Raw genomic sequence first — 55566 nt, 5'->3', positions numbered from 1 at the left:
TCAAGCTGATCATCGTGATCGTGGTGGCCCTGCTGCTGGCGGTCGGTGTGTCCGTGGGGGCGACCTGGTACTTCATGCACAGCGCTCAGAGCAAGCCTGCCGCGGTCGAGGCGCAAACCGCTCCTGTCGGCAAGCAGCCAGCGATTTTCGAGGCGATGGCACCGGCTTTCGTGGCCAATTTCAACCAGAACGGCCGCCAGCGCTACATGCAAGTGAGCATCACCATGCTCGCGCGCAACCAGGCGGATCTGGAGGCGCTCAAGGTCCACATGCCAGTGATCCGCAATAACCTGGTGATGCTGTTCTCCGGGCAGGACTTCGCGACCCTCGCCTCGCCGGTCGGCCAGGAAATGCTGCGGCAGAAAGCTACCGCCAGCGTCCAGGAAGTGGCGCAGAAAGAGCTCGGCAAAGTGGTGATCGAACAGTTGCTTTTCACTAATTTCGTACTGCAGTAGGAACACGACATGGCCGTGCAGGACCTGCTGTCCCAGGATGAGATCGACGCGCTGTTGCATGGCGTGGACGATGGACTGGTACAGACCGATAACGCTGCCGAACCCGGCACCGTCAAAAGCTACGACCTGACCAGCCAGGATCGCATCGTCCGTGGACGCATGCCGACCCTGGAAATGATCAACGAGCGTTTCGCCCGCTATACCCGCATCAGCATGTTCAACATGCTGCGGCGCTCGGCGGACGTGGCGGTCGGCGGCGTGCAGGTGATGAAGTTCGGCGAATACGTGCACTCGCTGTACGTGCCGACCAGTCTCAACCTGGTCAAGATCAAACCCCTGCGCGGCACCGCGCTGTTCATCCTCGACGCCAAACTGGTGTTCAAGCTGGTGGACAACTTCTTCGGCGGCGACGGCCGCCACGCCAAGATCGAAGGGCGTGAATTCACGCCGACCGAACTGCGTGTGGTGCGCATGGTGCTGGAGCAGGCGTTCGTCGATCTGAAGGAAGCCTGGCAGGCGATCATGGAAGTCAACTTCGAGTACATCAACTCGGAAGTGAACCCGGCCATGGCCAACATCGTCGGTCCGAGCGAAGCCATTGTGGTGTCGACCTTCCACATCGAACTCGATGGCGGTGGTGGCGACCTGCACGTGACCATGCCGTACTCGATGATCGAGCCGGTGCGCGAAATGCTCGACGCCGGCTTCCAGTCGGACCTCGACGACCAGGACGAACGCTGGGTCAACGCCCTGCGCCAGGACGTGCTGGACGTCGACGTGCCGATCGGGGCGACGGTGGCTCGTCGTCAGTTGCGCCTGCGCGACATCCTGCACATGCAGCCGGGGGATGTGATCCCGGTCGACATGCCGGAAGAAATGATCATGCGCGCCAACGGCGTGCCGGCCTTCAAGGTCAAGATGGGCTCGCACAAGGGCAACCTGGCGTTGCAAGTGATCGAGCCGATCGAGCGCCGTTGACTGGCGCTCGTACCCATTCGCGATTAACCGAATTCTGAATTTTTGCTCGCCGAGGACACCGACAATATGAACACCCAAGACGACCAGGCTCTGGCCGATGAGTGGGCAGCAGCCCTGGAAGAAACCGGTGATGCCGGGCAGGCGGATATCGACGCCTTGCTGGCCGCCGACTCCGCCAGTTCCGCGTCCAACCGCCTGCCAATGGAAGAGTTCGGCAGCGTGCCGAAAAACAACGATCCGGTCAGCCTCGAAGGCCCGAACCTGGACGTGATCCTCGATATCCCGGTGTCGATTTCCATGGAAGTGGGCAGCACCGACATCAACATTCGCAACCTGCTGCAACTGAACCAGGGGTCGGTGATCGAACTCGATCGCCTGGCCGGCGAGCCGCTGGACGTGCTGGTCAATGGCACACTCATCGCCCACGGCGAAGTGGTGGTGGTCAACGAGAAGTTCGGCATCCGCCTGACGGACGTGATCAGCCCAAGTGAACGCATCAAGAAGCTGCGCTGAGTGAAAAAGGTTCTCGGGTTTGTATTGGCGATGCCGTTCACCGTGCTGGCGGCCGAACCGGTTGCAACGGCGGCTACGGCTGCTGCACCGGCGGTGAGCAGCGGTGTGGCTGGCCAGTTGACGCAGTTGGTGTTCGGCCTGCTGCTGGTGCTGGGGTTGATCTTCTTCCTCGCCTGGTTGCTGCGTCGCGTCCAGCAGGCCGGTCCGGCCGGCAAGGGGCAGGTGATCGAGATTGTCGGCTCCCGCGCGCTGGGGCCTCGCGACCGCCTGATGCTGGTGCAGGTCGGCAACGAGCAGATTCTGTTGGGCCTGAGCCCCGGCAACATCTCTGCACTGCACGTCCTCAAGGAGCCGGTGCAAGTGCCGAGTACCGAGAAGCCAACGCCGGAATTTGCCCAGCGCCTGTTGGAGATGCTGGGTAAAGATCAGAAGGATAAGAAGTAATGGGTGCGCTACGCATCGTCTTGACGCTGACCCTGATGCTGGTCGCGCCGCTGGCATTCGCCGCCGATCCGCTGTCGATCCCGGCCATCACCCTGGGCACCAATGCGCAGGGTGCGCAGGAATATTCGGTCAGCCTGCAAATCCTGCTGATCATGACCGCGCTGAGCTTTATCCCGGCGTTTGTCATGCTGATGACCAGTTTCACTCGGATCATCATTGTCTTCTCGATCCTGCGCCAGGCCCTGGGCCTGCAGCAGACACCGTCGAACCAGATCCTCACCGGCATGGCGCTGTTCCTGACCCTGTTCATCATGGCGCCGGTGTTCGACCGGGTGAACCAGGACGCCTTGCAGCCGTACCTGGCGGAAAAACTGACGGCTCAGGACGCGGTTGCCAAGGCCCAGGTGCCGATCAAGAACTTCATGCTCGCCCAGACCCGCACCAGCGATCTGGAGTTGTTCGTGCGCCTGTCCAAGCGCACTGACATCGCGACGCCGGATCAGGCGCCGTTGACCATCCTGGTGCCGGCCTTCGTGACCTCCGAGCTGAAAACGGCGTTCCAGATCGGCTTCATGATCTTCATTCCGTTCCTGATCATCGACCTGGTCGTGGCCAGTGTGTTGATGGCCATGGGTATGATGATGCTCTCGCCGCTGATCATTTCCCTGCCGTTCAAGATCATGTTGTTCGTGCTGGTCGATGGCTGGGCGCTGATCATCGGCACGCTGGCCAGCAGCTTCGGCGGTGTCTCGCCATGACCCCGGAAGTTGCGGTCGATATCTTCCGCGAAGCGCTGTGGCTGACCACCATGATGGTGGCGGTGCTGGTGATTCCGAGTCTGCTGGTCGGCCTGCTGGTGGCGATGTTCCAGGCCGCCACCCAGATCAACGAACAGACCCTGAGCTTCCTGCCGCGCCTGCTGGTGATGCTGGTGACCCTGATCGTGGCCGGCCCGTGGCTGGTGCAGACCTTCATGGAATACATCCTGCAGTTGTACGGCAGCATTCCTCAGGTCATCGGCTAAACCATGTCGCTGCTAGCGCTGACCGATACCCAGATCAGCACCTGGGTGGCGACGTTCATGTTGCCGCTGTTTCGCGTCGGCGCCTTGCTGATGGTCATGCCGGTGTTCGGCACGACCCTGCTGCCCAGGCGCATCCGCCTGTATTTCGCGTTGGCCATTACCGTGGTCATCGCGCCGGGCCTGCCGCCCATGCCGCCGGTCAATGCCCTGGATTTGAGCGGGCTGTTGCTGATTGCCGAGCAGATTCTCATCGGTGCGGTGATGGGGTTTTCCTTGCAGCTGTTCTTCCAGGCCTTTGTGGTCGCCGGGCAAATCGTCGCCATCCAGATGGGCATGGGCTTCGCCTCCATGGTCGACCCGACCAACGGTGTATCGACGGCGGTGATCGGGCAGTTTTTCACCATGCTGGTGACGCTGCTGTTCCTGTCCATGAACGGTCATCTGGTGGTGTTCGAGGTCCTCACCGAGAGTTTCACCACGTTGCCGGTGGGTGGGGGGCTGATGGTCAATCACTACTGGGAGCTGGCCGGCAAGCTCGGCTGGGTGCTCGGTTCGGCGCTGTTGCTGGTGCTGCCGGCGATCACCGCGTTGCTGGTGGTCAACATCGCGTTTGGCGTCATGACCCGGGCGGCACCGCAACTCAATATTTTCTCTATCGGCTTCCCGCTGACCCTGGTGCTTGGGCTGTTCATTATCTGGGTCGGGCTGGCGGACATTCTCAACCAGTATCAACCGCTGGCCACCGAGGCCTTGCAGTTGTTACGCGAACTGGCACGGGCGAGCTGAGTCATGGCCGAGAGCGAAAGCGGTCAGGACAAAACAGAAGACCCCACGGAGAAGCGCAAGCGGGACTCCCGTGAAAAGGGTGAGATCGCACGTTCCAAGGAACTCAACACCCTGGCGATCATGCTGGTAGGTGCCTCGGCGCTGCTGATTTTTGGCGGCGCCATGGCGCAGGACATGATGGAACTGATGCGCATCAACTTCTCGCTGCCGCGGGAAGTGATCCTGGATCAACGCTCCATGGCCACCTACCTGATGCGCTCGGGGCAAATTGCCCTGTGGTCGATCCAGCCAGTGATGATTGCGCTGGTGCTGGCCGCCATCATCGGTCCGATTTCCCTGGGTGGCTGGCTGTTTGCGGCGGGCTCCATGGCGCCCAAATTCAGCCGCTTGAACCCCGGTCCCGGCCTCAAGCGCATGTTCTCGACCAAGTCGCTGGTCGAATTGCTCAAGGCCCTGGCCAAGTTCATCATCATCCTGTTCGTGGCGCTGGCGGTACTGTCGTCGGACATCGATGACCTGCTGCGCATCGCCCATGAACCCGTGGACATGGCGATCATTCACAGCCTGCAAGTCGTGGGCTGGAGCACCTTGTGGATGGCGTGCGGGCTGATCCTGATCGCGATGGTGGACGTGCCGGTGCAGCTCTGGGAAAGCCACAAGAAACTGCTGATGACCAAGCAGGAGGTGCGCGACGAGCACAAGGACCAGGAGGGGCGGCCGGAGGTCAAGCAGCGGATTCGACAGCTGCAACGCGAAATGTCCCAGCGACGGATGATGGCCGCCATTCCCGAGGCCGACGTGGTCATCACCAACCCGACCCACTACGCCGTGGCCCTCAAGTACGACCCGGAAAAGGGTAATGCGCCGGTATTGCTGGCCAAGGGTAGCGACTTCCTGGCCCTGAAGATCCGCGAGATCGCGGCGGCCAACGAGATCCTTCTGCTCGAGTCTCCGGCGTTGGCGCGATCGATTTACTACTCCACCGAGCTTGAGCAGGAGATTCCGGGGGGGCTGTATCTGGCGGTTGCGCAGGTGTTGGCTTACGTTTATCAGATTCGACAGTACCGGGCGGGCAAGGGCAAACGGCCTGATCCGCTCAAGGATGATTTGCCGATTCCGCCGGATTTGCGGCGGGATTTATAGCGGTCTTATTGAGATTCAGTGGCAACGTTGTTTACTACAATATGAAATAAGTTGTCCTGATCTGTTTTGCCTTGGCTCTTAGCTCAACCCTATTTGGATGTTTGGCAGATAAAAGTCTTTTAGTATACATAAGGGCTGTTTGGCTCTTGGGGCGCAAGATGGATGGTATTTTTGGATTGATTGTGTTTGATGCTACGTCCTCCAGGCTTTGCGCGGAAAAGGAGTGGCTTGCATTTTCAAGAGGTGAGTATTGACCGTTTTTTATATATTCAAGTAAATTGCTTTGGTCAAATAGATTGGAAATGGCATCGGGTGTTGTATAGAGGTTTTCGCTGGGAAGTCTGGTTCTTTCTGTGTGCAAGTCGTTAAGGTAGATCTGGTCTAAATAATTTTCACGCTTTAACATTTCATTTATCTGATTGAGATCTGCTCGGGCTTTTACAGCTTGTTCTGGTGTTGTTCCAGGCCTCAAGAGAACTCTATTGGGTGCAATGGGGTTGTCGGGAGTCAGTGTTATCATTCCTGTTTTTTTTGCCACTGTTGCTGATGCGCGTCTTGCGCGAGTTATAAGATTTGTCACCCATTGAATAACAGCGTGTCCTTTAGCAGCGTGTCCATTAGCATCGTGTCGATTAATCGGATCTCCCAAGCAATATGTATACGAGTTGATTCCTCCTTCCCCGAATGGGCTCCAATTGTCAGGGCAGTTAAATCGCATCAATGCCGGATTAAACGCCCGATACCCATTCCCCAATAAATAATGTCCAGTCACCGTATCCGGCCGTTCGCCGTTAAAGCCCATAAGACTCGTCAATCCGCTTTCGGCCTGGCGATGGCCGTAAGGCGAGTAGGCGATGGGGTGTTGCTGTTGATCGGCTGTGAGGGTTTGCAGCACCGAGCGTTGCAGGTCAGTCGCCAGCAACGTGCTTTCAACGGCACCGCCCTGGCTCTTTTGTTGCGCCAGCAGGAGGTCGTTATTTTGAAAGACACTGAATCCGATCGCCCCCTGTATTTCGGTGGCCAAGCGGCTTTTGCAGTAAAAACGCTGGTGAGCGGGTGCATCCGGTTGAAGCTGGCTGATCAGGCGATCCAGAGGGTCGTACCTGTAGCGGCAACGCAGGATGGGTTGTGTGGATTCCATGAAGGTCGCTCCAGATTCTCAAAGGGAGGGCGATTGAGTGTCGGTCGATCAGTCTCAGGTGGGTACTAGCAGAACTGATAGGTTCGGTAATCCGTGCGACTTATGGCTAGCCATAAACACTGCAAAACCTGTGGGATCCGTGTCAGTCGCAGATGCCTGCGCCATACGCTCAATTCCTTTCTCGGCAAAAGTTGGAAAGCTTCTTGCAGTAGCCGCCCTGCGCCTGCTTCAGGCGTCAAAAGTTTGCTTTAAAGGAACGGGGAAAACCGGTGGATCGCTCTCAGTTAATCAACAGTGCCCGCACAAACGTTGCCGATCTCAGTCGAGGCAATCTGGGCGTGCCGCTGTTGCTGCTGGTCATGCTGGCGATGATGATGTTGCCGGTGCCGCCGTTCCTGCTTGACGTGTTCTTCACCTTCAACATCGCGCTGTCCATCGTCGTGCTGCTGGTGTGCGTCTACGCCTTGCGGCCACTGGATTTTGCGGTGTTCCCGACCATTCTGCTGGTGGCGACGCTGTTGCGCTTGGCGTTGAACGTGGCCTCCACCCGGGTGGTGATGCTCCACGGTCAGGACGGTCATGCCGCCGCCGGCAAGGTGATCCAGGCCTTTGGCGAAGTGGTGATCGGCGGTAACTACGTGGTCGGTATCGTGGTCTTCGCGATCTTGATGATCATCAACTTCGTCGTGGTGACCAAGGGTGCGGGGCGGATTTCCGAGGTGAGTGCGCGTTTTACCCTCGATGCGATGCCCGGCAAGCAAATGGCGATCGACGCCGATCTCAACGCCGGCCTCATCGATCAGAACCAGGCCAAGCTGCGCCGGATGGAAGTGGCCCAGGAAGCCGAGTTCTACGGCTCCATGGACGGTGCCAGCAAATTCGTTCGCGGTGACGCCATCGCAGGCCTGCTGATCCTGTTCATCAACCTGATCGGCGGCATGGCGGTCGGTATCTTCCAGCACGGCATGACCTTCGGCGACGCCGGCAAGGTGTATGCGCTGCTGACCATCGGTGACGGTTTGGTGGCGCAATTGCCATCACTGTTGTTATCGACAGCAGCGGCGATCATGGTGACCCGTGCCTCCGGTTCGGAAGACATGGGCAAGCAAATCAATCGCCAGATGTTCGCCTCGCCCAAGGCGCTGGCGGTAGCAGCCGGTTTGATGGCGGTCATGGGCCTGGTGCCCGGCATGCCGCACTTCTCGTTCCTGAGCATGGCGGCCCTGGCGGCCGGTGGCGCTTACCTGTTCTGGAAAAAGCAGAACGTCGCCAAGGTGCAGGCCCTGCAAGAGGTCAAGCGCCAGCAGGAACTGCTGCCATCGCCGGCCCGTGCCCAGGAAACCAAGGAGCTTGGCTGGGATGACGTGACGCCGATCGACATGATCGGCCTGGAAGTGGGTTATCGCCTGATTCCGCTGGTGGACCGCAACCAGGGCGGTCAGTTGCTGGCGCGGATCAAGGGCGTGCGCAAGAAACTGTCCCAGGATCTGGGCTTCCTGATGCCGACCGTGCATATCCGCGACAACCTCGACCTGGCGCCGAGCGCCTATCGCCTGACCCTCATGGGGGTGATCCTGGCCGAAGCGGAGATCTATCCGGATCGCGAGCTGGCGATCAACCCGGGGCAGGTTTACGGCACGCTCAATGGCATTACCGCCAAAGATCCGGCTTTCGGCCTGGAGGCGGTCTGGATCGAAATCAGCCAGCGCTCCCAGGCGCAATCCCTCGGTTATACGGTGGTCGATGCCAGTACAGTAGTGGCTACCCACTTGAACCAGATACTCTACAAACATTCCTGCGAGCTGATCGGTCACGAAGAAGTGCAGCAACTCATGCAATTGCTGGCCAAAAGCTCGCCAAAACTGGCCGAGGAGCTGGTGCCGGGCGTGGTTTCGCTGTCGCAACTGCTCAAGGTGCTGCAAGCGCTATTGGCCGAACAAGTGCCTGTGCGCGACATCCGCAGCATTGCCGAGGCGATCGCCAACAATGCCGCCAAGAGTCAAGATACCGCCGCGCTGGTGGCTGCCGTGCGGGTTGGCGTATCCCGTGCAATCGTCCAAAGCATTGTAGGCACTGAGTCGGAGCTGCCAGTTATCACGCTGGAGCCAAGGTTGGAACAGATATTGCTCAATAGTCTGCAAAAGGCAGGACAAGGCTCGGAAGAGGGCGTTCTGCTGGAGCCAAGCATGGCTGAGAAGCTGCAACGTTCGTTGATCGACGCGGCGCAGCGTCAAGAGATGCAAGGTCAGCCGGTGATTCTGCTGGTGGCCGGTCCGGTTCGCGCGATGCTCTCGCGATTTGGCCGGCTCGCAGTCCCGGGTTTGCATGTGTTGGCTTACCAGGAAATCCCTGACAACAAGCAAGTGACCATCGTTGCGACAGTAGGGCCCAACGGCTGAGGTAGTGGTTTATGCAAGTTAAGCGTTTTTTCGCCGCCGATATGCGTCAGGCCATGAAGCTGGTTCGCGATGAGCTGGGCGCTGATGCGGCCATTATTGGCAACCGCCGGATCGCCGGGGGGGTCGAACTGACGGCGGCGCTGGATTACAAATTGTCGGCGCTGGCGCCGCGGGTTCCGAACATGGAGCTCGAAGACGAACTGCGCAAGACTCAGTCGCGGATCGTCACCGCCCAGGCCGAATTGAGCCTGCGTGGCGATGGCGAGAGCGACAATGCAACCAATCGCCAGTTGTTCGCCGGCTTGCCGTTGACCGCCGCCGAACCGCTGATCGAGCCGACCTACGCCGAACCCCGTCGCCCCGCGCCAGCCGCTGCGCCAGCGTCCGGTGGTGTGGACCCGCGGGCGTTCGACTCGATGCGTTTCGAACTCAACAGCCTGCGCGAACTCATGGAAGTCCAGTTAGGCTCCCTGGCCTGGAATCAGCTGCAAGGCAGCCGTCCGGACCAGGCCAACCTCTGGCGTCGCCTGCAACGCATCGGCCTGTCCGGCCCGCTGTCGCGCGACCTGCTGGGGATGATCACTGAAATCGAAGAGCCTCGTCAGGCCTGGCGCATGTTGCTGGCGCACCTGGCGCGCATGATCGTTACCCCGGAAGTCGAGCCGCTGGAAGAGGGCGGTGTGATCGCCATGGTCGGCCCTGCCGGCATGGGCAAGACCACCACCCTGGCCAAGCTGGCTGCCCGTTACGTGCTCAAGTACGGCGCGCAGAACATTGCGCTGGTGAGCATGGACAGCTTCCGCATCGGTGCCCAGGAGCAGCTCAAGACCCTGGGGCGCATTCTTAATGTGTCGGTGACCCACGTCGATCCGGGCCAGTCCCTGGTGCAGGCGCTGGAACCCTTGCTGCGCAAACGCGTGGTGCTGATCGATACCGCCGGCCTGCAGGCCAGCGATCCGGCCCTGCGCATGCAGCTCGAAAGCCTGGCCGGTCGTGGCATCCGCTCGAAAAATTATCTGGTCCTGGCAACCACCAGCCAGAAACAGGTTCTAACGGCCGCTTATCACAGTTACAAGCGTTGCGGGCTCGCAGGCTGCATCCTGACTAAACTGGATGAAACGGCCAGTCTGGGCGAGGTGTTGAGCCTTGCCATCAGTCATGAACTGCCGGTGGCTTACCTGACCGATGGCCCGCGGATCCCGGATGATTTGCATCTGCCGCGCCGTCATCAATTGGTCAGTCGCGCCGTGAGCGTGCAAATGCAGGAAGAACCCAGCGAAGAAGCCATGGCTGACATGTTCGCTGACATCTACCACAGCCCGACCAAGCAGGTTGGCTGAGGTAATAATGAACAGTTTTTGTACCTACATCGATGGTCTGCCATGCATTGTTCCGTTTGTGAACGCGCAGCCAGTAATGTGGCCTCCGTCTATGCAAGACAAGGTAAAGAAATAACATGGGCAGCATGCATCCCGTACAGGTGATCGCGGTGACCGGCGGCAAAGGTGGCGTCGGGAAAACTAATGTGTCAGTGAACTTGTCCCTGGCTTTGGCCGAGCTTGGCCGGCGCGTCATGCTGTTGGACGCCGACCTGGGACTGGCGAACGTCGACGTTCTGCTGGGCCTGACACCCAAACGTACCCTGGCCGACGTGATCGAAGGCCGCTGCGAACTGCGCGATGTACTGCTGCAGGGACCCGGCGGCATCCGTATCGTTCCGGCCGCATCCGGCACTCAGAGCATGGTGCATCTGAGCCCCGCCCAACACGCCGGTCTGATCCAGGCCTTCAGTGATATCGGCGACAACCTCGACGTATTGGTGATCGACACCGCTGCGGGCATTGGTGAATCGGTAGTCAGTTTCGTTCGCGCAGCCCAGGAAGTGCTGCTGGTGGTGTGCGACGAGCCGACCTCGATTACCGATGCCTATGCCTTGATCAAGTTGCTGAACCGCGACTACGGCATGAACCGCTTCCGCGTCCTGGCCAACATGGCCCAGAGCCCGCAGGAAGGACGCAACCTGTTCGCCAAGTTGACCAAGGTCACGGATCGCTTCCTCGACGTCGCCCTACAATACGTCGGCGCGGTGCCCTACGACGAAAGCGTGCGCAAGGCCGTGCAGAAGCAGCGCGCCGTCTACGAGGCCTTCCCGCGTTCCAAGTGCTCGCTGGCGTTCAAGGCCATCGCGCAGAAGGTCGATACCTGGCCGCTGCCTGCCAACCCGCGCGGGCACCTGGAGTTTTTCGTCGAGCGGCTCGTGCAGCAGACAGCAGGACCTGTTCTATGACAGCCAGCGGCTACAACCTCTACAAGAAGTCGGCACGTGATGCGCAGTACGAGCTGATCGAGCGTTACGCGCCGCTGGTTAAACGCATTGCCTACCACTTGCTGGCGCGTTTGCCGGCCAGTGTCCAGGTCGAAGACCTGATCCAGGCCGGGATGATCGGCCTGCTTGAAGTGTCGACCAAATATGACGCCAGCAAAGGCGCCAGTTTCGAGACGTACGCGGGCATTCGAATCCGCGGCGCCATGCTCGATGAAGTGCGCAAGGGGGATTGGGCGCCACGTTCGGTTCACCGCAATACGCGCATGGTCAGCGATGCCATTCGCTCGATTGAAGCTAAAACCGGCCGTGACGCTAAAGATCACGAAGTTGCGGCCGAACTCCAATTGAGTCTCGATGATTACTACGGGATTTTGAACGACACCCTGGGCAGCCGGCTGTTCAGTTTCGACGACCTGTTGCAGGACGGCGAACACGAAGGGCTGCACGAGGATGGCGCGAGTGCTCATCTCGAGCCGTCACGCGATCTGGAAGATGAACGCTTCCAGGCTGCGCTGGCGGATGCGATTGCCAATTTGCCGGAGCGTGAGCGACTGGTGTTGGCGCTGTACTACGACGAAGAGTTGAACCTCAAGGAAATCGGTGAGGTCCTGGGGGTCAGCGAATCGCGGGTCAGCCAGTTACACAGCCAGTGCGCGGCCCGTTTGCGGGGGCGTTTGGGGGAGTGGCGAGCGCGCTGAAGGCAGTGTGGGGACACTGCGAACGAGGCTGGTGTGGTGTTGAACTGCGCCGGTCGCGATCTGTTGTGCTCCAGACAGTCATTGAGTGCTTTGCCGGATTGATTGAAATGGCGCGTTCAGGTGCTGGGCGCGTTTAAGACTGCTTGGAGGTCGAATTGGACAAGAACATGAAAATCCTCATCGTTGATGACTTCTCAACGATGCGGCGGATCATCAAGAACCTGCTGCGTGACCTTGGGTTCACCAACACCGTCGAGGCCGACGATGGCACTACCGCCATCCCGGTGCTCAACAGCGGAAGCATCGACTTTCTGGTAACGGACTGGAACATGCCTGGCATGACCGGTATCGATCTGCTGCGCCACGTGCGTGCCGATGAAAAGCTCAAGCACCTGCCGGTGCTGATGGTGACCGCTGAAGCCAAGCGCGAGCAGATCATCGAAGCGGCCCAGGCCGGCGTTAACGGCTATGTGGTCAAGCCCTTCACGGCCCAGGCGTTGAAAGAAAAAATCGAGAAGATTTTCGAACGCATCGGTTGATGAGTGCGCCACGGGGGAGCTATGGGCAATAACGAAACTTCATTGGGCGATTTTGAATCGACCCTGAAAAAACACGCCGTCGAATTGGTCGCGAGCCTTGAAAAAGGCAAGTTCGGCGACGCGGTGCAATTGATCCATGAGCTCAACCAGACCCGTGACCGCGGCCTGTATCAGGAAGTGGGCAAGCTCACTCGCGAACTGCATAGCGCGATCGTCAATTTCCAGATTGACCCGCACATGCCGCAAGCCGAAGAAGTGTCGCAGATCACCGACGCCACCGAGCGCCTGGGGTATGTGGTCAAGCTGACCGAGGCTGCGGCCAACCGCACCATGGATCTGGTGGAAAGTGCCACGCCGCTGGTCAATGGCCTGGCGGATGAAGCCAAGGTGTTGAGCGCGGACTGGGGGCGCTTCATGCGTCGCGAAGTCGGCGCCGAAGAGTTTCGTGAACTGGCCCGGCGGGTAGACGGGTTCCTGACGCGCAGCGGCACGGACAATCGCGCGGTGTCGGGCAACCTCAACGACATCCTGCTCGCCCAGGATTACCAGGACCTCACGGGCCAGGTGATCAAGCGTGTGACCCAGTTGGTCACTGAAGTTGAAAGCAACCTGCTCAAGCTCGTGCTGATGGCCAGTCAGGTGGACCGCTTTGCGGGCATCGAACATGACCGTGAAGCGATGCTTGCTGAAAAAGATCCACAAAAACATCTCTCTCAGGGTGAAGGTCCGCAGATTCATGCCGATAAGAGAGAAGACGTTGTGTCCGGTCAGGACGATGTGGACGATTTGTTATCCAGCCTGGGATTTTAGAGTTTTAGAATTTTAGGTTTTTTGGGTTTTTAGACCTGTAGGAGCACCCCCCTTAATGAGCTTCGGCGCCGATGAAGAGATCCTTCAGGATTTCCTGGTTGAGGCCGGCGAAATTCTAGAGCAACTGTCCGAGCAACTGGTCGAGCTGGAAAGCCGTCCGGATGATGCGGATCTGCTCAATGCAATTTTTCGCGGTTTTCACACTGTAAAAGGGGGCGCCGGCTTCCTCCAGCTCAACGAGCTGGTGGAGTGCTGCCACATCGCCGAGAACGTGTTCGACATCCTGCGCAAGGGTGAACGTCGCGTCGACTCAGAACTGATGGACGTGGTTCTCGAAGCGCTGGACGCGGTGAACAGCATGTTCAGCGAAGTCCGCGAACGCAGCCCGATCACGGCCGCGACACCGGAACTGCTCGCGGCGCTGGCCCGTCTGGCCGAGCCGCAATCGGCTGACGAGGTGGCTGCCGCACCTGTCGCCGCCTTGGTCGAAGCGCCTGTGGCTGAAGCCGAATCGGGCGATATCACCGACAATGAATTCGAACAACTGCTGGACTCGCTGAACGCCGTCAAGGCCCAGGCCGAGGCCCCGGCGGCTGCTCCAGCGCCTGCCAGCAATGCCGCTGGCAGCGATGAAATCACCGATGCCGAGTTCGAGTCGTTGCTCGATCAACTGCACGGTAAAGGCCAGTTCGCCGTCGATGCGGTGGTCCCGGCACCGGCTGCGCCAGAAGCCCCGAAAGCGGCGGGCGACAGTTCCGATATTACTGACGACGAATTCGAAGCACTGCTCGACCAACTGCACGGCAAGGGTAACTTTGCTGTCGAGGCGCTGGAGTCGGCCATTGCTTCGGTGCCTGCAGCCGCAGCACCAAGCGCGGTGGCGGCGGGCAGCGATCTGATTTCCGATTACGAGTTCGAAGCGCTGCTCGACGAATTGCACGGCAAAGGCAAGTTCACAGAAGTGGGCGCAACGGCTGGAACGGCAACCGGCGCCAACGCCTCGGTTGCGGCACCGGCAGTCAAGGCTGTGGCGCCGAAACCCGTGGCCAAGGCTCCTGAGCCAAAAGCCGAAACACCGGCCCCTGTGGTCGCTGCTGCACCGGCTGCTGCCCGCGCCCCGGCCGCGCCTCCTGCGGAAAAACCGGCGAGCGAAGCCGAGACCACCGTGCGCGTCGATACCGCGCGTCTCGACGAGATCATGAACATGGTCGGCGAGTTGGTGCTGGTGCGTAACCGCCTGGTCCGCCTGGGCCTCAACAGCGGCGACGAAGCCATGTCCAAGGCTGTGTCGAACCTCGACGTGGTCACCGCCGACCTGCAGACCGCGGTCATGAAGACCCGGATGCAACCGATCAAGAAAGTCTTCGGGCGCTTCCCGCGCCTGGTTCGCGACCTGGCTCGCCAGCTCAAGAAAGAGATCAACCTGGAACTGGTTGGCGAAGAAACCGACCTCGACAAGAACCTCGTCGAGGCCCTGGCCGACCCGCTGGTCCACTTGGTGCGCAACGCGGTCGACCACGGCATCGAATCACCGGAAGAACGCGAAGCCTCGGGCAAGGCCCGGGGCGGCAAGGTCATCTTGGCGGCCGAGCAGGAGGGCGATCACATCCTGCTGTCGATCTCCGATGACGGCAAAGGCATGGACCCGAATGTCCTGCGTTCCATCGCGGTCAAGCGCGGTGTGATGGACAAGGATGCCGCCGATCGTCTGAGCGACACTGAATGCTACAACCTGATCTTCGCCCCGGGTTTCTCGACCAAGACCGAGATCTCCGACGTATCGGGTCGCGGCGTGGGCATGGACGTGGTGAAAACCAAGATCTCCCAGCTCAACGGCTCGATCAACATCTACTCGGCCAAGGGCCAGGGTTCGAAGATCGTCATCAAGGTGCCGCTGACCCTGGCGATCATGCCGACACTGATGGTCATGCTCGGCAACCAGGCGTTCGCGTTCCCGCTGGTGAACGTCAACGAGATCTTCCACCTCGACCTGTCGACCACCAACGTCGTGGACGGCCAGGAAGTGGTGATCGTGCGGGACAAGGCGTTGCCATTGTTCTATCTCAAACGCTGGCTGGTCAGCTCCGCCGCTCACGAAGAGCAGCGCGAGGGCCATGTGGTGATCCTTTCGGTGGGCACTCAGCGGATCGGCTTTGTCGTCGATCAACTGGTGGGCCAGGAAGAAGTGGTCATCAAGCCATTGGGCAAAATGCTCCAGGGAACTCCGGGCATGTCCGGCGCCACCATCACCGGTGACGGCCGCATCGCGCTGATTCTCGATGTTCCGAGCATGCTCAAGCGTTACGCCACACGGCGTATTTGATTCTGGTGGAGCGGGGCGCCTGGCCTCGCTCCATCTAATGGAGTGTTTATGGCAGTCAAAGTCCTGGTGGTGGACGATTCGGGGTTTTTCCGCCGCCGCGTCTCGGAAATTCTTTCAGCGGATTCCAATATCCAGGTTGTCGGTACGGCGACTAACGGCAAAGAGGCGATCGATCAGGCACTGGCCCTCAAGCCCGACGTGATCACCATGGACTACGAGATGCCGATGATGGACGGCATCACCGCCGTGCGGCACATCATGCAACGCTGCCCGACCCCGGTCCTGATGTTCTCCTCGCTGACCCACGAAGGCGCCCGGGTCACCCTCGATGCGCTGGATGCCGGCGCGGTGGACTTCCTGCCGAAGAATTTCGAAGACATCTCGCGCAACCCCGAGAAGGTCAAGCAACTGCTGTGCGAAAAGATCCTGAGCATCTCGCGCAGCAATCGGCGCGTCAGCACTTACAGCGCTCCGGCCCCTGTGGCCGCACCTGCTCCAACACCTGCGCCTTCGAGCATCGGCAGTTACGGCAGCAGCGCGCCCGTGCGTCCGGCTCCGGCACCGATCCCTGCACGTACGCATGGGGCCACCGCGTCGTCGCCCGCGCCGAAACGCAAAGCCTACAAGCTGGTGGCCATCGGTACGTCCACCGGCGGCCCGGTCGCCCTGCAGCGAGTGTTGACCCAGTTGCCGGCCAACTTCCCGGCCCCGATCGTGCTGGTCCAACACATGCCGGCCGCCTTCACCAAGGCTTTCGCCGAGCGCCTGGACAAGCTCTGCCGCATCAGCGTCAAGGAGGCCGAGGATGGCGACATCCTGCGTCCGGGCCTGGCGCTGCTGGCGCCGGGTGGCAAGCAGATGATGATCGACGGCCGCGGCGCGGTGAAAATCCTCCCGGGTGACGAGCGTCTCAACTACAAGCCGTGCGTGGACATCACCTTTGGTTCGGCAGCCAAGACCTACGGTGACAAAGTTCTGGCGGTGGTCCTGACCGGCATGGGCGCCGACGGTCGCGAAGGCGCGCGCATGCTCAAGCAAGGCGGCAGTTCGATCTGGGCGCAGGACGAAGCCAGTTGCGTGATCTACGGCATGCCGATGGCCATCGTCAAAGCTGAACTCGCCGACGCGGTGTACAGCCTGGACGACATTGGCAAGCACCTGGTCGAGGCCTGTATCTGATGGATGTTCTAAGCCTGATTGGCATCATCATGGCCTTTGTCGCGATCATCGGCGGCAACTACCTTGAAGGCGGTCATCTCGGCGCCCTGGCCAACGGCCCGGCAGCGCTGATCGTGCTCGGCGGCACCATTGGCGCCGCGTTGCTGCAATCACCGATGAGTGCCTTCAAGCGCGCCATGCAGATCCTCGCCTGGATCCTGTTTCCGCCCCGTGTCGACCTGGCCGGTGGCATCGACCGCGTGGTGAACTGGAGCCTGACCGCCCGCAAGGAAGGCCTGCTGGGCCTTGAAGGCATCGCCGACGCCGAGCCCGACAACTACGCGCGTAAAGGCCTGCAACTGCTGGTTGACGGCGCCGAGCCGGAAGCGATCCGCAGCATTCTCGAAGTGGATTTCTACACCCAGGAAAGCCGCGATGTCGAAGCCGCGAAGGTCTTCGAAAGCATGGGCGGTTACGCGCCGACCATCGGCATCATCGGTGCGGTGATGGGCCTGATTCACGTCATGGGCAACCTGGGCGATCCGTCGCAACTGGGTAGCGGTATCGCCGTGGCCTTCGTCGCCACCATCTACGGCGTGGCCAGTGCCAACCTGGTGCTGTTGCCGATCGCCGCCAAACTCAAATCCATCGCGTTGCGCCAGTCGCGTTATCGCGAAATGTTGCTGGAAGGGCTCCTGTCGATCGCCGAAGGTGAAAACCCACGCTCCATTGAGTTGAAGCTCCAGGGCTTCATGGATTAAGGGAGTACAGGGCCTGCTCACAGTAAATGATGGAGCGCGCAGCGCCCTGCGAGCCGCAAGACTAGGCACGAGGAGAGAGGTTTGGTTGTTTCAAATGAACGACGAGTAACGACGTATTGCGGCGCGCAGGGCGCTGCCCTTCGGGTTGGCGCTGTGATTGCGCCAGGCTGCGTTGCGCGACTTGAGAAGGGAGAAGCCATTCTCGGCGTCACGCGCCTTACCTGGCACAATCACAGCGCCAACGCGCTGCATCATTTACTGTGAGCAGGCCCTGATCATGGCTCGTCGTCGACAACATGATGAACATGTAAACCATGAACGTTGGCTGGTTTCCTACGCCGACTTCATCACCTTGCTGTTCGCCTTTTTCGTAGTGATGTACTCCATCTCTTCGATCAACGAAGGCAAGTACAAGGTCATTTCCGAAGCGCTGATCGGGGTCTTCACTGATTCCGATCGTTCGCTCAAGCCGATCCCCATCGGTGACGAGCGGCCGAAGACCGTGACCCCGGCCAAGCCGCTGGTCAAGGACAGTGACCAGGTCGATGCCGGTGTTGCCGGTGCCAGCGATCCACTGAAAAGCATCGCCGACGACATCAGTGCGGCGTTCGGTGACCTGATCAGCTCCAACCAGATGACCGTGCGCGGCAATGAGTTGTGGGTCGAGATCGAGCTCAATTCCAGCCTGTTGTTTGGCAGCGGCGACGCCATGCCCAGCGACATCGCGTTCAACATCATCGACAAGGTCGCGGCGATCCTGAAGCCGTTCGACAACCCGATCCATGTCGAAGGTTTCACCGACGATCAACCGATCCGCACTGCGCAGTACCCGACCAACTGGGAGCTGTCCTCGGCCCGCTCGGCCAGCATCGTGCGCATGCTGGCGATGCAGGGGGTGAACCCCGGTCGCCTGGCTTCGGTGGGCTACGGCGAGTTTCAGCCGGTGGCCAACAACGCCACCGCTGAAGGCCGCGCCCGCAACCGTCGCGTGGTGCTGGTGGTGTCGCGCAACCTCGATGTTCGCCGCAGCCTGACCGGCACCGGAACCGCCCATGCGCAACCGGATGCCGCATTGAAGCGTGCTGGCACACAAACTGCACCGACACCGGTCAAGTCGCCGGTACGAGAGAGCGCCGTCAATTCTCCGTCACCCGCATTAACACGTTGAGCTATTTCTCGGTCGATCCATTCGGCCGGGAGGAACAATCCGAATGAGAGTCTGGGCAGTCGCCAATCAAAAGGGTGGTGTCGGTAAAACCACTTCCTCCATCGCTTTAGCCGGTTTACTGGCGGAGGCGGGCAAGCGGGTGGTCGTAGTCGATCTCGACCCCCACGGCTCGATGACCAGTTACTTCGGCTACGATCCCGACGCCCTGGAGCACAGCAGCTACGACCTGTTCCTGCACAAGGGCAGCGTGCCGCAAGGCCTGCCGGGTCAACTGCTGCTGTCGACCAGTGACGAACGCATCTCCCTGTTGCCCTCCAGTACCGCACTGGCCACCCTTGAGCGCCAGTCGCCGGGGCAGAGTGGCTTGGGCCTGGTGATTGCCAAGAGCCTGGCGCAACTGTGGCAAGACTTCGATTACGCCGTGATCGACAGCCCGCCCTTGCTCGGCGTGCTGATGGTCAATGCCTTGGCGGCGAGCCAGCAACTGGTGATCCCGGTGCAGACCGAACATCTGGCGGTCAAGGGCCTGGAGCGTATGGTCAACACCCTGGCGATGATCAACCGCTCGCGCAAACAGGCATTGCCCTTCACCATCGTGCCGACCCTGTTTGACCGCCGCACCCAGGCGTCCCTCGGAACGTTGCGCGTGCTGCGCGACAAATTCCCCGAGGAAATCTGGCAAGGCTACATCCCGGTGGACACGCGCCTGCGCGATGCCAGCCGCGCCGGTCTGACGCCTTCGCAATTCGATGGCAAGAGCCGAGGCGTTCTCGCTTACCGCGCGTTGCTCAAGCATCTGCTGGCGGCGCAACTTGTTGCGCAGGTGGCGTGACATGAGCCCAATGCCCGTAGCGCCCGCGCAGGTGTGCCAATGAATCGGCCAGTGAAGACGACATCGCGCCCGCAACTGGCGTTGCAGTCGTATCTGGACAGCCTGCTGCAAGACGCAACCGAGGACTTCGCGCCTGAGATCGAGGCGCTTGTTGAGGTTGTCGAAGCGGTGAAAGTCATCGAAGAGCAAGCGGTGTTGGACGAGTTCCAGGCCGCGGTGCTCGAAGAGCAGGCCCGGGACGCACAGAAAACCGCAGTGGCCGCCGCGCCGGTGGTCGCGCCTTTGGCAAAGACTCCCGTAGCCGTGGTCGAAGCCCCGGAACCCGTACTGGTGCCGGTTTCGACCCTCGCGCCGCTGTTGCAAACCCTGGTGGCTCCAGTCATTGAAGAGCCGGTAGCGCTGGTGGCTCCGGTGATCGAGGAGCCTCAGGCGCTGGTGCCTCCCGTCGTCGAAGTGCACCTGCCGCTGAGCAATACGCCGCCACCGGTGGAAACCGATGGTCGTCCATCCTGGGCTGCCGAACCCTTCGAGTGCCTGCTGTTCGATGTCGCCGGCTTGACCCTGGCGGTGCCGCTGGTGTGCCTGGGGTCGATTTACTCCCTGGCCGGTCACGAGTTGACACCGTTGTTCGGCCAACCGGAGTGGTTCCTGGGCATCCTGCCGAGCCAGGCCGGCAACCTCAAGGTGCTCGATACCGCGCGCTGGGTCATGCCCGACCGTTACCGCGACGATTTCAAGCAGGGCCTGCAATACGTGATTTCGGTGCAAGGCTACGAGTGGGGGCTGGCGGTGCATCAGGTCAGCCGTTCGTTGCGCCTGAACCCGAATGAAATCAAATGGAGAAGTCATCGAGGTCAGCGGCCATGGCTCGCCGGCACGGTGATTGAACACATGTGCGCCTTGCTCGATGTCGCCTCATTGGCCGAGTTGATCGCAAGTGGCGGCGCCAAGCACATGTCTGGCAGCAAGCCGGGCCACAAACCGACATCAGTCAAATAAACAAAACAGGCGACGTCACTCTGATGATGTTGCACAGAACACACACCGCCAGGGCGGTTTCTTGAGGGGTCAGGGTATGAATGACAAGGCAACGGCGGCAAAAGGTTCCGAAGATCCGATCCTGCAATGGGTCACCTTCAAGCTGGACAACGAGACCTACGGCATCAACGTGATGCGCGTCCAGGAAGTCCTGCGCTACACCGAAATCGCCCCGGTCCCGGGCGCCCCGAGCTACGTGCTGGGCATCATCAACCTGCGCGGTAACGTCGTCACCGTGATCGACACCCGCCAGCGCTTCGGCCTGATGAATGCCGAGATCAGCGACAACACCCGTATCGTCATCATCGAAGCCGACAAGCAGGTTGTCGGGATCATGGTCGACAGCGTGGCCGAAGTGGTTTACCTGCGTCAGTCGGAAATCGAAACCGCGCCGAACGTGGGTAACGAAGAGTCCGCCAAGTTCATTCAAGGCGTGTGCAACAAGAACAACGAATTGCTCATCCTGGTCGAGCTCGACAAGATGATGAGCGAAGAAGAATGGTCGGAACTGGAGAGTATCTGATTGATTCTCGAGGTTGCGGTCATTGTCCTGTTCCTGTTTTGGGCAGGCACGCTGGCAATGTTCCTGGCGTACATTCGCGGTCAAAAGCAGATCGCCGCGCAACAGGCCAAGGGTGATGCGCAGCGTGATCAGCGCATCAAGGACCTGGCCAAGCGCGTCGACGACTACCAGAACGGCAATGTGCGCATGGGCGAAGACCTGTATGAACTGCGGGCGATCGTTGCGCCATTGCCGGACAAACTCGTTCAGCTGGAACAGCGCGATCCCACCAGCCTGTCGTTCGCCCAGGCGGCGCGACTGGTCGGGATGGGTGCCAGCGTCAACGAACTGACCCAGTCCTGCGGCTTGACCCAGGCGGAGGCGGAGTTGATGAGCAAGTTGCATAGAAACTAAAACGCAGATCAAAGATCGTCCGAACGCTGTTCGAGCTTTCGGGCGATTTTTATAGCGATTTGTCCTCTTCGGCCATTCGCGAGTCGAACGAATGACATTTGGTGGCTTGTAGACACCCAACTGTTTCCAGCTATCAATAGTTTCCCGTCGGGCAACAATGCATAGGTTTTCGCGGCATCCTCAATGCCAAACACTGAGATCGTTCTCCATCCAATGCCATTGGCGAAGCGAAGATCCAGACGCCCATTTGCCAGGTAGCGGCCTACGAGGAACTCACTTTTGTGTCCACTACCGCTCCGTCCATGAGCATTACCGATAGTCGTCGTGGTGTCATCGATTGATGACGCTCCCCCCAACCAGTAGCAGTCTTTCGGTCTGGGTTGTGTAATAACTGGTTTGCCTTCATTGAACGCGGTGTCGGGTCTACCGTCTGTTGTAAAACCCATCACCATACAGTCGTTGGTTCCCAAGCCGTCTTCAGCATAAGTGTAAGCAATGCCTATAGCGACTAGTCGCCCATCCGGTTTTATGGAGACTTGATTGCAGTGGATTAAGTGTTTTGGGTAGCTGATAGTTGTAAATCCGCCAGCGCCAAATGAGGTATCAAGTTGCCCGTCAATGTCAAGTCGGGCCAGAAGTCCATGTTCGAATTCCTTCTGGACTCCGCCAAAGACGAGGATCTTTCCATCCGCTTGGAGTGCATGTCCAGATAGGGTTACGGGATAACCGTCAAACTTGAGTTTTACGGACCCGCTATTGTTGAAGCTTGTATCGAGCACGCCATTCGCCAGGAACCGCATGACAATCCCGTATCCGTCTTGACCTTTAACTGCAGCGTGCACAGTCAACAATATCGTTCCATCGGATTGGACTGTCGCACTGTCCGCTATGCTGAAAGCCGTGGGTGCATGTTCGTTGTGCTGGGTTCTTGAAAGTGGTTCGGTTAATGGAAGATCAATGATGATCTGCCCGTTTTTACCAAACTCCGTGTCAGGTGTTCCATCGTCATTAAAGCGTGCCAAAACATGCTGGTACCCCTGTTCACCGTAATTGAAGCCCGACAACAGGATTTTTTCATCCGGCAGAACTGAAACCCCACCGCCCAGTGCCCTGACTCCAGGCAAGAAGTTACCTCTGATATATCCACTTGAACCACTTCCGCCAAACTGTGTATCGACATTGCCGTCTTCATTTAACCGCATCAGGCCAAACTGTTGATCATCGTTGCCATAGGTCGTTGCGCTTACGATGATTTTTCCGTTTGCATTCATCGCCATACCAGCGACATGGGAGGTAGTGGTACCAGGAAACATGTGTATTATTTTCCCGTTTTGTCCAAATGACGGATCAAGAAAGGGTGTGTTATCAGCAGGTGTTTGAACATTGATTTTCATGACGATGACCAGTCCTGGAGGGATGGGCTCACGGGTACAGGGCGTGTAGCCCGTGAAGTAGCACTGGCGCTACAAGCATCATTCAATATTCAAACAGGCATGCTCGCTACTGTCAGATCTGACAGTAGCGATGGACGGGCAACGACTGAACGTATCAGTAGTCGTCGCCGCGCTCAGTAATGTCCTTCTCGACCATCAGCGCATTCGGATCCTGCCCCGCCTGAAACTTCCCCTTCAAACTCCACGCAAACGCAATGATCTCGGCAATCGTCAGATAGAGCTCCTGCGGAATGCTGTCCCCCAGCTCCATCCTCGCCAGCAGCCTCACCAACTCGGCGTTTTCGTAGATCGGCACTTCGCAGTCGCGGGCAATGCGCAGGATTTCTTCCGCCAGCGCTTCGTCGCCCTTGGCCGTGAGGGTGGGGGCGTGGGTGCCGTCGTATTTGAGGGCGATGGCCTGGCGTGGGGCGTTGGGGTTTTTCATGCGGTTTCGTCGACCCAGCGTTGTTCGAGGCGGGTTTGCGGGCCTTGGGGCGGTGTGCCGAGGTGGCAGTCCAGATCGCCGACGTTCAGGCCGGCGGACAGCAAGCGGTCACGCAGCCCGCTCAGGTTACTTTCGATCAGGTTCGCGGTGTAAGGCCGCTCGGCCCAGAGCTGGCTGGAGAGGCTGCCCTTGATCAGTTGCGCCTGGATTTGCAGCGGCCCCAAAGGTTCCATGGCAAAGGCCAGCTCCACACGCCACAGCTGTTGCTTGGGTTCGCGTTCTTCGCGACGTTCCTTCGGCTGTTCTTTTTCGGGGGAGTCTTCACGCTGGAATTTGACCTGCAAGGGCACGATGTCCTGCATGTTGCGCATCGGGATTTCCAGCTGCCAAGTGCTCATCAGCCGTCCGTCGGCGGTGACGCCGGTTTGTTCCAGGCTCGACAGTTGATGGCTTTGCAGGCGTGAAACCGCGGCGGCGGCCAGGCGAAGCAGGTGTTCGAGGTCGTTTTCACCATCGGCGCCTTGCAACTGGCGTTCGGGCAGCGGGAAACCGGTCGGCGACGGCTTGGCACTGACTTGGCCGAGCATGCCCAGGGCATTGCGGACAAAGTTCGGCATGGCCTGGGCCAGAGTGTTGGCGGCGATGATCGCGCCGAGGCTGGTGTTGGCCGGCAAGCCCTGACTCAACTGCGCAACCAGTTTGAGCAGGTCGCCCTTCATGTCCGGCGCGAGTGTCGGGTTTTGCCCGGTCAGCAGTTTGCTTTCGAGAAACACACCGCTGCTGGCAAGGGCCTGGGCCAGGCCCTTGTGGGTGCTCAACTGTTGAACATCCGGCAGGCCGGCGAGCAACCGGGCAGCGACGTTGCGTAATTCAACGGATGTCTGGTCCGAGGGCGCAAGATTCTGCAGGAGCTTGAGCAAACCGTCCAGCGACCCCTGGCGGCTTTGCTGGTCGACCAGTTGCCGGGTCACCGCCAGTTGTTCCTGTCGGCTGCTCAGGGGCATGAACTTCACGGTCTGGGCGTCCTGAACCTGTGCGCTCAACAAGGTGCCGATGCGCAAGGGCTGCGGGCTGTCGATGCTCAGGGTGCTGCCGCTCAGTGCGGTGTTGAGCAGGCCCACCATCGAGCGAAACACCATGGGCTGGCCGGGCACCTGGGGCAGCACTTGCGAGGTCAGCACTTTGCCCTGCAGCAGAGTGCCAAAGGGCAGTTGCGCGGTGTCGAGGCGGGTGAGGGTGGCGACATTGGAGGCAATGGCCTGTTGCACCGTCACGGCCAGGTTGCCGGCCGAGGGTTGGCTGACGAGCAGCGTGGTGCCCTGGGCCAGCGGTTGATTGCTGGTGGTCTGGACCGTGGTCTGGCGGCCGCTGTCGAGGGTGACCTTGAGCAGCATCTGGAAAGTCTGGTCCGCCTGCTTGAGCGACAACACTTCGGCTTGGGCGGTTTGACCGACGCTGATCAACCCCTCCACCGGCGTCAGCAATTTTAGCAGCTCGCCGCTGACCACCTGCGGGCGTGACGTCGCCGGGAGGGTTTGCGGTAGCGGGAGGATGTTCATTTCGCCTGTCATACGCGGTCACAACCTGAGGAAAATGCACTCTTTAGAGTAAGGCATGGCATGTATAATGCCGCGCCGTTGTATCCAAAAATGGCGAAAACTTTGCAATTGTTTGACGCAGCTCTCTAGAACAAGACGTCATTGCATCTATGCTGCATCTCTTTAACGGCCGCGCCAGAGCCGACTTGAACCGTATAAGGCCCGTGAACCCTTGACCAGTCCTGTCCTGCAAACCGTTGCCCTTGCCTGTGAGCGAGACCTTCGGCTGCTCTTCGAAAATCTCGATTTGAGACTGGCCAGTGGCGAAATGATGCAAATCAGTGGCCCCAACGGCAGCGGCAAGACCAGCCTGTTGCGCCTGCTCTCAGGGCTGATGCAGCCGACCGCCGGTCAGGTGCTGCTCAACGGTCAGCCGCTGAACGAACAACGCGGTGAGCTGGCGCGCAACCTGCTGTGGATCGGCCACGCGGCCGGGATCAAGGATTTGCTGACGCCGGAAGAGAACCTGAGCTGGCTGTGCGCCTTGCATCATCCGGCGACCCACGAGGCGATCTGGCAGGCGCTGGCCGCGGTCGGCCTGCGCGGATTCGAGGATGTGCCTTGCCACACCCTGTCTGCCGGTCAGCAGCGCCGCGTTGCCCTGGCGCGCCTGTATCTGGACAGTCCGCCGCTCTGGATCCTCGATGAACCCTTTACCGCCCTCGACAAGCAGGGCGTGGCACAGCTTGAATCTCATCTGGCCGGCCACTGCGAGCGCGGCGGCATGGTGGTGTTGACCACTCATCACACGCTGAGCCGGATGCCGGCCGGTTATCGCGACATCGATCTTGGGAGCTGGGCCGTATGAGTGTTTTCGGCCTGCTGGTCGCCCGCGAGGCTCGTCTGCTGTTCCGCCGTCCGGCAGAACTGGCCAATCCGCTGGTGTTCTTCGCCATCGTCGTGTCCCTGTTCCCGTTGGCGGTCGGACCCGAGTCTCAATTGTTGCAAACCTTGTCTCCGGGACTGGTCTGGGTCGCGGCACTTTTATCGGTTTTGCTCTCGCTGGACGGGCTTTTCCGCAGTGATTTCGAGGATGGATCCCTCGAGCAGTGGGTCCTTTCGCCGCACCCCCTGGCTCTTCTGGTTTTGGCCAAGGTGCTGGCACACTGGGCTTTTTCCGGCCTGGCACTGGTTTTGCTCGCGCCTTTGCTGGCGCTGATGCTCGGTTTGCCTGCCGCCTGTCTGCCAGTGTTGCTGCTTTCGTTGCTGCTCGGTACACCGGTACTGAGCCTGCTCGGTGCGGTGGGCGCGGCACTGACGGTGGGCTTGAAGCGCGGTGGCCTGTTGCTGGCACTGCTGATACTGCCGTTGTACATCCCGGTGTTGATCCTTGGCAGTGGCGCCTTGCAGGCTGCCTTGCAGGGGATGCCGGCGACCGGTTATCTGTTGTGGCTTGGTAGCCTGACCGCCCTGGCGATAACCCTGACACCTTTTGCAATAGCCGCTGGCTTGAAGATCAGCGTCGGCGAATAATGAGGTCTGGTTAAAAAATAACCAGTAAAGACCCTGGCTCTTCACAGTAAAGAGCAACCGTGATGGAAACAGTATGAACTGGACGTGGTTTCACAAGCTTGGCTCGCCCAAATGGTTTTACGGCATCAGCGGCAAACTGCTGCCCTGGCTGAGCGTCGCGGCGTTGCTGCTGATCAGCGTTGGCGTGGTCTGGGGCCTGGCCTTTGCGCCGCCGGACTACCAGCAGGGCAACAGCTTCCGCATCATCTATATCCACGTCCCGGCCGCCATGCTGGCCCAGTCCATCTACGTGATGCTGGCGGTGTGCGGCATCGTCGGGCTGGTGTGGAAAATGAAACTGGCCGACGTCGCCCTGCAATGCGCAGCGCCCATCGGTGCCTGGATGACCGCCGTGGCGCTGGTCACCGGAGCGATCTGGGGCAAGCCGACCTGGGGCTCGTGGTGGGTCTGGGATGCACGCCTTACGTCCATGCTTATCCTGCTTTTCCTGTACTTCGGTCTCATTGCGCTGGGCAACGCCATCAGCAATCGTGACAGCGCGGCCAAGGCCTGTGCGGTGCTGGCGATCGTCGGTGTGATCAACATCCCGATCATCAAGTACTCGGTGGAGTGGTGGAACACCCTGCACCAGGGCGCGACCTTCACCCTCACCGAAAAACCGGCGATGCCCGCCGAGATGTGGCTGCCACTGCTGCTGACGGCGTTGGGTTTCTACTGTTTCTTCGGTGCGGTCCTGCTGCTGCGCATGCGTCTTGAAGTGCTCAAGCGCGAAGCCCGGGCCAGTTGGGTCAAAGCCGAAGTGGAAAACAGCCTGGAGGTCGCTCGATGAGTTTTGCTTCATTCGGCGACTTCATTGCTATGGGTCATCATGGCCTGTATGTCTGGTCAGCCTATGGCATCTGCCTGACGGTTTTGGCCCTCAACGTGGCGGCGCCGATCCTGGCCCGCAAGCGGTATCTGCAACAAGAGGCGCGTCGTCTGCGCCGGGAGAACGGCAAGTGAATCCGCTGCGCAAAAAGCGTCTTATCATCATTCTCGCGATCCTGGTCGGGGTCGGCGCTGCCGTCGGCCTGGCCCTGAGCGCCCTGCAGCAGAACATCAACCTGTTTTACACACCGACCCAGATCGCCAACGGTGAAGCCCCACAAGATACGCGCATTCGCGCCGGCGGCATGGTCGAGAAGGGCTCGCTTGAGCGATCCAGTGATTCCCTGGACGTGAAGTTCGTCGTCACCGACTTCAACAAATCCGTGACCATCACTTATCGCGGCATCCTGCCGGACCTGTTCCGCGAAGGGCAGGGCATCGTCGCCCTGGGCAAGCTCAATGCCGATGGCGTGGTCGTGGCCGATGAAGTGCTGGCCAAGCACGATGAGAAGTACATGCCGCCGGAAGTGACCAAGGCGTTGAAAGACAGCGGTCAATCGGCTCCAACGCCCGCGAAGGAGGGTTGATCCATGACGTCCGGCATCTTTATTCCCGAGTTGGGTCATCTGGCGATGATCCTGGCCCTGTGCTTTGCCCTGGCTCAGGCCGTGGTGCCGCTGTTCGGTGCCTGGCGCGGTGACCGCCTGTGGATGAGCCTGGCCCAGCCGGCCGCCTGGGGGCAATTCACCTTTCTGGTGTTTGCCTTCGGTTGCCTGACCTACGCCTTCATGGTCGATGACTTCTCCGTCGCTTATGTGGCCAACAACTCCAACAGCGCGTTGCCGTGGTACTACAAGTTCAGCGCCGTGTGGGGTGCCCACGAAGGTTCCCTGCTGTTGTGGGCCTTGATTCTCGGCGGCTGGACCTTCGCGGTGTCGGTGTTTTCCCGGCAGTTGCCGCAGGTCATGCTGGCCCGCGTGCTGGCGGTGATGGGCATGATCAGCACCGGTTTCCTGCTGTTCCTGATCATGACCTCCAACCCGTTCAAGCGCATCCTGCCGCAAATGCCCAGCGACGGTGCCGACCTCAACCCGCTGCTGCAAGACATCGGCCTGATCGTTCACCCGCCGATGCTGTACATGGGTTACGTCGGTTTCTCGGTGGCCTTCGCCTTCGCGATCGCCGCGCTGATGGGCGGTCGCCTGGATGCCGCGTGGGCGCGCTGGTCGCGTCCTTGGACCATCGTGGCCTGGGCGTTCCTCGGTATCGGCATCACCCTGGGTTCGTGGTGGGCGTACTACGAACTCGGCTGGGGCGGCTGGTGGTTCTGGGACCCGGTGGAAAACGCCTCGTTCATGCCGTGGCTGGTGGGCACCGCACTGATTCACTCGTTGGCGGTCACGGAAAAGCGTGGCGTGTTCAAGAGCTGGACCGTGTTGCTGGCCATCGCTGCGTTTTCGCTGAGCCTGTTGGGTACTTTCCTCGTGCGTTCCGGCGTGCTGACCTCGGTGCATGCCTTTGCCTCCGACCCAGAGCGCGGGGTGTTCATCCTGATTTTCCTGCTGTTCGTGGTCGGTGGTTCGCTGACTCTGTTCGCCCTGCGCGCGCCGGTGGTCAAGAGCCAGGTGGGCTTCAACCTCTGGTCCAGGGAAACCCTGCTGCTGGGCAACAACCTCGTGCTGGTGGTAGCGGCCTCGATGATCCTGCTCGGCACCTTGTATCCGCTGATTCTGGACGCCATGACCGGCGCCAAGCTGTCCGTCGGCCCGCCGTATTTCAACGCGCTGTTCATTCCGTTGATGGCGTTGCTGATGGTGGTGATGGCGGTCGGCGTGATCGTGCGTTGGAAAGACACACCGGTGAAATGGCTGGTGAGCATGCTCACCCCGGTCCTGCTCGGCAGCGCTGCGCTGGCAGTAGTGGCCGGCGTCGCCTACGGCGATTTCAACTGGGCCGTGCTCGCGACCTTCATGCTCGCCGCCTGGGTGTTGCTGGCCGGTGTGCGTGACATCTTCGACAAGACCCGCCACAAGGGCCTGATCAAAGGCCTGCCAACCCTAACCCGCAGCTACTGGGGCATGCAGGTCGCGCACCTGGGCATTGCCGTGTGTGCGCTGGGTGTCGTGTTGTCCAGCCAGAACAGTGCCGAACGTGACCTGCGCCTGGCGCCGGGCGAATCCATGGACCTGGGTGGTTATCAGTTCGTCTTCGAAGGCGCCAAGCATTTCGAAGGCCCGAACTTCACCTCCGACAAGGGCACGGTTCGCGTGATCCGCGATGGCAAGGAAGTCAGTGTGCTGCACCCGGAAAAACGCCTGTACACCGTGCAGAACTCAGTGATGACCGAAGCCGGCATCGATGCCGGTTTCACCCGCGACCTCTATGTCGCCCTCGGTGAACCCTTGGGTAACGGTGCCTGGGCTGTGCGCGTTCACGTCAAACCGTTCGTGCGCTGGATCTGGTTCGGCGGTTTGCTGACCGGCTTAGGCGGGTTGCTGGCGGCGCTGGATCGGCGATATCGGGTCAAGGTCAAAAGCCGCGTGCGCGAAGCACTGGGCATGTCGGGAGCCACTGCATGAAGCGTTGGTTGATGTTGTTGCCACTGGCGATTTTTCTGGTGGTTGCTGTATTCCTTTACCGAGGGTTGTACCTGGATCCGGCCGAGTTGCCTTCGGCCATGATCAACAAACCGTTCCCGGAGTTTTCCCTGCCAACGGTGCAGGGCGACAAGACCCTGACCCGCGCTGACATCCTCGGCAAACCGGCGCTGGTCAACGTCTGGGGCACCTGGTGCATTTCCTGCCGGGTCGAGCACCCGGTGTTGAACAAGCTGGCACAGCAAGGCGTGGTGATCTACGGCATCAACTACAAGGACACCAACGCCGATGCCTTGAAGTGGCTGACGGACTTCCACAACCCGTATGTACTGGACATTCGTGACGACCAAGGCTCGCTGGGCCTGAACCTCGGAGTCTACGGCGCCCCGGAAACCTTCTTCATCGATGCCAAGGGCATCATCCGTGACAAGTTCGTCGGCGTGATCGACGAGCAGGTCTGGCGCGAAAAACTGGCGGCCAAGTACCAGGCGCTGGTCGACGAGGTCAAGCCATGAAGCGCTGGATTGCTGCCGCCGTTATCGGTTTGAGCATGGCCGGCATGGCCCACGCGGCCATCGACACTTACGAGTTCGCCAAGGAAGGTGACCGCGAGCGTTTCCGCGAACTGACCAAGGAGCTGCGTTGCCCCAAGTGCCAGAATCAGGACATCGCCGACTCCAACGCACCGATTGCCGCCGACCTGCGCAAAGAGATTTTCCGCATGCTCGGCGAGGGCAAGGACAACCAGCAGATCATCGACTTCATGGTCGATCGCTACGGTGATTTCGTCCGCTACAAGCCTGCGCTGAACGCCAAGACCGCCTTGCTCTGGTTCGGCCCCGCCGGCCTGCTGTTGGGCGGTGTCGTGATCATCGCGGTGATCGTCCGCCGTCGTCGCGTGCAACGCGCCGGCACCCCGGACTCGCTTTCTGCCGAGGAGCGCTCGCGCCTCGACCACCTGTTGGATAAAACCAAGAATGATTGATTTCTGGCTCGCTGCAGGTCTGCTGCTTCTGGTTGCCCTGAGTTTTCTATTGATCCCGGTGCTGCGCAGCCGTCGCGCCCAGCGTGAAGAGGATCGTACCGCCCTGAACGTCGCGCTTTATCAGGAGCGCGTGGCTGAGTTGCAGACTCAGCAGGAAGAGGGCGTGCTCGATGCGGCGCAAATGGACGCCGGTCGCGCCGAAGCTGCCCGTGAGTTGCTGGCGGACACCGAAGGCGCTGAAGCACCGCAGGTGTCGCGTCTGGGCAAACCCTTGCCGTTGCTGGCGGCCATTCTGGTGCCGGTGCTGGGCCTGGGGCTGTACATGCATTACGGTGCCAGCGACAAGGTTGAGCTGACTCGCGAGTTCGCGCAGGCACCGCAGTCGATGGAAGAGATGACCAAGCGCCTGGAGCGCGTGGTCGCCGCTCAGCCGGATTCCGCTGAAGGCATGTACTTCCTCGGTCGCACCTACATGGCTCAAGATCGCCCGGCGGACGCGGCGAAGATGTTCGAGCGAACCGTGAACCTGGCTGGTCGTCAGCCGGAGCTGCTCGGTCAGTGGGCTCAGGCCCAGTACTTCGCCGATGGCAAGAAGTGGTCGGACAAGGTCCAGGCCCTGACCGACGAAGCGCTCAAGGCCGATCCGAAAGAAGTCACCAGCCTTGGCTTGCTTGGCATTGCTGCGTTTGAAAGCGAGCGTTATCAGGACGCCATCGATTACTGGAATCGCCTGTTGGCGCAATTGCCGCCGGAAGACCAGTCCCGCGAGGCGCTGCAAGGCGGGATTACCCGGGCCACGGAGAAGCTTGTTGCCAGTGGTGGCAAGGTTGCGCAAGCACCGGCGGCCAAGGCCTCGGCGCTGCTCAAGGTCAGCGTCGATCTGGCGGCGGACCTCAAATCCAAGGTCCAGCCTGGCGACAGCGTGTTCATCTTCGCCCGTGCGATCTCCGGTCCTCCGGCCCCGCTGGCGGTCAAGCGCATGACCGTGGCCGACCTGCCGGTGACCGTCGAACTGGGTGATGCCGACGCAATGATGCCGCAATTGAAACTGTCGAACTTCCCTGAAGTCCAACTGGTTGCGCGCATTTCCCGTGCCGGCAAACCGACCGCCGGCGAATGGATCGGTCGCAGCCAGCCACTGGCCAGCAGCACCACCGCGCCGCAAACACTGACCATCGACAGCCCGGATAAATAACAGGAAACGCCACCATGACCGCCATTGCTCGTATTGCCCTGCTCAGCGCTGTTTTGGGGTTAAGCGCTTGTGCGGTCCAGCAACCAACGGAACATCAGGCACCACCACCGTTCCCGCCGTCGCAGCCGAGCCCCACACCATCGACGTCGCCCGTACCGAGCAAGCCGACCATACCGGCCAAACCTTCCAAGCCGTTGCCACGCACCTCAGCGAGCTTCGCGCCACCACCTGGGGGCAATAGCCATTGGGATCCGAAGCTTGGGGTGTATGTGCTGGATGACCAGCCCAATACCTTTTATCGCCAGCGTACCTATTACCGCTGGGATAACGGCTGGAGCCGGTCGATCGGTCCGAACGGGCCGTGGGAAGATACTGACATCCACGGTGTACCGGGTGGCCTGGGGCGGCAGTTCGGGCAGTAGTGCAAAGAGGCGACCTTCGGGTTGCCTTTTTCTTGGCTGGGAAATGTGATTGCCGGGCCACTGCTGGACCCTGTGGGAGCGAGCCTGCTCGCGAAGGCGGCCTGACAGCCGACCTGTCTTTTGTTGATCGTGTACATATCCGTTTCTGCGGTAACGACGACTTATGGTTCCGCTCTTACAGCGGGTCACTTTTGGCAAACGCCCCAAAAGTGACCAAAAGGTCTCGCCCCTTACGTACGGCCCCTCGCTAAGGCTCGGCGTTCCTTCGCTGCGGTATTCATCCGGGGGCATTGCCCTCCGGTCGGCTTCGCTTCGACCTACATGCAATGAGTTCGACTGCGTCGAACGGCGCTGCGCGCCAATCCCCGGATGAACACCTCCGCTCAGCCTGCCGAGGGGGCGGGTGGATCAAGATCAAGAGCTGCAGGCGAGCTAACGCTCGGCCTGTTGAGTGGTGAGGAGCGTGGGTGTACGCCGCTCTGCCTTTGCTCTTCTGTGGGAGATTCTATGGTTGAGGAAAAGCCCTCAACCCGCTTTTGCTTTGGCTTTTGATCTTCTTGCCCCCTCGAGAGGCCGAACGTCAGGGGCAAAGCATTTGGTTACTTTCGCCTGGGCCGACACTCCGGCTTTTCGAAAGTGACCCGCCGTAAGGGCGGAACCGTAAGTGGCCGTGACCACAGCAATGGACATGTACACCAGTAAAAAACACATCTACCAACACATAGCCATCGCGGGCAAGCCACGCTCCCACAGCCTCCGACGCCAGACTGACCCGAGCCGAACTCCGCCTGCACCTGCACTGCGTGCTGTGCCACCCGGACATCTTCAGCGTGTTCCGCGATCTGGTGGAGAGCCCGCTGGTGCAATTGGTGTCGGTGATGGACCACTCGCCGGGTCAGCGCCAGTTCGTACTGGAATCCAAGTACCGTGAGTACTACATGAGCACGTACCACCTGACCACGACGCAGATGGATGAATTCATCACGCTGCAAATGGCCAACTCGCGCACGTACAGCGACCGTTACCCACATCGAGGAGTCGGCGCGCTACGGCATGACCATCGCCGAGTTCCTGGTCACCGTCGAGGCCAAATTTGGTTGCCGGGAGCACGGAATGAATGTGTTGATAAGCGCACCGAACATCGTGCGCGGGCGGCCGCACTCGGGTAGCGTGGCCGTCGCAGATCTCGCCGGCGAAGGTTTGCTGAATATTCTGTCCAGCGACGACTTCCCTGCGAGCCTGCTGCATCGGCGTTCGAGCTGGCGGTACAGAGTGAGCGGATCTGTTTGGCCGAAGCGGTTTACCGAAGGTCCAGCAAGTATGGCGACAAGCGAAGAGGGTGTTTTGATGGCGGGCAGGTTGATCTATCTCATCGGGCCTTCAGGTTCGGGCAAGGACAGCCTGCTGGATGCGGCGCGAGAGCAGTTGGCAGAACGCGGCTGCCGTATCGTGCGGCGGGTCATCACCCGTTCGGCGGAAGCCGTGGGCGAGGCGGCACTCGGTGTCAGCCCGCAGCAGTTTGCCGAAATGGAGGCAGAAGGCGCGTTTGCCCTGAGCTGGCACGCCAATGGCCTGTCCTATGGCATTCCGCGGGAAATCGACGACTGGCTGGCCGCCGGGCACGACGTGCTGGTCAATGGCTCGCGGGGGCATTTGCAGAACACTCGCCTGCGCTATCCGAAGGCATTGGTGCTGTTGCTGACAGTGGACCAGGCGGTGCTGCGTCAACGACTGCTGGAGCGCGGGCGTGAGTCGCTGATCGAGATCGATCAGCGCTTGGCGCGCAATGCCCGATTCAACGAGCGGCTGTTGGCTGAAGATCCGGCCGTGCACCTGCTCGACAACTCCGGGCCGCTGGAGGTTACGGTCGAACGTTTGCTGGCCTGCATTGACGAGCAAGCCCCATGCGCCTGACGTTGCTGGGCACCGGTGATGCCCGGCAAGTGCCGGTCTATGGCTATGAGTGCGTGGCTACGATGCGGCCCGCCACGATCAGCGCTGGTTGATCGGCCCTGCAGTGCATTGATGAGTTGCAGCCGAAGTCGGCGGTATTGACCCATGTCGGGCATACCCTGGATGCCTGGTTGATGGAATATCGGGGTGAATTGCCGGCGAATGTCAGGGTCGGGTTTGATGGGTGTGTGTTGTAGCGATCTTTTGATCTTGATTGACGGGCTGTCAAACTTACTTCATCAACAACCCCTGCACATACTCCACAAACGCCCGAGCCTTGGCGCTGGCCATTCTCCCTGTGGGGAACACTGCCCACAGATCCAGGTTCGGCAGTGCCCAGTCCTTCATCACTTCCCGGACCGAACCGTCGGCCAGTTCCGGTGCGAACATCCATTGCGAGGCCATGGTCAGCCCTTGATGGGCCAGCACGGCTTCACGAAGGCCTTCGGCGGCATTGACGCGGATCCGGCCGCTGATGTTCACCGATTGCTCCTCGCCGGCCTTGTTGAACTGCCAGTTGGCGGCGCTACCGAGGGTGTAGAGGATGGCCTGATGTTTGCTCAGGTCGGCGGGGCAGGTGGGCTCGCCGTGTTTTTCAAAGTAGGCCGGTGTGCCCAGTACCATGCGCCGGCATTCGGCGATCTTGCGCGCGGTCAGCCTCGAGTCGCTCAACACGCCCAGGCGCAGGGCGATATCGACGCCTTCTTCCACCAGGTTGACGTTGCGATCATCGAGCATCAGGTCGATGTCCAGCGCCGGGTTTTGCTCCAGGAAGGGGCCCAGGTGCGGAACGATGTGCAGCCGGCCGAAGGTGACAGGCGCGCAGATGCGCAGGTTGCCACTCAGCCCGCCGGCGGAACCCCGTGCGGCGTTATCGGCCTCGTCGGCTTCTTCGATGGCGCGCTTGGCCCGTTCGAAAAAGGCCAGCCCGGCCTCGGTGGGCGTCAGGCCCCGGGTCGAACGCAGCAACAGCCGCACCGCCAACCGCGATTCGAGTTGCGCGATGGTTTTCGACACGGCCGGCTGGCCGATTTTCAGGCGCCGGGCGGCGGCGGAAAACGAACCGGTTTCCACCACGTAGACGAAGGTTTCCATTGCGCCGAGACGGTCCATTGAGGGTCCTTGTGCAAAATCCGGAAGTGTCGAAAGTCCCTTGTAGGAGCGAGCCTGCTCGCGATGACGGCATGACAGTCAGCATCAATGTTGAATGTTAAAGCGCTATCGCGAGCAGGCTCGCTCCTACAAGGGGTATATGGTGACAGTCAAAACGCGGCTTTACCCACCGAAGCACCACCATCGACAAACAGCGTCTGCCCGGTGATGAACCCGCTCTGCTCCGACAACAGAAACGTTATCGCCGAGGCGATTTCCTGTGGCTGTCCAAGGCGGCCCATCGGTACGCTGGCCAGATACCGCGCTTCACCTTCGCTGCCCGGCGGATTGTTGGTGCGGAACAGTTCGGTTTCGGTCGGCCCCGGCGCCACGGCGTTTACCGTGATACCACTTTGTGCCAACTCCAGCGCCCACGAGCGGGTGAAGCTGACCAGCGCAGCCTTGGCCGCCGCATACGCCGTGCGCTGGGCAATCCCGAGTACCGTCAGGCTGGAGATGTTGACCACCCGGCCCCAACCCTTGGCGCGCATGTTCGGCAACAGCGCCTGGGTGGCCTGCAAGGCCGAATGCAGATTGACCCGCATTACGTCGTCAAAGGTATCCAGATCGATTTCGCCAAGGGCTTGCGGACGCACCAGACCGACGTTGTTCACCAATCCATCGAACTCGTACACCCTGGCCAACTCCTCCAGCACTTCTCGGGTCAGCTTTCGGTCGCTCAGGTCCAGCGGAAACAGAATGCCCGGGAACGTCAGGTCGGGTTTGCGGGCGATGCCCACCACACGATGACCGGCCCGGTCCAGGTGCTCGGCCACCGCCCGGCCAATGCCTTTGCTGGCGCCGGTGATGAGAAAGGTACGTCGGGTCATGGCAACTCCTTGTAAGGGCATGCCGCCGGCCGGGCGGCAATTGAACGGGGCAGCCGCGAATCGCATCCAGCATCGCTTCAGGCTCTGGGCGTTGAGTGTAATCGGGAAAGGCAGGGCTTTCATCAGGGGGTTTCATCACACTCTGTAAAACAACCAGGCGTCGCTCTTCGGGTTTTTGTGCTTGAGTAAAGATAACTCTAGGGTTATTTTTGTTTTTGCCAAGCAAGGAGGCTGGTGGTGCAGAGCAGGCTATTGATCAAGGAGTTGGTGGAAGCGGGTTGGACCCTGGACCGGGTCACTGGCAGTCATCATATCTTCACGCACCCTTACAACCCGTACACCGTTCCCGTCCCTCATCCAAAAAAGGATTTACCGATCGGGACGGTCAAGAGCATCAGGCGGCGAGCCGGGCTTTACTGCCCGCCAGCCAGTTACGCAGGAGATCCATAATGCAATATCCAATCTGTATCGAATGGGGCGACGAGAACACCGCCATCGGTATCCAGATCCCCGATATTCCAGGTGCGGTGACCGCCGGGGATACCTTTGAAGAGGCTTACAACGCAGCCGTCGAAATTGCCCACATCATGCTGCAGGAGATGGCAGCAGACGGCGATACCATTCCGATGCCGACTTCAGCGGCGCTGCACCGTGGCAATCCCGAGTTCGCCGACATGGGCTGGGGCATGCTGGAACTGGACATCTCGCCGTACATGGGCAAGACCGAGAAGGTCAATGTCACGCTGCCCGGCTATGTGATCCAGCGTATCGACCGCTATGTGCGCGAGCACAACGTCAAAAGCCGCTCCTCCTTTCTGGCGGATGCGGCGATGGAGAAGCTGGTTCGGCAATAAATCGGGGCGCTGCAGGCATTCGCGAGCAGGCTCGCTCCCACAGGTTGCTTGCAAACCTTGTGGGAGCAAGCCTGCTCGCGAAGCTTTAAAGCTTACGCCGTCGCCAGCGCAGCCTTCTGCGAAACACTCAAGAACCGCAACAACGCCAACAGCGGAAACGCGCTGCCGACGATCACGATCCACAACCAGCCGCCGTGTTCGTACACCGCGCTGGCCACCGAAGAGCCGAAGGCGCCGCCGATGAATATGCTGGTCATGTACAGCGCATTCAGGCGGCTGCGGCTTTTGCCGTCGAGGGCGTAGACCGCGCGCTGGCCGAGGACCATGTTCATCTGCACACAGAAGTCGAGCACCACGCCGGTTACCGCCAGGCCGATGATGCTGTAGGCCGGATGGATAAACGCCGGCATGAAACTCAGGCTGGCGAACAGCAGGGCCAGTAACGACGCGATGCGGGTGTGGCCTGAGTCGGCCAGGCGCCCGGCGATGGGTGCGGCGATGGCGCCGATGGCGCCCACCAGGGCAAAAATCGCGATCTCGCTTTGCGACAAACCGTGATTGCGCGCCAGTTCCAGTGGTACGGCGGTCCAGAACAGGCTGAAGGTGGCAAACATGCAGCCCTGGTAAAACGCCCGCTGGCGCAGGACCGGTTGTTTGCGCAACAGCGTCCACAGTGAGCCCAGCAATTGGCCATAGGACGCGCTGTGATCAGGTTCACGCTTGGGAATGGTCACGGCCAGCACGATGCTGATGGCTGCCATCAACACCGCGGCAATCATGAACATCGCCCGCCAGCCGAAGTGGTCGGCCACCACGCTGGACACCGGCCTGGCCAGCAGAATGCCGAGCAACAAACCGCCCATGATCCCACCCACCACACGGCCGCGGGTTTCTTCCGGCGCCAGGTGCGCGGCCAACGGAATCAGGATTTGCACTGAAACCGAACTGAACCCCACCAACAGCGAAATCAGCAAAAACACGTTCGGCTGATCGGTGAGCGCGGCGCCCAGCAGGCTGACTATTGCCACCAGGGTGGTGATGATCATCAGCCGACGGTTCTCCAGCAGATCCCCCAGCGGCACCAGGAAAAACAGCCCCAGCGCATAGCCGATCTGGGTCAGGGAAACGATCAGGCTGGCCATGGAGTTGGTCAGGCCGATGTCCGGGGCGATCAGGCCGATGATCGGCTGGGCGTAGTAGATGTTGGCGACAATCGCGCCGCAACAGAAGGCGAACAGCAGCACCATGCCTCGGGTCATTGTCGCGGTGCCGTGGGACACCTGGGTCGCTGGGTTCATAACGGGTCTCGCTATACGGAAAGGAATGCGCGCAGGCTAATGGGCTGACTGAAACGGCGGAAGTGGGATTGGAGTGATAGCAATCATTCCATTGCGGAATGACTGACGAACGCGTGTGTCGTCCGTCGAAGAGCCTTGCGTCAGAACTATGCAGGTGAATGATACATTCACTTACATCTTGTTCGATAGCGTGCTTATGTTCTCTCTTCCTGTCTTGCCACCGGAGGGCCGTCCCATGAATATGAAGTTTCGTCAGCTGATTCGCCGCGCTTGTGTCGCTACCTTGATCAGCGTCTTCAGCGTTGGCCTGGTCCAGGCCGAGGATGCGCCGGGCACGCGCATCGGGGTGCGTGGCGAGATTACTGGCGTCAGTCCGGACATTTTGAAAGTCCACGCCAACAGCGGCGACAACGTGGTGATCAACCTGACCAAGGACACCAAGGTCCGCGCCGTGACCCTGGCCAACATCGAAGACATCAAGCCCGGTAGCTACATCGGCAGCGCCGCTATTCCCCAGGAGGATGGCACCCTCAAGGCCCTGGAGGTCCATGTATTCCCGCCGGAGTTGGCCGGCAGTGGCGATGGTCATCGGCCGTTTGACCTGGTCAAGGGCAGCAGCATGACCAACGGCAGCGTCGGCGACCTGGTGGTGAGCAATGGGCGGGTGCTGACCGTCAACTACAAGGGCGGCCAACAGAAGATCCTGGTGCCCGAAGACGTACCTATCGTCAACCTGATACCGGCCGATCGCAGCCTGTTGAAGGTGGGCGTGAAGATCGTGACCTTTGTGACCCAGGGTGCTGACGGCACGCTCACGGCTCAATCCATCTCGGCGGGCAAGGATGGCGTGACGCCACCGATGTAGTCTTTGCAGGCCTGACCGACCATCCGAAGAAATGCCCACATTTGCCTGACAACTAGAATCAACAGGGGGATCACTTCAACGCGTCCTTTCAAGCGGGAGTATCACGATGAAAATCGTATCGTCGCTGGCGTTGGTGGTAGCGGTTGGGTCGATCTCCGGGTGCTCGACGGTGCCTGATCGTCAGGTCACCAACGTTCCCCTGAACGCTACTTCCATCAATGCCGGGAGAATCGCCCGGCCCATCATGATGTCCGACGGTAATGCAACGGTGTTCTGGTTTGCGGTCAGTGGCGAAAGCATGGGTAGTGCTTTGCCGGGCCGTTTGCAGGCTTATATCTATCCGGGAAGCTGTGCGAGCCTGGGTGCGAAACCGGCCTATGACATGAACGACGGGCCGAATGCGAGGTTCTATTCAGCAGCGTCGCACCAGTATTTCTGGAAAAGCGCACCGATCGCCTACGAGACTCTTCGAGCGGGCGGCTATTCGTTGGTTGTGCGTGAAAGCCCGGCCGACGGGAACCAGAATATTTTCTGCGGCAAACTGAGCTGAAATGGCAGCCACAAAAAAGGCGACCTGCACAGGTCGCCTTTTTCATTGGTGCGCCAGGCATGGCGCGTTGCGCGTAAGCGCAACCAGCTTGGCTGTGGTGGCCACGCTGGTGACTTGGAGGTGAAAGTCCTCTACACACCCGGCAAGGGGAAGTGTTAGCCAGAGGCAAGGGTGTCGCGGGTGACTGCGAATCTGAAGGAAGCCCGAGGCAAAATGCTGGCCTGACGAACAGGAAGCGGATAGAGGCGGCGCAGCGGGGTAAGAAGGCCAATATCTTCAAAGCCCGATACTTGCACGGAACGCTGCGACGTAGATCCGACAGGCATAAGCAGGAAGGTCGCGCGAATTACCCTGGGAGATCTGTTTAGCCTGCCATGTGCTACCGGCGTCGCGAGATGACGGGATGGGCGACAGAAGTCAGCAGAGGCCGTAGTAGTTGCTCGAAACCGGAGTAATGAAGGGCTGAACCTGCCATGAGTGGATAGTCGGGTGTGATCTCTGTTGGAGCGTAAAGCAGAAACTCCGCGTAGCGGAGGTCAAGACCATTAGGAGGTAGGAGCCGGAAGCTCCGAGGGCCGGTCTGGGCGCTTAGATACCGCAGGCGACACATCAACGGAACCAAGCTCGCTGACGTTGTTTGTCAGTAGGCAGGAACCGCCGTATACGGAACCGTACGTACGGTGGTGTGAGAGGACGGCGGGGGCAACCCCGCCTCCTACTCGATCCGCTCAGCGATTACTGACCGCTGTAGATCTGGTCGAAAACCCCGCCATCATTGAAGTGGGTCTTCTGCACGGTGCGCCAGTCGCCGAAGGTCTTCTCGACCGACAGGAAGTCCACTTTCGGGAAGCGGTCGGTGTACTTGGCCAGCACGGCCGGGTCGCGCGGGCGCAGGTAGTTCGCCGCGGCAATCTCCTGACCTTCCGGCGACCACAGGTACTTCAGGTATTCCTCGGCCGCCGCACGGGTGCCTTTCTTGTCGACGGTCTTGTCGACCACCGACACCGGTGGCTCGGCTTCGGCGGAAACGCTTGGGTAGATGACTTCGAACTGATCACGGCCGAACTCGCGGGCGATCATTTCCGCTTCGTTTTCGAAGGTCACCAGCACGTCGCCGATCTGGTTGGTCATGAAGGTGGTGGTGGCGGCACGGCCGCCGGTGTCGAGTACTGGCGCTTGCTTGAACAGTTTGCCGACGAAGTCTTTGGCCTTGTTTTCGTCGCCGCCGTTTTTCAGCACGTAGCCCCAGGCAGAAAGATAGGTGTAGCGACCGTTACCGGAGGTTTTCGGGTTCGGGACGATGACCTGTACGCCATCCTTGAGCAGGTCAGGCCAGTCTTTCAGGGCTTTCGGGTTGCCCTTGCGCACGATGAACACGGTGGCCGAGGTGAACGGCGCGCTGTTGTTCGGCAGGCGCGTGACCCAGTTGTCCGGCACCAGTTTGCCGTTGTCTGCCAGGGCGTTGATGTCGGTGGCCATGTTCATGGTGATGACATCGGCTGGCAGGCCGTCGATGACCGAACGCGCCTGTTTGCTGGAGCCGCCGAAGGACATTTGCAGGACGATGTTTTCGTTGTGCTCGGCTTGCCAGTGTTTCTGGAACGCAGTGTTGTAGTCCTTGTAGAAATCTCGCATCACGTCGTAGGAAACGTTGAGCAGGGTTGGTGCAGCCTGGGCGATGTTGCCCAGGGCCAGGCCTGCGGCGAGAAGTGAGGCGCCAAAGAGTTTTTTCACTGCGAATTCCTTGTTCTATTAAAAGTGGGGCAATTTGCCAGCGACTATAACTGGGCTCGTTTAGTCCCTTAAAGATTAAAAAGCTCTTTGCTTATTCCAGTTTTTTGAACAGTGCATTGCCACAACGGGAGCAGAACGACGCCTCGGTTTCATGGCTGTCCTTGGTACACACCGGGCAGTCGCGATGCAACTGGCCGCCACGCATGGCCGTGGCCAGTTCGGCGGTGAAGATCCCGGTGGGCACGGCGATGATCGAGTAACCGGTGATCATCACCATCGACGAGATGACCTGGCCCAATGCGGTCTTGGGCACGATGTCGCCGTAACCGACGGTGGTCAGGGTCACGATAGCCCAGTAAATGCCCTTGGGAATGCTGGTGAAGCCATGTTGCGGGCCTTCGACCACATACATCAGGGTGCCGAACACCGTCACCAGGGTGCAGACGCTGAGCAGGAACACGAGGATCTTCTGCTTGCTGCCGCGCAGGGCATCGAGCAGGTAATGGGCTTGCTTGAGGTACGGACCGAGCTTGAGCACGCGGAAGATCCGCAGCATCCGGATCACCCGGATGATCAGCAGGTACTGGGCATCGCTGTAGTACAGCGCGAGGATGCCGGGCACGATGGCCAGCAGGTCCACCAGACCATAGAAACTGAAGGCATAGCGCAGGGGCTTGGGCGAGCAGTACAGGCGCAGGATGTACTCGCCGAGGAAGATCACCGTGAAGCCCCACTCGATATACGCCAGCAGGCTGGCGTAGTTCTGGTGGACGTCATCGATGCTGTCCAGGATCACCACCACCAGGCTGGCGAGGATGATCAGCAGCAGTGTGGAGTCGAAGCGTCGACCGGCAACGGTGTCGGTCTGGAAAATAATCACGTACAGGCGATTACGCCACGTGTCGTTGCTGTTCATGCACATCGCCTTGGCCGCAAATCAGCGCAGCCTAGGTTGATTCTCCCCGGGAGCGCAAGGCGCGCTTTCGACCGTGGCTTTGCCGAGCATTTGAACAACGCTGCGAATCAGCCAGCCGGCAAGAATGAACGGCGCGGTCAGCGTGGGCAGACCGATGGCGGCAAACACCGGCGTCAGCAACAGCGCCAGGCCGATGCCAAGCAGCGGCAGCCACGGTTGACGACGCAGGGAGCTGAAGGCGAGGGCGGCCAGCACGGCGTTATAGCCACCGAGGCCGAGCAGTGCGGTATAGAAATCGTGGTTCAGCAGGCTCCAGCCCATGCCCGCGACAGACGCCAGCAATGCCCAGCAGAATGCGCGGCGATCAGCGATCAGCAAACCGGTGGCAATCATCGCACCGGCCAGTGGATGACCAAGGAACATCACCTGACCAATGCCTTTGAGTGGCGCGGCGAGCATGTTCAGGGTGCTGACTTCGATCAAGTGCGGCTCAGTCGAGGGCGTGGCGAAGCACAGCAGCAACCAGCCCAACCCGACGAAGGGCGCGGTGTAGGCTGGCAGGTATTGGCTGAACCGGAGGCGCTTGAGCCACTGCTGGGTGACCATCGCGCTCAGGCCACCGGCGGCCAGAATCAGTGGCGGCATCATCGCCGACCAGGGGAAATACAGGCTCAATAACAGTCCGAGCAGGACGCCGTTGTAGCTGAACAACCCGGCCTGACGATCCGCCTTGGCATAGTTGCGACGTTGCGCGGTGAGCAGCCCGGCGACACCACCGAGCAAGGCGCCGCCGAGCAAGGCGGGCGCAGTGAACAAAATGGCCAGGACGCACAGCAGGCCGCACAGCGGATTGCGCTGGAGAAAGATCTGGCTGAAGCCGTTGAGCAATGCTTCGGCCCAGTCGGGGCAGTGGGTGTTGAAGTGGTGGGCAGGCATGATGAAATCTGGGCAGTGAAAAATCAAAGGTGCTGCACAAATCTGTGGCGAGGGGGCTTGCCCCCGTTGGGGCGCGAAGCGGCCCCGGATCCGGTGAATGCGGTTTCTCTTGGGAACCCGTCATGCCGGAAAACGACTGCTACGCAGTCGAACGGGGGCAAGCCCCCTCGCCACAAATGCGGTTCTTAAATCAACGTCTCGATACGCAAAGAGTTAGTCGATCCCGGCTGGCCAAAGGGCACACCTGCTGTGATCAACAGTGTGTCGCCACGCTGTGCCATGCCCTGGGCCTGTGCGATCTCCAGTGCCGTGGAGCAGACTTCATCGACCTGACGCAGGCGGTCATTGACCACCGAGTGCACACCCCACGCCACGCTCAGGCGACGGGCGGTCTGCAGGTTCGGTGTCAGGTTGAGGATCGGCACTGTCGGCCGCTCCCGCGCCGCACGCAGGCTCGACGCGCCAGACTCGCTGTAATTGACCAGCACCGCCACCGGCAGCACGTTGCTGATGCGGCGAATGGCGCAGCTGATCGCGTCGGAAACAGTCGCCTCGGCTTTCGGTCGGCTGACGTCGAGTTGAGTCTGATAGTCCGGACCGTTCTCCACCTGGCGGATGATCTTGCTCATCATCTGCACGGCTTCGAGCGGGTATTCGCCGGACGCGGTTTCCGCCGACAGCATCACCGCGTCCGCACCTTCGGCCACCGCGTTGGCCACATCGGTGACTTCGGCGCGGGTTGGCGCCGGTGAGAAGCGCATCGACTCCAGCATCTGGGTCGCCACCACCACCGGTTTGCCGAGCTGGCGGCAGGTGCTGATGATGTTCTTCTGGATCTGCGGCACGCTTTCGGCCGGCACTTCCACGCCCAGGTCACCACGGGCGACCATGATCGCGTCGCTCAATTCGGCGATCTCGCGCAGTTGTTCGACGGCCGATGGCTTCTCGATCTTGGCCATCAGGAACGCCTTGTCGCCGATCAGGGTACGGGCTTCGCGGATGTCATCGGGACGTTGCACGAACGACAGCGCCACCCAGTCCACACCCAACTCCAGACCGAAGGTCAAGTCGCGGCGATCCTTGGCGGTCAGCGGGCTCAGGTCGAGCACCGCTTGCGGCACGTTCACGCCTTTGCGGTCCGACAGTTCGCCGCCATTGAGCACGGTGGTGTCGATGGCGTCGGCGTACTTGGTCACGACCCGAAGACGCAGTTTGCCGTCGTCCAGCAGCAGGTCCATGCCTGGCTCCAGCGCGGCGATGATTTCCGGGTGGGGCAGGTTGACCCGGCGCTCATCGCCGGGCGTGGCATCGAGGTCCAGGCGCAAGGCCTGACCGCGCACCAGTTGTACCTTGCCTTCGGCGAACTTGCCGACCCGCAGTTTCGGGCCTTGCAGGTCCATCAGGATACCCAATGGATAATTGAGCTGGCGCTCGACTTCACGAATCCACTGGAAACGCTGGGCGTGGTCGGCGTGATCGCCATGGCTGAAGTTCAGGCGGAAGATGTTGACCCCGGCCAGCACCAGCTCACGGATGGCGTCGATGCCATCGGTGGCCGGGCCGAGCGTGGCGAGGATTTTGACCTTTTTGTCAGGCGTCATGTTTAGTGCTCTCAAGGATCAGAATGGCGCGGAAGTCGTTGACGTTGGTACGGGTCGGCTCGGTGACGATCAGGGCGTCCAGCGCCTCGAAGTAGCCGTAACCGTTGTTGTTGTCCAACTCGTCGCTGGCGCTCAGACCCAATGCGGCGGCGCGGGCGTAGCTGTCCGGGGTCATGATCGCGCCGGCGTTGTCTTCGGAGCCGTCGATGCCGTCGGTGTCACCGGCCAGCGCGTAGACGCCGGGCAGGCCCTTGAGGCTGTCGGTCAGGCTCAGCAGGAACTCGGCATTGCGTCCGCCACGGCCATTGCCGCGTACGGTCACGGTGGTTTCACCGCCAGAGAGAATCACGCAGGGCGCCGCCAGCGGCTGACCGTGCAGGACGATTTGTCGGGCGATGCCGGCGTGGACTTTCGCCACCTCGCGGGATTCGCCTTCCAGGTCGCCGAGAATCAGCGGACTGAACCCGGCTTGACGGCATTTCACCGCCGCCGCTTCAAGGGATTGCTGCGGGCGGGCGATCAACTGGAAATGACTGCGGGCCAGGCTCGGGTCGCCGGGTTTGACGGTTTCCGACTCGGGGCTTTGCAGCCAGGTGCGCACCGAAGCCGGAACCTCGATGGCGTAGCGTTTGAGGATCGCCAGGGCTTCGGCCGAGGTGCTCGGATCGGCCACGGTAGGGCCGGAGGCGATGACCGTGGCGAGGTCGCCCGGCACATCGGAAATCGCATAGGTGTAGACCGTGGCAGGCCAGCAGGCTTTGCCCAGGCGGCCGCCCTTGATCGCCGAGAGGTGCTTGCGTACGCAGTTCATCTCGCCGATGGTCGCGCCGGATTTGAGCAGGGCTTTGTTGATCGACTGCTTGTCGGCCAGGGTGATGCCTTCGGCCGGCAGTGCCAGCAGGGCAGAGCCACCACCGGAGAGCAGGAAGATCACGCGGTCGTTTTCGCTGAGGTCGCTGACCAGTTCCAGCACACGTTTGGCCACGGCCAGACCTGCAGCGTCCGGTACCGGATGCGCGGCTTCGACCACTTCGATTTTTTCGCAAGGTGCGCCGTGACCGTAACGGGTCACCACCAGGCCAGAGACTTCACCCTGCCAGCAGCGCTCGACCACCTGGGCCATGGCGGCTGCGGCTTTGCCGGCGCCAATGACGATTACGCGACCGCTGCGGTCGGCAGGCAAATGGGCTTCGAGGACTTGTTGCGGATGCGCCGCGTCGATGGCTGTGGCAAACAGCTCGCGCAGCAATTGTTGCGGATCGACCGACATGGCGGGCTCCCGGAATTCTTGTTATTCGAAAGGGCAACTCTGATCTCTGTAGGAGTGAGCCTGCTCGCGATCCAGGCACCGCGGTGTATCAGGTACACCGCGGTGATTTCATCGCGAGCAGGCTCGCTCCCACAGGTTTAATGCAGGTTCAGGCAGGGCTTACTTCTTGTCGCGAATCGAGAAGTTCGCCATGTGTTCCAGACCCTTGATCAGCGCCGAGTGGTCCCAGTTGCTGCCACCGATGGCCGCGCAGGTGCTGAACACTTGCTGGGTGTTGGCGGTGTTCGGCAGGTTGATGTTCAGCTCCTTGGCGCCTTGCAGTGCCAGGTTCAGGTCCTTCTGGTGCAGGCTGATGCGGAAGCCTGGATCGAAGGTGCCCTTGATCATGCGCTCGCCGTGGACTTCGAGGATCTTCGAGGACGCGAAACCGCCCATCAGTGCTTCACGCACCTTGGCTGGATCGGCACCGTTTTTCGAAGCGAACAGCAGGGCTTCAGCCACGGCCTGGATGTTCAGGGCCACGATGATCTGGTTGGCCACCTTGGCGGTTTGGCCGTCGCCGTTGCCACCGACCAGGGTGATGTTCTTGCCCATGGCCTGGAACAGCGGCAGGGCGCGTTCGAAAGCGTCGGCATCGCCGCCGACCATGATGCTCAGGCTCGCAGCCTTGGCGCCGACTTCACCGCCGGATACCGGGGCATCGAGGTATTGCGCGCCTTTTTCGTTGATCTTTGCCGCGAAAGCCTTGGTGGCGGTTGGCGAGATCGAGCTCATGTCGATGACGACTTTGCCTTTACCCACGCCAGCAGCGATGCCGTCGGCACGGAACAGCACGTCATCGACCTGCGGGGTATCGGGCACCATGACGATGATGAACTCGGCTTCCTGGGCGACTTCCTTCGGGTTCGCCAAGGCAACGGCGCCGGCGGCAACCAGGTCGGCAGGCGCAGGGTCGTGGTGGGCCGACAGGAACAGGCTGTGACCGGCTTTCTGCAGGTTCGCCGCCATTGGGTGGCCCATGATGCCGGTGCCGATAAATCCGATTTTAGCCATGAGAAAATCCTCTTGTTTTTGTGTAGCCAAATTTTGTCTACGTAGCTGAGACGAGCACACCCTGTGGCGAGGGAGCTTGTTCCCTCGGCACAGAGATCCGGTTCAATCTCAGATCGCGTTATGGGTTTTCAACCAGCCCAGGCCCGCTTCAGTGGTGGTCAGCGGCTTGTATTCGCAACCGACCCAGCCCTGATAACCGATGCGGTCCAGGTGTTCGAACAAGAAGCGGTAGTTGATTTCACCGGTACCTGGTTCATTGCGCCCCGGGTTGTCCGCGAGCTGCACGTGGTTGATCTCGCCCAGGTGCGATTGCAGGGTGCGGGCCAGATCGCCTTCCATGATTTGCATGTGGTAGATGTCGTACTGCAGGAACAGGTTGGCGCTGCCGACCTGCTCGCGAATCGACAGGGCTTGCGCCGTGTTGTTCAGGTAGAAACCTGGAATGTCACGGGTGTTGATCGCTTCCATCACCAGCTTGATACCCGCCGCTTGCAGCTTGTCGGCCGCGTACTTGAGGTTGGCGACGAAGGTTTTCTCCACGGTGGCATCGTCAAAGCCCTGCGGACGAATACCGGCCAGGCAGTTGACCTGGGTGTTGCCCAGCACTTGCGCGTAAGCGATGGCCAGGTCGACACCGGCACGGAACTCTTCGACCCGGTCCGGCAGGCACGCGATACCGCGCTCGCCCTTGGCCCAGTCACCGGCCGGCAGGTTGAACAGCACTTGGGTCAGACCGTGGGCGTCGAGCTGGGCCTTGATTTCGGCGGAGCTGAAGTCGTACGGGAACAGGTATTCGACACCACTGAAGCCGGCCTTGGCGGCCGCTTCGAAACGGGCGAGAAAGTCCTGTTCGGTGAACAGCATGGACAGGTTGGCTGCGAAACGCGGCATGGTGGTCTCCCGTAAATGTGTGAAGGCCCCTTGTAGGAGCGAGCTTGCTCGCGAAAGCGGTGGGTCAGTCAACATCTCTGTTGAATGTGAAGCCGTCTTCGCGGGCAAGCCCGCTCCCACAGGGGGAGCGGTCAGCAGTTAATCGAGCAACGAAATCGCAGTCGGTGCGTCGTCGCCGACCAGCGCCAGGTCTTCGAATTCGTTGACGGCGTTGATCTCGGTGCCCATGGAAATGTTGGTCACACGCTCCAGGATGATCTCGACGATCACCGGAACCTTGAACTCTTCGATCAGCTCCTGGGCCTTGCGCAGGGCAGGCTGGATCTGAGACGGTTCGAATACGCGCAGTGCCTTGCAGCCCAGGCCTTCGGCCACTGCGACGTGGTCGACACCGTAGCCGTTGAGTTCCGGCGCGTTCAGGTTGTCGAAGGACAGCTGCACGCAGTAGTCCATGTCGAAACCGCGCTGAGCCTGACGGATCAGACCCAGGTACGAGTTGTTCACCACAACATGGATGTACGGCAGCTTGAACTGCGCGCCCACCGCCAATTCCTCGATCATGAACTGGAAGTCATAGTCCCCCGACAGGGCCACGACTTTACGGTTCGGATCGGCCTTGACCACACCCAGCGCTGCCGGAATGGTCCAGCCCAACGGGCCTGCCTGACCGCAGTTGATCCAGTGACGCGGCTTGTAGACGTGCAGGAACTGCGCGCCGGCAATCTGCGACAGACCGATGGTGCTGACGTAGCAGGTGTCTTTGCCGAACACCTGGTTCATTTCTTCGTAAACGCGTTGCGGCTTGACCGGCACGTTGTCGAAGTGAGTCTTGCGCTGCAGGCTGGCTTTACGCTGCTGGCAGTCTTGCAGCCAGGCGCTGCGGTTCTTCAGCTTGCCGGCGGCTTGCCATTCGCGAGCGACTTCGATGAACACGGTCAGCGCGGCAGCGGCGTCGGAAACGATGCCCAGGTCCGGGGTGAACACGCGGCCGATCTGGGTCGGTTCGATATCAACGTGAATGAACTTGCGGCCTTCGGTGTACACGTCAACCGAACCGGTGTGACGGTTGGCCCAACGGTTGCCCACGCCCAGAACCACGTCGGACTTGAGCATGGTTGCGTTGCCGTAGCGGTGCGAAGTCTGCAGACCAACCATGCCCACCATCAGCGGGTGATCGTCCGGGATGGTGCCCCAGCCCATCAGGGTCGGGATAACCGGAATGCCGGTCAGCTCGGCGAACTCCACCAACAGATCGCTGGCGTCGGCATTGATGATGCCGCCACCGGCCACCAGCAATGGACGCTCGGCCTGATCCAGCATGGCCAAGGCTTTTTCCACCTGCACGCGGGTAGCGCTCGGCTTGGCCAATGGCAGCGGCTGGTAGGCGTCGATGTCGAATTCGATTTCGGCCATCTGCACGTCGAACGGCAGGTCGATCAGCACTGGGCCTGGACGGCCGGAGCGCATTTCATAGAAAGCCTTCTGGAACGCATAAGGCACCTGGCCCGGTTCCATGACGGTGGTCGACCACTTGGTGACTGGCTTGACGATGGTGGTGATATCGACAGCCTGGAAGTCTTCCTTGTGCATACGGGCGCGGGGTGCCTGGCCTGTGATGCAGAGGATTGGAATCGAGTCGGCCGAGGCGCTGTAGAGCCCGGTGACCATGTCGGTGCCGGCAGGGCCGGAAGTACCGATGCACACGCCGATGTTGCCGGCCTTGGTACGGGTGTAGCCCTCGGCCATGTGCGAGGCGCCTTCAACGTGGCGAGCGAGTACGTGATCGATGCCGCCAACCTTTTGCAAGGCGGAGTACAGCGGGTTGATGGCGGCACCCGGGATGCCAAAAGCGGTATCGACCCCTTCACGGCGCATCACCAGAACGGCGGCTTCGATTGCTCTCATTTTGCTCATGGTTTTGTGCCTCTTTACGTTTTGTAATTGTATACAAGTGGCTTTGCGCAGAGTGTATTCACGGCGGACGGCGCAGGTCAATCCATTTTCTCAAGCGCTTGTTTCATTCGTCGGAAGCCCGTTCTACTGTGGCTTTTCGTCGCATGTGGCGCCTTTCGAGAATTATTGTATACAAAAAAATAATTCATTGTGTTCTATTTGTTGCATCGGGCTGCGGCACAACGGCGCAGCCCACCGACTTTCCGAAAAACAAAATGAGGACGGCACCATGAGCGCTTTAACCTTGAAAGTCGCAGTCAACCTGGTCAACGAGGCCATCACCGCAGGGCGTGCAATCTCTGCGGCACCCTTGACCATTGCGGTACTGGATGCCGGCGGGCATCTGATCGCCCTGCAACGCGAAGACGGCGCCAGCCTGCTGCGCCCGCACGTCGCCATCGGTAAAGCCTGGGGCGCCATCGCGCTGGGCAAGGGCTCACGCCTGCTGGCGCTGGACGCCCAGCAACGCCCGGCGTTTATCGCTGCGTTGAACAGCCTGGGGCAGGGCAGCGTCGTGCCGGCACCGGGTGGTGTGCTGGTTCGCGATCAGGATGGGAACGTGCTGGGGGCGGTGGGGATCAGCGGCGATCTGTCGGATGTCGACGAGCAGTGCGCGATCAATGCGATCGAGGCGCTGGGGTTGGTGGCGGATGCTGGGGTGGCGGCTTGATCTGTAGCGTCTGATCAATCGCCTTCGCGAGCAGGCTCGCTCCTACAGGGTTTGTGGTCGGACACAAAATTGTCTGAATGCCAGAATCCCCTGTAGGAGTGAGCCTGCTCGCGATAGCTATCTTCCAGTCACATCCAGCCAATAGTTTGCCCGCCCACTTGAATCCACAGAACTAGGCTTCTCATGACCTGATCATGGGAGGCAAAGGAATGCCGGATTCACCTGCTGCACACCGATTGCGAGTCGGGCGCTATGCCGAAACCAGTCGAATTTATCTGTTAACCACCAATACACATCACAGGACCCCGGTTTTCAAGGATTTCACCTTGGGCAGGCTGGTGGTCGATGAGTTTCGAAACGCACAAACACTTGGCTTTGCGAACTCGTTGGCCTGGGTGGTCATGCCAGATCATTTTCATTGGTTAATTGAGTTGCAGAGGGGATCTTTGAGTGAGCTGATGCAGAAAACCAAGTCGATGAGTACCAAAGCCGTGAGGCAGTCTACCGGTCGAACCACCAGTCTCTGGCAGAGAGGATTTCATGATCGGGCACTGCGGCGGGAAGATGATTTGGTGAAGATGGCTCGATATGTAGTAGCCAACCCGTTGCGGGCTGGGCTGGTAGAGAAGCTTGGTGACTATCCGTTGTGGGATGCGATCTGGGTTTGATCTGAAACCGTGTCGTCTCGATCGCGAGCAGGCTCACTCCTACAGGGGAATGCATTCCAAATGTAGGAGTGAGCCTGCTCGCGATTGGTAGCACCGCTGTCCATCAATCCGCCTCACACCCCTTGAGCACCAACCGGATAATCGTCTGCGCCGCCGCTTCATAATCTTCTTCGTCCAGCCGGGCCTTGCCGGTGATGGCGGTGATCTGCCAGTCGAAGTCGGCGTAGGTCTGGGTCGCGGCCCAGATACTGAACATCAGGTGGTTGGGGTCGATGGGGGCGATTTGCCCGCGGTCGATCCAGGTCTGGATGCACTCGATGTTGTGTTTGGCCTGGCCATTGAGCTGTTCGACCAGATCGCTGCTCAGGTGGGGGGCGCCGTGCATGATTTCGCTGGCGAACACCTTGGAGGCGAAAGGCAGGTCGCGGGAGATGCGGATCTTCGAGCGAATGTAGCCGCTGAGTACTTCACCGGGCTCGCCGTCCGGATTGAACGGTGTCGAGGCCTGCAGGATGGGCTCGATGATGCTTTCCAGAACCTCGCGGTAGAGGTTTTCCTTGGACTTGAAGTAGTAGTAGACGTTGGGCTTTGGCAATCCCGCCTTGGCTGCGATGTCGCTGGTTTTGGTCGCAGCGAAGCCTTTGTCGGCGAATTCCTCACTGGCGGCACGCAGGATCAGTTGTTTGTTGCGCTCGCGGATAGTGCTCATAAACCGGGTGATTCCTTGCCTGTTCTGGCGGTTGCGCATGGTATCACCGGCCTCGCGCGGCGCTCAAGAATGCACCGTGGGCTCTTATGTCGCGCTATGCTGCTGCGCATTCATTGCAGAAGGAAACCCGATTCATGGCAGGAAGCAGTTTGCTGGTGCTGATCGACGACATCGCGACCGTGCTGGACGACGTGTCTTTGATGACCCAAATGGCCGCCAAGAAAACGGCCGGCGTACTCGGCGACGACCTGGCACTCAATGCCCAGCAAGTCAGCGGCGTGCGTGCCGAGCGGGAAATCCCGGTGGTCTGGGCGGTCGCCAAGGGCTCGTTCATCAATAAACTGATCCTGGTGCCGTCGGCGCTGGCCATCAGTGCGTTCATTCCGTGGCTGGTCACACCGCTATTGATGGTCGGTGGCGCCTATCTGTGCTTCGAAGGCTTCGAAAAACTCGCCCACAAGTTCCTGCACAGCAAGGCGCAAGACGTCGCCGAGCATGCGCAGTTGGTCGAGGCGGTGGCGGACCCTGCCACTGACCTGGTGGCGTTCGAGAAGGACAAGATCAAAGGCGCGATCCGCACCGACTTCATTCTTTCGGCGGAAATCATCGCCATCACCCTCGGCACCGTGGCCGGCGCTCCATTGACCCAGCAAATCATCGTGCTTTCTGGCATTGCCATTGTCATGACCGTCGGCGTGTACGGATTGGTGGCAGGTATCGTCAAGCTCGACGACTTGGGCCTGTGGTTGACCCAGAAACCCGGACAGATGGCGAAAAGCATCGGCGGCGGGATTCTGCGTGCGGCACCGTACATGATGAAGAGCCTGTCGGTGATTGGCACGGCGGCGATGTTTCTGGTGGGCGGCGGGATCCTCACGCACGGTGTGCCGGTGGTGCATCACTGGATCGAAAGTGTCGGTGCTGCGGCGGGTGGCGGCGGATTTATCGTGCCGGTGCTGCTCAAAGGCGTGGCGGGGATTGTGGCGGGGGCGGTGGTGTTGGTTGGCGTCATGGCTGTCAGCAAAATCTGGAAAGCCTTGAAAGGCTGAAGGCAACACATAACAAATGTGGGAGCGGGCTTGCTCGCGATGGCGGTGTAACAGTCAACATCAATGTTGAATGTAACGACCTCATCGCGAGCAAGCCCGCTCCCACAGTGTTTTTGGGGTGCCTTGTTTACTCGGCGATCTGCAACTTGCGCGCTTCGGTGTACACGTAACGCACTTTTTCGTACTCGAATGGCGAGTTCATCTGGCCATAGCGGAAGTTGGTCTGGTGGCGCTTGTCGATGCCGCGCAGGATCCACACTTCCGGATGGTTGGAGCTGACTTCGGCCACGTTGAGGAAGTTGATCGCATTCTCGGCTGTGTAATCCACCGCCAGGCCGCCGGTGTCACGCAGGTTCGACGGACCGAGGATCGGCAGCATGAAGTAAGCGCCGGCCGGTACGCCGTAGAAGCCAAGGGTCTGGCCGAAGTCTTCGCTCTGGCGCGGCAGGCCCATGGCGGTGGCGGGGTCCCACAGGCCGGCGATGCCGATGGTGGTGTTGAGCAGCAGTCGCCCGGTGGTTTCCAGCGAGCGGTGGCCCTTGAGTTGCAGCAGGCTGTTCAACAGGTTCGGCACGTCGCCGAGGTTGTTGAAGAAGTTGCTGACACCGGTACGCAGGAAGCTCGGGGTGACGTAGCGGTAGCCATTGACCACCGGCAGGAACACCCATTGGTCGAAGCGGTAGTTGAAGTGATACACGCGCCGGTTCCACTCTTCCAGCGGGTCGTAGACGGCCAGCGCGTTGAGCGTCGAACGCTCGAACTCGCGCTGGTCCAGGCCCGGGTTGAATTTGAGTTTGCTCAGTGGTTCCTTGAAACCATCGCTGTCGACGACCACGGGGGCATTGGCTTTGCTGTTGTCGGCATTGGCGACACTTGCACAGAGTAGCGCAGCGAAAAGCAGGAGATATTTAGCCACGGAAGAACTCCAGCATGGCGTCGCTGTTGACGCGGTAGTTAATGTTGCCGCAGTGGCCACCGTACGGGTAAACGGTCAGGCGATCACCGAAGGTCTTGCGCAGGAAGCCCAGGTCGCCAGGGCCGAGGATCACGTCATCGGCGTTGTGCATCACAGCAATTTTCGGGCTTTCGTGCAGGTAGTCCTTCAGCGCATACAGGCTCACCTGGTCAATCATTTGCAGCAGGCTGCCGCCGTCGGTGCGGGCGCGCCACATCGGGATCACTTGTTCGGTGATGTAGCAGTCGAAGTCGCATTGCAGCGCACGCTTGAGGAATGGCGTGAGGCTGGTGCCCTCGGTGATCGGGAACTTGGGAGGGGTGATCAGGCCGCGACGGTTGATCAGGTCCGAAGTGAAGGCAATGTCGGCCGCCGAAAAGCGGAACGAGGTGCCGATCAGCATGGCCATCTGTTCGTTGGTCAGGTGCTGCTTGGACTGCTGGAAGTCGTAGAGCAGGGCGTCGTTGAGGTCGATGTAGCCCTTCTGCTGGAAGTAGCGGGTCAATTTGTTCAGTACCAGTTCATAGAACGTGGTGCTGGAGTTGATGCCCTTGACTTCCGTTTGCACAAGCTTGTCGAGGTTGGTGATCGAGGTGTAGAGGTTGACCGGCGGGTTGAGCAGCAGGACTTTCTTGAAGTTGAAGCTGCGTCGGGTTTCGTCCAGGTGCGCGACGAAAGCGGCATCCAGTGCGCCCAGGCTGTACCCGGTCAGATAGTAATCGGTGACCGGCATTTTCGGGTTCTGTGCCCGTACGGCCTGCATCACCCGGTACAGGTCTTCGGCGTCCTCCTTGGAAACACCCGGTGTGGCGAAGCGTGATGCGGCGCTCATGAAGTCATAGCTGGTGGGCGATGACAACTGCACCACGTGGTAGCCGGCCTTGTAATAGAGCTTCTTCAGGTATTCATTCAGGCTGCTGTCATAACGCGCGCCGGTACCGGCGATCAGGAAAATCAGCGGTGCGGCGTGATCCTGCGTGGCAATGCGGTAGTCGAGTTTCTTGACCGCCCAGAAATTGTCCGGCAATTCGAACGCCCGTTCCGGGCGCAAGGTAACGCTGCGCACTGTCTGATCAATGTCATCGTCCAGGGGTAGCTCCGGACGCAGGTCCGGCGGCGTGGTCGCGATGGTCGCCTCGAACGGGTTGGTCAGGGGGTAGCCGTAACTGGCGGCGTCAATATCGACCGCCAG

58 protein-coding genes and 2 pseudogenes (2 of these 60 running past the window's edge) are annotated in these 55566 nt (G+C 60.3%); 42 read left to right on the top strand and 18 right to left on the bottom strand.

All coding sequences use genetic code 11. The annotated features are described in order from the left end of the window. The 8 genes from fliL to flhB form a co-directional block, all read left to right on the top strand. Positions 1–455, top strand: the 3' portion of a protein-coding gene (fliL, locus tag KGB07_RS27430) for a flagellar basal body-associated protein FliL (RefSeq protein WP_046037702.1). It extends 52 nt beyond the left edge of the window; 455 of the gene's 507 nt are visible here — the last part of the coding sequence; the start codon falls outside the window, past its left edge; it ends in the stop codon at positions 453–455. 9 nt (positions 456–464) lie between these two features. Further along, a complete protein-coding gene (fliM, locus tag KGB07_RS27425; protein WP_046037701.1) occupies positions 465–1433 on the top strand; it encodes a flagellar motor switch protein FliM in 969 nt (322 codons plus the stop codon). A gap of 66 nt (positions 1434–1499) precedes the next feature. Further along, complete coding sequence (fliN, locus tag KGB07_RS27420; protein ID WP_046037700.1) at positions 1500–1946, top strand: flagellar motor switch protein FliN; 447 nt, start codon at positions 1500–1502, stop codon at positions 1944–1946. After that, positions 1947–2390, top strand: coding sequence for a flagellar biosynthetic protein FliO (fliO, locus tag KGB07_RS27415; protein ID WP_046037699.1), 444 nt, complete (start codon positions 1947–1949; stop codon positions 2388–2390). After that, positions 2390–3148, top strand: a complete 759-nt coding sequence (gene fliP, locus KGB07_RS27410; RefSeq protein ID WP_046037698.1) for a flagellar type III secretion system pore protein FliP — start codon at positions 2390–2392, stop codon at positions 3146–3148. The genes fliO and fliP overlap by 1 nt, the downstream gene beginning before the upstream one ends. After that, a complete protein-coding gene (fliQ, locus tag KGB07_RS27405) occupies positions 3145–3414 on the top strand; it encodes a flagellar biosynthesis protein FliQ (RefSeq protein ID WP_007948918.1) in 270 nt (89 codons plus the stop codon). The genes fliP and fliQ overlap by 4 nt, the downstream gene beginning before the upstream one ends. Positions 3415–3417: 3 nt before the next feature. Then, positions 3418–4200, top strand: coding sequence for a flagellar biosynthetic protein FliR (gene fliR, locus KGB07_RS27400; RefSeq protein ID WP_046037697.1), 783 nt, complete (start codon positions 3418–3420; stop codon positions 4198–4200). A gap of 3 nt (positions 4201–4203) precedes the next feature. Next, complete coding sequence (gene flhB, locus KGB07_RS27395; protein ID WP_046037696.1) at positions 4204–5343, top strand: flagellar biosynthesis protein FlhB; 1140 nt, start codon at positions 4204–4206, stop codon at positions 5341–5343. A 34-nt stretch (positions 5344–5377) separates the two neighbouring features. Here flhB and KGB07_RS27390 read toward each other — a convergent pair whose 3' ends face one another. Continuing rightward, positions 5378–6484, bottom strand: a complete 1107-nt coding sequence (locus KGB07_RS27390; protein ID WP_080925243.1) for an RHS repeat-associated core domain-containing protein — start codon at positions 6482–6484, stop codon at positions 5378–5380. Between the two features lie 269 nt (positions 6485–6753). On the opposite strand from KGB07_RS27390, the gene flhA reads away from it, so the two are divergent. From flhA to KGB07_RS27320, 14 genes are all read left to right on the top strand, one after another. Beyond that, a complete protein-coding gene (flhA, locus tag KGB07_RS27385) occupies positions 6754–8883 on the top strand; it encodes a flagellar biosynthesis protein FlhA (protein ID WP_223467201.1) in 2130 nt (709 codons plus the stop codon). An 11-nt stretch (positions 8884–8894) separates the two neighbouring features. After that, a complete protein-coding gene (gene flhF / locus KGB07_RS27380) occupies positions 8895–10223 on the top strand; it encodes a flagellar biosynthesis protein FlhF (protein ID WP_046037693.1) in 1329 nt (442 codons plus the stop codon). Positions 10224–10339: 116 nt separating this feature from the next. After that, the gene (gene fleN, locus KGB07_RS27375; RefSeq protein ID WP_007975361.1) at positions 10340–11170 is read left to right on the top strand and encodes a flagellar synthesis regulator FleN; all 831 of its coding nucleotides are present in this window, start codon (positions 10340–10342) and stop codon (positions 11168–11170) included. Then, positions 11167–11907 carry an RNA polymerase sigma factor FliA gene (gene fliA / locus KGB07_RS27370; RefSeq protein ID WP_007894214.1) on the top strand — a complete coding sequence of 247 codons (741 nt, stop codon included), beginning with the start codon at positions 11167–11169 and terminating at the stop codon, positions 11905–11907. The genes fleN and fliA overlap by 4 nt, the downstream gene beginning before the upstream one ends. 167 nt (positions 11908–12074) lie before the next feature. After that, a complete protein-coding gene (locus tag KGB07_RS27365) occupies positions 12075–12446 on the top strand; it encodes a chemotaxis response regulator CheY (protein WP_003183998.1) in 372 nt (123 codons plus the stop codon). A gap of 21 nt (positions 12447–12467) precedes the next feature. Next, positions 12468–13256 carry a protein phosphatase CheZ gene (locus KGB07_RS27360; RefSeq protein ID WP_046037692.1) on the top strand — a complete coding sequence of 263 codons (789 nt, stop codon included), beginning with the start codon at positions 12468–12470 and terminating at the stop codon, positions 13254–13256. 55 nt (positions 13257–13311) lie between these two features. After that, a complete protein-coding gene (locus KGB07_RS27355) occupies positions 13312–15579 on the top strand; it encodes a chemotaxis protein CheA (RefSeq protein ID WP_223467199.1) in 2268 nt (755 codons plus the stop codon). A 48-nt stretch (positions 15580–15627) separates the two neighbouring features. Continuing rightward, a complete protein-coding gene (locus KGB07_RS27350) occupies positions 15628–16758 on the top strand; it encodes a chemotaxis response regulator protein-glutamate methylesterase (RefSeq protein ID WP_223467197.1) in 1131 nt (376 codons plus the stop codon). Beyond that, a complete protein-coding gene (locus KGB07_RS27345; RefSeq protein ID WP_223467195.1) occupies positions 16758–17498 on the top strand; it encodes a flagellar motor protein in 741 nt (246 codons plus the stop codon). Before KGB07_RS27350 ends, KGB07_RS27345 begins: the two co-directional genes overlap by 1 nt. A 277-nt stretch (positions 17499–17775) precedes the next feature. Beyond that, positions 17776–18666 (top strand): flagellar motor protein MotD, encoded by an 891-nt coding sequence (motD, locus tag KGB07_RS27340; protein ID WP_046037688.1) that lies wholly within the window; start codon positions 17776–17778, stop codon positions 18664–18666. A 43-nt stretch (positions 18667–18709) separates the two neighbouring features. Then, positions 18710–19498, top strand: coding sequence for a ParA family protein (locus KGB07_RS27335; protein WP_046037687.1), 789 nt, complete (start codon positions 18710–18712; stop codon positions 19496–19498). Between the two features lie 39 nt (positions 19499–19537). Beyond that, a complete protein-coding gene (locus KGB07_RS27330; RefSeq protein ID WP_046037686.1) occupies positions 19538–20497 on the top strand; it encodes a CheW domain-containing protein in 960 nt (319 codons plus the stop codon). Between the two features lie 76 nt (positions 20498–20573). Continuing rightward, positions 20574–21059 carry a chemotaxis protein CheW gene (locus KGB07_RS27325; protein WP_007980742.1) on the top strand — a complete coding sequence of 162 codons (486 nt, stop codon included), beginning with the start codon at positions 20574–20576 and terminating at the stop codon, positions 21057–21059. Continuing rightward, entirely contained in the window at positions 21060–21452 is a 393-nt protein-coding gene (locus KGB07_RS27320; RefSeq protein ID WP_046037685.1) for a DUF2802 domain-containing protein, read from the top strand. Positions 21453–21460: 8 nt separating this feature from the next. Here the strand turns inward: KGB07_RS27320 and KGB07_RS27315 are convergent, their stop codons facing one another. The 3 genes from KGB07_RS27315 to KGB07_RS27305 form a co-directional block, all read right to left on the bottom strand. Continuing rightward, positions 21461–22846, bottom strand: coding sequence for a delta-60 repeat domain-containing protein (locus KGB07_RS27315; RefSeq protein ID WP_080925242.1), 1386 nt, complete (start codon positions 22844–22846; stop codon positions 21461–21463). Between the two features lie 154 nt (positions 22847–23000). Beyond that, on the bottom strand, positions 23001–23330 hold the full coding sequence (locus KGB07_RS27310; RefSeq protein WP_046037683.1) for an EscU/YscU/HrcU family type III secretion system export apparatus switch protein: 330 nt from the start codon (positions 23328–23330) through the stop codon (positions 23001–23003). After that, the gene (locus KGB07_RS27305; RefSeq protein ID WP_223467193.1) at positions 23327–24901 is read right to left on the bottom strand and encodes a flagellar hook-length control protein FliK; all 1575 of its coding nucleotides are present in this window, start codon (positions 24899–24901) and stop codon (positions 23327–23329) included. Before KGB07_RS27305 ends, KGB07_RS27310 begins: the two co-directional genes overlap by 4 nt. A 199-nt stretch (positions 24902–25100) precedes the next feature. Between KGB07_RS27305 and ccmA the strand changes: the two genes are divergently transcribed. The 13 genes and pseudogenes from ccmA to KGB07_RS29800 form a co-directional block, all read left to right on the top strand. Continuing rightward, positions 25101–25736 (top strand): cytochrome c biogenesis heme-transporting ATPase CcmA, encoded by a 636-nt coding sequence (gene ccmA, locus KGB07_RS27300; protein WP_046037681.1) that lies wholly within the window; start codon positions 25101–25103, stop codon positions 25734–25736. Next, complete coding sequence (gene ccmB / locus KGB07_RS27295) at positions 25733–26401, top strand: heme exporter protein CcmB (protein WP_007980754.1); 669 nt, start codon at positions 25733–25735, stop codon at positions 26399–26401. Before ccmA ends, ccmB begins: the two co-directional genes overlap by 4 nt. Positions 26402–26474: 73 nt before the next feature. Beyond that, the gene (locus tag KGB07_RS27290; RefSeq protein ID WP_046037680.1) at positions 26475–27230 is read left to right on the top strand and encodes a heme ABC transporter permease; all 756 of its coding nucleotides are present in this window, start codon (positions 26475–26477) and stop codon (positions 27228–27230) included. Then, on the top strand, positions 27227–27403 hold the full coding sequence (gene ccmD, locus KGB07_RS27285) for a heme exporter protein CcmD (protein WP_007983322.1): 177 nt from the start codon (positions 27227–27229) through the stop codon (positions 27401–27403). The genes KGB07_RS27290 and ccmD overlap by 4 nt, the downstream gene beginning before the upstream one ends. Beyond that, the gene (gene ccmE, locus KGB07_RS27280; RefSeq protein WP_046037679.1) at positions 27400–27855 is read left to right on the top strand and encodes a cytochrome c maturation protein CcmE; all 456 of its coding nucleotides are present in this window, start codon (positions 27400–27402) and stop codon (positions 27853–27855) included. Before ccmD ends, ccmE begins: the two co-directional genes overlap by 4 nt. Before the next feature lie 3 nt (positions 27856–27858). Beyond that, the gene (locus KGB07_RS27275; RefSeq protein ID WP_046037678.1) at positions 27859–29847 is read left to right on the top strand and encodes a heme lyase CcmF/NrfE family subunit; all 1989 of its coding nucleotides are present in this window, start codon (positions 27859–27861) and stop codon (positions 29845–29847) included. Then, entirely contained in the window at positions 29844–30380 is a 537-nt protein-coding gene (locus KGB07_RS27270; RefSeq protein ID WP_046037677.1) for a DsbE family thiol:disulfide interchange protein, read from the top strand. The genes KGB07_RS27275 and KGB07_RS27270 overlap by 4 nt, the downstream gene beginning before the upstream one ends. Further along, positions 30377–30850 carry a cytochrome c-type biogenesis protein gene (locus KGB07_RS27265; protein WP_046037676.1) on the top strand — a complete coding sequence of 158 codons (474 nt, stop codon included), beginning with the start codon at positions 30377–30379 and terminating at the stop codon, positions 30848–30850. The genes KGB07_RS27270 and KGB07_RS27265 overlap by 4 nt, the downstream gene beginning before the upstream one ends. Then, the gene (ccmI, locus tag KGB07_RS27260; RefSeq protein ID WP_223467191.1) at positions 30843–32045 is read left to right on the top strand and encodes a c-type cytochrome biogenesis protein CcmI; all 1203 of its coding nucleotides are present in this window, start codon (positions 30843–30845) and stop codon (positions 32043–32045) included. The genes KGB07_RS27265 and ccmI overlap by 8 nt, the downstream gene beginning before the upstream one ends. 14 nt (positions 32046–32059) lie before the next feature. Continuing rightward, on the top strand, positions 32060–32467 hold the full coding sequence (locus KGB07_RS27255) for a hypothetical protein (protein ID WP_223467189.1): 408 nt from the start codon (positions 32060–32062) through the stop codon (positions 32465–32467). Positions 32468–33219: 752 nt separating this feature from the next. Then, positions 33220–33815, top strand: a pseudogene (locus KGB07_RS27250) (alpha-D-ribose 1-methylphosphonate 5-triphosphate diphosphatase); the annotation flags it as partial. Beyond that, a complete protein-coding gene (phnN, locus tag KGB07_RS27245) occupies positions 33815–34381 on the top strand; it encodes a phosphonate metabolism protein/1,5-bisphosphokinase (PRPP-forming) PhnN (protein WP_046037766.1) in 567 nt (188 codons plus the stop codon). The pseudogene KGB07_RS27250 and the gene phnN, both read left to right, overlap by 1 nt. Then, positions 34372–34513: pseudogene (locus KGB07_RS29800) on the top strand (phosphonate metabolism protein PhnP); the annotation flags it as partial. The gene phnN and the pseudogene KGB07_RS29800, both read left to right, overlap by 10 nt. Positions 34514–34651: 138 nt before the next feature. On the opposite strand, the gene KGB07_RS27235 reads toward KGB07_RS29800, so the two are convergent. Both KGB07_RS27235 and KGB07_RS27230 read right to left on the bottom strand, forming a co-directional pair. Then, the gene (locus KGB07_RS27235; protein WP_223467187.1) at positions 34652–35533 is read right to left on the bottom strand and encodes a LysR family transcriptional regulator; all 882 of its coding nucleotides are present in this window, start codon (positions 35531–35533) and stop codon (positions 34652–34654) included. 149 nt (positions 35534–35682) lie between these two features. Beyond that, positions 35683–36402 (bottom strand): SDR family oxidoreductase, encoded by a 720-nt coding sequence (locus tag KGB07_RS27230; RefSeq protein ID WP_223467185.1) that lies wholly within the window; start codon positions 36400–36402, stop codon positions 35683–35685. A 237-nt stretch (positions 36403–36639) separates the two neighbouring features. Here KGB07_RS27230 and KGB07_RS27225 point away from each other — a divergent pair, with 237 nt between their 5' ends. Together KGB07_RS27225 and KGB07_RS27220 are read left to right on the top strand one after the other, a co-directional pair. After that, positions 36640–36852 carry a type II toxin-antitoxin system HicA family toxin gene (locus tag KGB07_RS27225; protein ID WP_080925240.1) on the top strand — a complete coding sequence of 71 codons (213 nt, stop codon included), beginning with the start codon at positions 36640–36642 and terminating at the stop codon, positions 36850–36852. Beyond that, positions 36852–37256: a type II toxin-antitoxin system HicB family antitoxin gene (locus KGB07_RS27220; RefSeq protein ID WP_007983297.1), complete on the top strand. Its 405-nt coding sequence runs from the start codon at positions 36852–36854 to the stop codon at positions 37254–37256. The genes KGB07_RS27225 and KGB07_RS27220 overlap by 1 nt, the downstream gene beginning before the upstream one ends. Positions 37257–37348: 92 nt before the next feature. On the opposite strand, the gene KGB07_RS27215 is transcribed toward KGB07_RS27220, so the two are convergent. Next, entirely contained in the window at positions 37349–38554 is a 1206-nt protein-coding gene (locus tag KGB07_RS27215) for an MFS transporter (protein ID WP_223467183.1), read from the bottom strand. Between the two features lie 235 nt (positions 38555–38789). Between KGB07_RS27215 and KGB07_RS27210 the strand changes: the two genes are divergently transcribed. Next, positions 38790–39419 (top strand): hypothetical protein, encoded by a 630-nt coding sequence (locus tag KGB07_RS27210; protein WP_046037672.1) that lies wholly within the window; start codon positions 38790–38792, stop codon positions 39417–39419. A 106-nt stretch (positions 39420–39525) separates the two neighbouring features. Further along, a complete protein-coding gene (locus tag KGB07_RS27205; protein WP_046037671.1) occupies positions 39526–39969 on the top strand; it encodes a hypothetical protein in 444 nt (147 codons plus the stop codon). Positions 39970–40704: 735 nt separating this feature from the next. Here the strand turns inward: KGB07_RS27205 and KGB07_RS27200 are convergent. From KGB07_RS27200 to gcl, 8 genes are all read right to left on the bottom strand, one after another. Then, positions 40705–41703: a sulfate ABC transporter substrate-binding protein gene (locus KGB07_RS27200; protein ID WP_046037670.1), complete on the bottom strand. Its 999-nt coding sequence runs from the start codon at positions 41701–41703 to the stop codon at positions 40705–40707. A gap of 91 nt (positions 41704–41794) precedes the next feature. Further along, complete coding sequence (locus KGB07_RS27195) at positions 41795–42619, bottom strand: ion transporter (protein WP_223467181.1); 825 nt, start codon at positions 42617–42619, stop codon at positions 41795–41797. Between the two features lie 21 nt (positions 42620–42640). Beyond that, positions 42641–43555, bottom strand: coding sequence for an urea transporter (locus tag KGB07_RS27190; protein WP_223467179.1), 915 nt, complete (start codon positions 43553–43555; stop codon positions 42641–42643). Between the two features lie 185 nt (positions 43556–43740). Further along, a complete protein-coding gene (pyk, locus tag KGB07_RS27185; RefSeq protein ID WP_046037667.1) occupies positions 43741–45156 on the bottom strand; it encodes a pyruvate kinase in 1416 nt (471 codons plus the stop codon). Continuing rightward, complete coding sequence (locus KGB07_RS27180; RefSeq protein WP_103394777.1) at positions 45146–46426, bottom strand: glycerate kinase; 1281 nt, start codon at positions 46424–46426, stop codon at positions 45146–45148. The genes pyk and KGB07_RS27180 overlap by 11 nt, the downstream gene beginning before the upstream one ends. 159 nt (positions 46427–46585) lie before the next feature. Then, positions 46586–47479, bottom strand: coding sequence for a 2-hydroxy-3-oxopropionate reductase (locus KGB07_RS27175; protein ID WP_046037665.1), 894 nt, complete (start codon positions 47477–47479; stop codon positions 46586–46588). A gap of 108 nt (positions 47480–47587) precedes the next feature. Beyond that, a complete protein-coding gene (hyi, locus tag KGB07_RS27170; RefSeq protein ID WP_046037664.1) occupies positions 47588–48370 on the bottom strand; it encodes a hydroxypyruvate isomerase in 783 nt (260 codons plus the stop codon). A gap of 138 nt (positions 48371–48508) precedes the next feature. Then, a complete protein-coding gene (gene gcl / locus KGB07_RS27165) occupies positions 48509–50284 on the bottom strand; it encodes a glyoxylate carboligase (protein ID WP_046037663.1) in 1776 nt (591 codons plus the stop codon). Between the two features lie 268 nt (positions 50285–50552). Here gcl and KGB07_RS27160 point away from each other — a divergent pair, with 268 nt between their 5' ends. Both KGB07_RS27160 and KGB07_RS27155 read left to right on the top strand, forming a co-directional pair. After that, a complete protein-coding gene (locus KGB07_RS27160; protein ID WP_046037662.1) occupies positions 50553–50993 on the top strand; it encodes a GlcG/HbpS family heme-binding protein in 441 nt (146 codons plus the stop codon). Between the two features lie 209 nt (positions 50994–51202). Continuing rightward, complete coding sequence (locus tag KGB07_RS27155) at positions 51203–51661, top strand: REP-associated tyrosine transposase (RefSeq protein ID WP_046037764.1); 459 nt, start codon at positions 51203–51205, stop codon at positions 51659–51661. Positions 51662–51764: 103 nt separating this feature from the next. Here the strand turns inward: KGB07_RS27155 and KGB07_RS27150 are convergent, their stop codons facing one another. Further along, complete coding sequence (locus KGB07_RS27150) at positions 51765–52370, bottom strand: TetR/AcrR family transcriptional regulator (protein ID WP_046037661.1); 606 nt, start codon at positions 52368–52370, stop codon at positions 51765–51767. 134 nt (positions 52371–52504) lie between these two features. On the opposite strand from KGB07_RS27150, the gene KGB07_RS27145 reads away from it, so the two are divergent. Then, positions 52505–53419, top strand: a complete 915-nt coding sequence (locus KGB07_RS27145) for a DUF808 domain-containing protein (protein ID WP_223467177.1) — start codon at positions 52505–52507, stop codon at positions 53417–53419. Between the two features lie 127 nt (positions 53420–53546). On the opposite strand, the gene KGB07_RS27140 is transcribed toward KGB07_RS27145, so the two are convergent. Together KGB07_RS27140 and KGB07_RS27135 are read right to left on the bottom strand one after the other, a co-directional pair. After that, positions 53547–54335: a VacJ family lipoprotein gene (locus tag KGB07_RS27140; protein WP_046037659.1), complete on the bottom strand. Its 789-nt coding sequence runs from the start codon at positions 54333–54335 to the stop codon at positions 53547–53549. Beyond that, positions 54328–55566, bottom strand: the 3' portion of a protein-coding gene (locus KGB07_RS27135) for a serine/threonine protein kinase (RefSeq protein WP_046037658.1). 60 nt of this gene lie beyond the right edge of the window; 1239 of the gene's 1299 nt are visible here — the last part of the coding sequence; its start codon lies beyond the right edge, outside the window — the gene reads right to left on this strand; its stop codon occupies positions 54328–54330. The genes KGB07_RS27140 and KGB07_RS27135 overlap by 8 nt, the downstream gene beginning before the upstream one ends.

It is taken from the genome of Pseudomonas sp. GL-RE-26 (assembly GCF_019956275.1).
Classification (GTDB): Bacteria; Pseudomonadota; Gammaproteobacteria; order Pseudomonadales; family Pseudomonadaceae; genus Aquipseudomonas; species Aquipseudomonas grandcourensis.
The sequence above is the reverse complement of the archived record's forward strand: the minus strand, read 5'-3'. Positions and strand labels throughout refer to the sequence as shown.

Excerpts from the sequence above, each read along its gene's own strand:
- fliM (WP_046037701.1), top strand. The coding sequence starts at position 465 with ATGGCCGTGCAGGACCTGCTGTCCCAGGATGAGATCGACGCGCTGTTG.
- fliN (WP_046037700.1), top strand. The coding sequence starts at position 1,500 with ATGAACACCCAAGACGACCAGGCTCTGGCCGATGAGTGGGCAGCAGCC.
- fliP (WP_046037698.1), top strand. The coding sequence starts at position 2,390 with ATGGGTGCGCTACGCATCGTCTTGACGCTGACCCTGATGCTGGTCGCG.
- fliQ (WP_007948918.1), top strand. The coding sequence starts at position 3,145 with ATGACCCCGGAAGTTGCGGTCGATATCTTCCGCGAAGCGCTGTGGCTG.
- fliR (WP_046037697.1), top strand. The coding sequence starts at position 3,418 with ATGTCGCTGCTAGCGCTGACCGATACCCAGATCAGCACCTGGGTGGCG.
- flhB (WP_046037696.1), top strand. The coding sequence starts at position 4,204 with ATGGCCGAGAGCGAAAGCGGTCAGGACAAAACAGAAGACCCCACGGAG.
- KGB07_RS27390 (WP_080925243.1), bottom strand. The coding sequence starts at position 6,484 with ATGGAATCCACACAACCCATCCTGCGTTGCCGCTACAGGTACGACCCT.
- flhF (WP_046037693.1), top strand. The coding sequence starts at position 8,895 with ATGCAAGTTAAGCGTTTTTTCGCCGCCGATATGCGTCAGGCCATGAAG.
- fleN (WP_007975361.1), top strand. The coding sequence starts at position 10,340 with ATGGGCAGCATGCATCCCGTACAGGTGATCGCGGTGACCGGCGGCAAA.
- fliA (WP_007894214.1), top strand. The coding sequence starts at position 11,167 with ATGACAGCCAGCGGCTACAACCTCTACAAGAAGTCGGCACGTGATGCG.
- KGB07_RS27365 (WP_003183998.1), top strand. The coding sequence starts at position 12,075 with ATGAAAATCCTCATCGTTGATGACTTCTCAACGATGCGGCGGATCATC.
- KGB07_RS27360 (WP_046037692.1), top strand. The coding sequence starts at position 12,468 with ATGGGCAATAACGAAACTTCATTGGGCGATTTTGAATCGACCCTGAAA.
- KGB07_RS27355 (WP_223467199.1), top strand. The coding sequence starts at position 13,312 with ATGAGCTTCGGCGCCGATGAAGAGATCCTTCAGGATTTCCTGGTTGAG.
- KGB07_RS27350 (WP_223467197.1), top strand. The coding sequence starts at position 15,628 with ATGGCAGTCAAAGTCCTGGTGGTGGACGATTCGGGGTTTTTCCGCCGC.
- KGB07_RS27345 (WP_223467195.1), top strand. The coding sequence starts at position 16,758 with ATGGATGTTCTAAGCCTGATTGGCATCATCATGGCCTTTGTCGCGATC.
- motD (WP_046037688.1), top strand. The coding sequence starts at position 17,776 with ATGGCTCGTCGTCGACAACATGATGAACATGTAAACCATGAACGTTGG.
- KGB07_RS27335 (WP_046037687.1), top strand. The coding sequence starts at position 18,710 with ATGAGAGTCTGGGCAGTCGCCAATCAAAAGGGTGGTGTCGGTAAAACC.
- KGB07_RS27330 (WP_046037686.1), top strand. The coding sequence starts at position 19,538 with ATGAATCGGCCAGTGAAGACGACATCGCGCCCGCAACTGGCGTTGCAG.
- KGB07_RS27325 (WP_007980742.1), top strand. The coding sequence starts at position 20,574 with ATGAATGACAAGGCAACGGCGGCAAAAGGTTCCGAAGATCCGATCCTG.
- KGB07_RS27315 (WP_080925242.1), bottom strand. The coding sequence starts at position 22,846 with ATGAAAATCAATGTTCAAACACCTGCTGATAACACACCCTTTCTTGAT.
- KGB07_RS27310 (WP_046037683.1), bottom strand. The coding sequence starts at position 23,330 with ATGAAAAACCCCAACGCCCCACGCCAGGCCATCGCCCTCAAATACGAC.
- KGB07_RS27305 (WP_223467193.1), bottom strand. The coding sequence starts at position 24,901 with ATGACAGGCGAAATGAACATCCTCCCGCTACCGCAAACCCTCCCGGCG.
- ccmB (WP_007980754.1), top strand. The coding sequence starts at position 25,733 with ATGAGTGTTTTCGGCCTGCTGGTCGCCCGCGAGGCTCGTCTGCTGTTC.
- KGB07_RS27290 (WP_046037680.1), top strand. The coding sequence starts at position 26,475 with ATGAACTGGACGTGGTTTCACAAGCTTGGCTCGCCCAAATGGTTTTAC.
- ccmD (WP_007983322.1), top strand. The coding sequence starts at position 27,227 with ATGAGTTTTGCTTCATTCGGCGACTTCATTGCTATGGGTCATCATGGC.
- KGB07_RS27275 (WP_046037678.1), top strand. The coding sequence starts at position 27,859 with ATGACGTCCGGCATCTTTATTCCCGAGTTGGGTCATCTGGCGATGATC.
- KGB07_RS27270 (WP_046037677.1), top strand. The coding sequence starts at position 29,844 with ATGAAGCGTTGGTTGATGTTGTTGCCACTGGCGATTTTTCTGGTGGTT.
- KGB07_RS27265 (WP_046037676.1), top strand. The coding sequence starts at position 30,377 with ATGAAGCGCTGGATTGCTGCCGCCGTTATCGGTTTGAGCATGGCCGGC.
- ccmI (WP_223467191.1), top strand. The coding sequence starts at position 30,843 with ATGATTGATTTCTGGCTCGCTGCAGGTCTGCTGCTTCTGGTTGCCCTG.
- KGB07_RS27255 (WP_223467189.1), top strand. The coding sequence starts at position 32,060 with ATGACCGCCATTGCTCGTATTGCCCTGCTCAGCGCTGTTTTGGGGTTA.
- phnN (WP_046037766.1), top strand. The coding sequence starts at position 33,815 with ATGGCGGGCAGGTTGATCTATCTCATCGGGCCTTCAGGTTCGGGCAAG.
- KGB07_RS27235 (WP_223467187.1), bottom strand. The coding sequence starts at position 35,533 with ATGGACCGTCTCGGCGCAATGGAAACCTTCGTCTACGTGGTGGAAACC.
- KGB07_RS27230 (WP_223467185.1), bottom strand. The coding sequence starts at position 36,402 with ATGACCCGACGTACCTTTCTCATCACCGGCGCCAGCAAAGGCATTGGC.
- KGB07_RS27220 (WP_007983297.1), top strand. The coding sequence starts at position 36,852 with ATGCAATATCCAATCTGTATCGAATGGGGCGACGAGAACACCGCCATC.
- KGB07_RS27215 (WP_223467183.1), bottom strand. The coding sequence starts at position 38,554 with ATGAACCCAGCGACCCAGGTGTCCCACGGCACCGCGACAATGACCCGA.
- KGB07_RS27210 (WP_046037672.1), top strand. The coding sequence starts at position 38,790 with ATGAATATGAAGTTTCGTCAGCTGATTCGCCGCGCTTGTGTCGCTACC.
- KGB07_RS27205 (WP_046037671.1), top strand. The coding sequence starts at position 39,526 with ATGAAAATCGTATCGTCGCTGGCGTTGGTGGTAGCGGTTGGGTCGATC.
- KGB07_RS27195 (WP_223467181.1), bottom strand. The coding sequence starts at position 42,619 with ATGAACAGCAACGACACGTGGCGTAATCGCCTGTACGTGATTATTTTC.
- KGB07_RS27190 (WP_223467179.1), bottom strand. The coding sequence starts at position 43,555 with ATGCCTGCCCACCACTTCAACACCCACTGCCCCGACTGGGCCGAAGCA.
- pyk (WP_046037667.1), bottom strand. The coding sequence starts at position 45,156 with ATGACGCCTGACAAAAAGGTCAAAATCCTCGCCACGCTCGGCCCGGCC.
- KGB07_RS27180 (WP_103394777.1), bottom strand. The coding sequence starts at position 46,426 with ATGTCGGTCGATCCGCAACAATTGCTGCGCGAGCTGTTTGCCACAGCC.
- KGB07_RS27175 (WP_046037665.1), bottom strand. The coding sequence starts at position 47,479 with ATGGCTAAAATCGGATTTATCGGCACCGGCATCATGGGCCACCCAATG.
- hyi (WP_046037664.1), bottom strand. The coding sequence starts at position 48,370 with ATGCCGCGTTTCGCAGCCAACCTGTCCATGCTGTTCACCGAACAGGAC.
- gcl (WP_046037663.1), bottom strand. The coding sequence starts at position 50,284 with ATGAGCAAAATGAGAGCAATCGAAGCCGCCGTTCTGGTGATGCGCCGT.
- KGB07_RS27160 (WP_046037662.1), top strand. The coding sequence starts at position 50,553 with ATGAGCGCTTTAACCTTGAAAGTCGCAGTCAACCTGGTCAACGAGGCC.
- KGB07_RS27155 (WP_046037764.1), top strand. The coding sequence starts at position 51,203 with ATGCCGGATTCACCTGCTGCACACCGATTGCGAGTCGGGCGCTATGCC.
- KGB07_RS27150 (WP_046037661.1), bottom strand. The coding sequence starts at position 52,370 with ATGAGCACTATCCGCGAGCGCAACAAACAACTGATCCTGCGTGCCGCC.
- KGB07_RS27145 (WP_223467177.1), top strand. The coding sequence starts at position 52,505 with ATGGCAGGAAGCAGTTTGCTGGTGCTGATCGACGACATCGCGACCGTG.